General features: G+C 59.7%; 39 protein-coding genes, 1 pseudogene and 1 CRISPR repeat array. Of the genes and pseudogenes, 32 read left to right on the top strand and 8 right to left on the bottom strand.

From position 1 onward, the window contains the following. On the bottom strand, positions 1-2,037 hold a 2,037-nt coding region (locus ACM62Q_RS07620), incomplete at its 3' end, for a Tex family protein (RefSeq protein ID WP_415035200.1). Between the two features lie 119 nt (positions 2,038-2,156). On the opposite strand from ACM62Q_RS07620, the gene fliW reads away from it, so the two are divergent. The 3 genes from fliW (at position 2,157) to ACM62Q_RS07605 (ending at position 4,141) form a co-directional block, all read left to right on the top strand. Beyond that, on the top strand, positions 2,157-2,594 hold the full coding sequence (gene fliW, locus ACM62Q_RS07615) for a flagellar assembly protein FliW (RefSeq protein ID WP_415035198.1): 438 nt from the start codon (positions 2,157-2,159) through the stop codon (positions 2,592-2,594). 89 nt (positions 2,595-2,683) lie between these two features. Beyond that, positions 2,684-3,829 (top strand): DNA polymerase IV, encoded by a 1,146-nt coding sequence (gene dinB, locus ACM62Q_RS07610; RefSeq protein ID WP_415035196.1) that lies wholly within the window; start codon positions 2,684-2,686, stop codon positions 3,827-3,829. A gap of 93 nt (positions 3,830-3,922) precedes the next feature. After that, a complete protein-coding gene (locus tag ACM62Q_RS07605) occupies positions 3,923-4,141 on the top strand; it encodes a DUF3079 domain-containing protein (protein WP_415035194.1) in 219 nt (72 codons plus the stop codon). A 36-nt stretch (positions 4,142-4,177) separates the two neighbouring features. Here ACM62Q_RS07605 and ACM62Q_RS07600 read toward each other — a convergent pair whose 3' ends face one another. Further along, positions 4,178-5,335, bottom strand: coding sequence for an NnrS family protein (locus tag ACM62Q_RS07600; RefSeq protein WP_415035192.1), 1,158 nt, complete (start codon positions 5,333-5,335; stop codon positions 4,178-4,180). 187 nt (positions 5,336-5,522) lie between these two features. Here ACM62Q_RS07600 and ACM62Q_RS07595 point away from each other — a divergent pair, with 187 nt between their 5' ends. The 4 genes from ACM62Q_RS07595 (at position 5,523) to ACM62Q_RS07580 (ending at position 9,005) form a co-directional block, all read left to right on the top strand. Further along, complete coding sequence (locus ACM62Q_RS07595) at positions 5,523-6,773, top strand: nitronate monooxygenase (protein WP_415035190.1); 1,251 nt, start codon at positions 5,523-5,525, stop codon at positions 6,771-6,773. A gap of 11 nt (positions 6,774-6,784) precedes the next feature. Next, positions 6,785-8,002 carry a porin gene (locus ACM62Q_RS07590; protein WP_415035188.1) on the top strand — a complete coding sequence of 406 codons (1,218 nt, stop codon included), beginning with the start codon at positions 6,785-6,787 and terminating at the stop codon, positions 8,000-8,002. A gap of 4 nt (positions 8,003-8,006) precedes the next feature. Then, positions 8,007-8,432, top strand: coding sequence for a hypothetical protein (locus ACM62Q_RS07585; protein WP_415035186.1), 426 nt, complete (start codon positions 8,007-8,009; stop codon positions 8,430-8,432). A 132-nt stretch (positions 8,433-8,564) separates the two neighbouring features. Then, positions 8,565-9,005: a cyclic nucleotide-binding/CBS domain-containing protein gene (locus tag ACM62Q_RS07580; protein ID WP_415035184.1), complete on the top strand. Its 441-nt coding sequence runs from the start codon at positions 8,565-8,567 to the stop codon at positions 9,003-9,005. 105 nt (positions 9,006-9,110) lie between these two features. On the opposite strand, the gene ACM62Q_RS07575 is transcribed toward ACM62Q_RS07580, so the two are convergent. Together ACM62Q_RS07575 and ACM62Q_RS07570 are read right to left on the bottom strand one after the other, a co-directional pair. Then, positions 9,111-9,869: a tRNA pseudouridine(65) synthase TruC gene (locus tag ACM62Q_RS07575; protein ID WP_415035182.1), complete on the bottom strand. Its 759-nt coding sequence runs from the start codon at positions 9,867-9,869 to the stop codon at positions 9,111-9,113. Positions 9,870-9,873: 4 nt separating this feature from the next. Beyond that, complete coding sequence (locus ACM62Q_RS07570) at positions 9,874-10,857, bottom strand: HpcH/HpaI aldolase/citrate lyase family protein (protein ID WP_415035180.1); 984 nt, start codon at positions 10,855-10,857, stop codon at positions 9,874-9,876. A 260-nt stretch (positions 10,858-11,117) separates the two neighbouring features. Here ACM62Q_RS07570 and csm6 point away from each other — a divergent pair, with 260 nt between their 5' ends. The 11 genes and pseudogenes from csm6 to cas6 all read left to right on the top strand — a co-directional run. Continuing rightward, positions 11,118-12,233 carry a CRISPR-associated ring nuclease Csm6 gene (gene csm6 / locus ACM62Q_RS07565; protein WP_415035178.1) on the top strand — a complete coding sequence of 372 codons (1,116 nt, stop codon included), beginning with the start codon at positions 11,118-11,120 and terminating at the stop codon, positions 12,231-12,233. A 58-nt stretch (positions 12,234-12,291) separates the two neighbouring features. After that, positions 12,292-13,419, top strand: a complete 1,128-nt coding sequence (locus ACM62Q_RS07560; RefSeq protein WP_415035176.1) for an RAMP superfamily CRISPR-associated protein — start codon at positions 12,292-12,294, stop codon at positions 13,417-13,419. Then, a complete protein-coding gene (gene cas10, locus ACM62Q_RS07555; RefSeq protein ID WP_415035174.1) occupies positions 13,416-16,361 on the top strand; it encodes a type III-B CRISPR-associated protein Cas10/Cmr2 in 2,946 nt (981 codons plus the stop codon). The genes ACM62Q_RS07560 and cas10 overlap by 4 nt, the downstream gene beginning before the upstream one ends. Continuing rightward, complete coding sequence (locus ACM62Q_RS07550; protein WP_415035172.1) at positions 16,358-17,404, top strand: type III-B CRISPR module-associated Cmr3 family protein; 1,047 nt, start codon at positions 16,358-16,360, stop codon at positions 17,402-17,404. Before cas10 ends, ACM62Q_RS07550 begins: the two co-directional genes overlap by 4 nt. Before the next feature lies 1 nt (position 17,405). After that, a complete protein-coding gene (locus ACM62Q_RS07545; protein ID WP_415035170.1) occupies positions 17,406-17,663 on the top strand; it encodes a hypothetical protein in 258 nt (85 codons plus the stop codon). Then, positions 17,663-18,064, top strand: a complete 402-nt coding sequence (locus tag ACM62Q_RS07540; RefSeq protein WP_415035168.1) for a type II toxin-antitoxin system VapC family toxin — start codon at positions 17,663-17,665, stop codon at positions 18,062-18,064. Before ACM62Q_RS07545 ends, ACM62Q_RS07540 begins: the two co-directional genes overlap by 1 nt. Before the next feature lie 13 nt (positions 18,065-18,077). Next, positions 18,078-18,971 (top strand): type III-B CRISPR module RAMP protein Cmr4, encoded by an 894-nt coding sequence (gene cmr4 / locus ACM62Q_RS07535; protein ID WP_415035166.1) that lies wholly within the window; start codon positions 18,078-18,080, stop codon positions 18,969-18,971. Positions 18,972-18,980: 9 nt separating this feature from the next. After that, positions 18,981-19,370: a type III-B CRISPR module-associated protein Cmr5 gene (cmr5, locus tag ACM62Q_RS07530; RefSeq protein WP_415035164.1), complete on the top strand. Its 390-nt coding sequence runs from the start codon at positions 18,981-18,983 to the stop codon at positions 19,368-19,370. Positions 19,371-19,372: 2 nt separating this feature from the next. Beyond that, positions 19,373-20,548 carry a type III-B CRISPR module RAMP protein Cmr6 gene (gene cmr6, locus ACM62Q_RS07525; RefSeq protein WP_415035162.1) on the top strand — a complete coding sequence of 392 codons (1,176 nt, stop codon included), beginning with the start codon at positions 19,373-19,375 and terminating at the stop codon, positions 20,546-20,548. Positions 20,549-20,564: 16 nt separating this feature from the next. Beyond that, on the top strand, positions 20,565-22,070 hold the full coding sequence (gene csx16 / locus ACM62Q_RS07520; protein ID WP_415035160.1) for a CRISPR-associated protein Csx16: 1,506 nt from the start codon (positions 20,565-20,567) through the stop codon (positions 22,068-22,070). Continuing rightward, positions 22,067-22,855, top strand: a pseudogene (gene cas6, locus ACM62Q_RS07515) (CRISPR system precrRNA processing endoribonuclease RAMP protein Cas6); the annotation flags it as partial. The gene csx16 and the pseudogene cas6, both read left to right, overlap by 4 nt. 149 nt (positions 22,856-23,004) lie before the next feature. Then, positions 23,005-24,155: a CRISPR direct-repeat array (repeat unit 36 nt; unit sequence GTAATAACTCAGCCCTGATTTCAAAGGGATTAAGAC). A gap of 142 nt (positions 24,156-24,297) precedes the next feature. Here cas6 and ACM62Q_RS07510 read toward each other — a convergent pair. From ACM62Q_RS07510 to ACM62Q_RS07500, 3 genes are read right to left on the bottom strand one after another with little or no spacing between them, the layout of a single operon-like run. After that, entirely contained in the window at positions 24,298-25,002 is a 705-nt protein-coding gene (locus tag ACM62Q_RS07510) for a macro domain-containing protein (protein WP_415035158.1), read from the bottom strand. A gap of 10 nt (positions 25,003-25,012) precedes the next feature. Continuing rightward, positions 25,013-25,624, bottom strand: coding sequence for a DUF4433 domain-containing protein (locus ACM62Q_RS07505; RefSeq protein WP_415035156.1), 612 nt, complete (start codon positions 25,622-25,624; stop codon positions 25,013-25,015). 8 nt (positions 25,625-25,632) lie between these two features. After that, on the bottom strand, positions 25,633-26,682 hold the full coding sequence (locus ACM62Q_RS07500) for a hypothetical protein (RefSeq protein ID WP_415035154.1): 1,050 nt from the start codon (positions 26,680-26,682) through the stop codon (positions 25,633-25,635). A gap of 241 nt (positions 26,683-26,923) precedes the next feature. Here ACM62Q_RS07500 and cas2 point away from each other — a divergent pair, with 241 nt between their 5' ends. Genes cas2 through ACM62Q_RS07485 form a run of 3 tightly spaced genes read left to right on the top strand, consistent with a single transcriptional unit; the run spans position 26,924 to position 28,463 of the window. Beyond that, positions 26,924-27,211, top strand: coding sequence for a CRISPR-associated endonuclease Cas2 (gene cas2, locus ACM62Q_RS07495; RefSeq protein WP_415035152.1), 288 nt, complete (start codon positions 26,924-26,926; stop codon positions 27,209-27,211). 11 nt (positions 27,212-27,222) lie between these two features. Beyond that, complete coding sequence (gene cas1 / locus ACM62Q_RS07490; protein ID WP_415035150.1) at positions 27,223-28,185, top strand: CRISPR-associated endonuclease Cas1; 963 nt, start codon at positions 27,223-27,225, stop codon at positions 28,183-28,185. Then, a complete protein-coding gene (locus tag ACM62Q_RS07485) occupies positions 28,170-28,463 on the top strand; it encodes a CRISPR-associated endonuclease Cas2 (protein ID WP_415035148.1) in 294 nt (97 codons plus the stop codon). The genes cas1 and ACM62Q_RS07485 overlap by 16 nt, the downstream gene beginning before the upstream one ends. Positions 28,464-28,595: 132 nt before the next feature. Here ACM62Q_RS07485 and ACM62Q_RS07480 read toward each other — a convergent pair whose 3' ends face one another. Next, positions 28,596-29,591 carry a malate dehydrogenase gene (locus ACM62Q_RS07480; RefSeq protein WP_415035146.1) on the bottom strand — a complete coding sequence of 332 codons (996 nt, stop codon included), beginning with the start codon at positions 29,589-29,591 and terminating at the stop codon, positions 28,596-28,598. A gap of 203 nt (positions 29,592-29,794) precedes the next feature. On the opposite strand from ACM62Q_RS07480, the gene ACM62Q_RS07475 reads away from it, so the two are divergent. The 11 genes from ACM62Q_RS07475 to ispH form a co-directional block, all read left to right on the top strand. Beyond that, entirely contained in the window at positions 29,795-30,574 is a 780-nt protein-coding gene (locus tag ACM62Q_RS07475) for a GntR family transcriptional regulator (protein WP_415035144.1), read from the top strand. 129 nt (positions 30,575-30,703) lie between these two features. Next, positions 30,704-31,084 (top strand): succinate dehydrogenase, cytochrome b556 subunit, encoded by a 381-nt coding sequence (gene sdhC, locus ACM62Q_RS07470; RefSeq protein WP_415035142.1) that lies wholly within the window; start codon positions 30,704-30,706, stop codon positions 31,082-31,084. After that, complete coding sequence (gene sdhD / locus ACM62Q_RS07465; protein ID WP_415035140.1) at positions 31,081-31,431, top strand: succinate dehydrogenase, hydrophobic membrane anchor protein; 351 nt, start codon at positions 31,081-31,083, stop codon at positions 31,429-31,431. The genes sdhC and sdhD overlap by 4 nt, the downstream gene beginning before the upstream one ends. 2 nt (positions 31,432-31,433) lie before the next feature. Next, complete coding sequence (gene sdhA / locus ACM62Q_RS07460; protein ID WP_415035138.1) at positions 31,434-33,218, top strand: succinate dehydrogenase flavoprotein subunit; 1,785 nt, start codon at positions 31,434-31,436, stop codon at positions 33,216-33,218. Positions 33,219-33,230: 12 nt separating this feature from the next. Continuing rightward, positions 33,231-33,941, top strand: a complete 711-nt coding sequence (locus ACM62Q_RS07455; RefSeq protein WP_415035136.1) for a succinate dehydrogenase iron-sulfur subunit — start codon at positions 33,231-33,233, stop codon at positions 33,939-33,941. Next, positions 33,941-34,207 carry a succinate dehydrogenase assembly factor 2 gene (locus ACM62Q_RS07450; protein WP_415035134.1) on the top strand — a complete coding sequence of 89 codons (267 nt, stop codon included), beginning with the start codon at positions 33,941-33,943 and terminating at the stop codon, positions 34,205-34,207. Before ACM62Q_RS07455 ends, ACM62Q_RS07450 begins: the two co-directional genes overlap by 1 nt. Positions 34,208-34,341: 134 nt before the next feature. Next, on the top strand, positions 34,342-35,640 hold the full coding sequence (gene gltA, locus ACM62Q_RS07445; RefSeq protein ID WP_415035132.1) for a citrate synthase: 1,299 nt from the start codon (positions 34,342-34,344) through the stop codon (positions 35,638-35,640). 96 nt (positions 35,641-35,736) lie between these two features. Beyond that, entirely contained in the window at positions 35,737-38,580 is a 2,844-nt protein-coding gene (locus tag ACM62Q_RS07440) for a 2-oxoglutarate dehydrogenase E1 component (protein WP_415035130.1), read from the top strand. Positions 38,581-38,604: 24 nt separating this feature from the next. Then, a complete protein-coding gene (odhB, locus tag ACM62Q_RS07435) occupies positions 38,605-39,843 on the top strand; it encodes a 2-oxoglutarate dehydrogenase complex dihydrolipoyllysine-residue succinyltransferase (RefSeq protein WP_415035128.1) in 1,239 nt (412 codons plus the stop codon). A gap of 190 nt (positions 39,844-40,033) precedes the next feature. Further along, positions 40,034-41,458 (top strand): dihydrolipoyl dehydrogenase, encoded by a 1,425-nt coding sequence (lpdA, locus tag ACM62Q_RS07430; protein ID WP_415035126.1) that lies wholly within the window; start codon positions 40,034-40,036, stop codon positions 41,456-41,458. Positions 41,459-41,526: 68 nt separating this feature from the next. Then, positions 41,527-42,173 (top strand): 4-hydroxy-3-methylbut-2-enyl diphosphate reductase (gene ispH, locus ACM62Q_RS07425; protein WP_415035124.1); only part of this gene is annotated, 647 nt, incomplete at its 3' end.

The raw sequence follows: 42,173 nt of genomic DNA, 5'->3' as shown, positions 1-42,173 counted from the left end.
GTCCTGATGCACGCCGATGTCGACGAAAGCGCCGAAGGCGGCGACGTTGGTGACGACGCCTTCGAGGATCATGCCGGGTTGCAGGTCTTTGACTTCGGTGACGCCGTCGGCAAAGGTGGCGGTCTTGAATTCCGGGCGCGGGTCGCGGCCGGGTTTTTCCAGTTCGCGCAAAATATCCTGCACGGTGGGTAGCCCAAAGCGTTCATCGGTGTAGTTCACCGGGTTCAGGTTTTTCAGGGCGCGCGCATCGCCCAAAAGTTCGGTGAGTGGGCGGCCCAGGTCGACGATGATTTTTTCCACCAGCGGATAGGCTTCCGGGTGCACCGAGGAGCGGTCGAGCGGGTTGTCGCCGTGGTTGATGCGCAAAAAACCGGCGGCTTGTTCAAAGGTTTTTTCGCCCAGGCGCGGCACTTTTTTCAGGTCGTCGCGGCTGCGGAAAGCGCCGTGGCTGTCGCGGTGGCTGACGATGTTGGCGGCCAGGCCGGCGTTGAGGCCGGAAATGCGCGTCAGGAGCGGCACCGAGGCGGTGTTGACGTCGACGCCGACGGCGTTTACGCAATCTTCCACCACGGCGTCCAGCGAGCGGGCGAGTTTGGTTTGCGAAACGTCGTGCTGGTACTGGCCGACGCCGATGGATTTGGGCTCGATCTTGACCAGTTCGGCCAGCGGGTCTTGCAGGCGGCGGGCGATCGACACCGCGCCGCGCAGGCTGACATCGAGCTGCGGAAATTCGCGGGCGGCGAGTTCAGAGGCCGAATACACCGAAGCGCCGGCTTCCGAGACGACGATTTTTTGCAGCCGCGCCTCCGGGTAGCGTTGCATCACCTCCTGCACCAGCTTGTCGGTTTCCCGGCTGGCGGTGCCGTTGCCGATGGCGACCAGGGTCACGCCGTGCTGGCTGGCGTGGCGGGCAATGCTGGCGATGCTGCCCGCCCAGTCATTGCGCGGCTCGTGCGGATAAATGGTGTCGGTGGCGAGCAGCTTGCCGGTGGCATCGACCACGGCGATCTTGCAGCCGGTGCGGATGCCGGGGTCGATGCCCATGGTCACGTGCTGGCCCGCCGGGGCGGCGAGCAGCAGGTCTTTCAGGTTCTTGCCGAAGATGCGGATGGCTTCTTCCTCGGCCCGCTCGCGCAGTGCACCGACCAGTTCCAGTTCGAGGTGGGTGTGAATTTTCACCTTCCAGGTCCAGCGCACGGTGTCGGCCAGCCATTTATCCGCCGGGCGGTTTTTCTGGTGGATGCCAAAACGGGCGGCGATGCGCTGCTCGCAGGGGTGGCTGGCGGGTTTCGCGTCTTCCGGCACCAGTTCGGAATCGAGCACCAGCGAGAGCGTCAGAAAACCTTCGTTGCGCCCGCGCAACAGCGCCAGGGCGCGGTGCGAGGGCATCTCGGTAACGGCCTCGGCGAAATCAAACCAGTCGCGAAATTTCGCCCCCTCGTTTTCCTTGCCTTCGACCACGCTGGATTTCAGATGGCCGTGTTCGAGCAGGTAAGCGCGCAGGGTTTGCAGCAGTTCGGCGTCTTCGGCGAATTTCTCCATGAGGATCTGGCGCGCGCCGTCGAGCACGGCTTTCTCGTCGGCAAAACCGGCTTCGGCGTTGCGGTAGTTCGCGGCTTCTGCTTCCGGCGTCAGTTCGGGGTTGTCGAGCAGCGCCAGGGCCAGCGGCTCGATGCCGGCCTCGCGGGCGATCTGCGCCTTGGTGCGGCGCTTCTGCTTGTAGGGCAGGTAGAGGTCTTCCAGGCGCTGCTTGGTGTCGGCGTTTTCGATTTCACCGCGCAGTTCCGGGCTGAGTTTGCCCTGTTCCTCGATGCTGGCGAGCACGGCCGCGCGGCGCTCCTCCAGTTCGCGCAGATAACCCAGGCGCTCGGCCAGGGTGCGCAACTGGGTGTCATCGAGTTCGCCGGTGGCTTCCTTGCGATAACGGGCGATGAACGGCACGCTGGCCCCTTCGTCGAGCAAGTTGACGGCGGCCTGCACCTGCGCCGGGCGCACGTTGAGTTCAAGGGCGATGCGATGTTCGATGGGAGCGAGCATGGTGGGAAGGGCAAAAGAAAAAGGGCGCAATGATGCGCAAGACGAATGAAAATTACAAGCCGCGGCCGACTGGTGTAGGATGCGACTTGGATGCACACATCTTTAAGAGGAGGAAGTCCATGCAAGTACAAACCTATCTGTTTGGCGCTGTCGATGTCGCCGCCGAGCGTGTCATCAATTTTCCGCAAGGTCTGGTTGGTTTTGCCGACAAAACCCGTTTCATTCTGGCCAGCGAAGAGCAGGCCGGCGAGCCGGTCAGCTATACCCTGCAGTCGCTGGATGATCCGGCGCTGGCTTTCCAGATCATCGCGCCGTCCACGCTCGGCTTCAGCTACGAGCTGGAACTTTGCGATGCGGAAGAAGCTCTACTCAAGTCGCCGGCAGCCGATGACGTTGCTGTGATGATCGTGCTCTACAAGCAGGCCGAAGGCGGCAACATCGCGCCCAGCCTGCGCGCGCCGCTGATCATCAACCTCAAGGAGCGCGTCGGTTTGCAGAAGGTGCTGGCGAAGGTGAACACCAACGTCACCTTGTCGAATCTGGTCGCCAAGGTTTAAGTCTTTCTGTTTGTGCCGGCACTGACCGGCGGCAGCAAAAATGCCCCGTGTTTCTGGCGGGGCGTTTTGTTTTTTGATCGTCACCGCCCATGGACTCGCCCCGCCGCATCGCGCACCTCGATATGGATGCATTTTTTGCTTCCGTCGAGCTCGTGCATTACCCGATGCTGCGCGGGCAGGCGGTGGTGGTCGGCGGGCGCAGCGTGCATCAGCCGCAAAAACAGGCCGATGGTGGCTGGCGCTTTGCCCGTTTGCGCGACTATGTCGGGCGCGGCGTGATTACCACGGCCACTTATGAAGCCCGCGCGCTTGGCGTGCATTCCGGCATGGGTTTGATGAAGGCAGCGCAGAAAGCGCCGGATGCCTTGTTGCTGCCGGCCAATTTTGAGGCGTACCGAACCTACTCGCGGCGTTTCAAGGCGGCGGTGGCGAGCATCGCGCCGGCCATTGAAGACCGTGGTATCGATGAAATCTACATCGATTTGACGGAATTCACTGAGGATAGCGAAACGCTCGCCCGGCGCATCAAGGCGGCGGTGCGCGAGGCGACCGGGTTGTCAGCATCGATCGGCATCACGCCCAATAAACTGTTGGCAAAAATTGCTTCCGATCTCAATAAACCGGACGGTATTTGCGTGCTCAGCATGGAAGATGTGCCGGCGCGCATCTGGCCCTTGCCGGTGCGGCGCATCAACGGCATCGGCCCGAAAGCGGGGGCGCGTCTGGAGGCGATGGGCATTACGACGGTGGGTGAATTGGCGGCGGTGGCGGAGCATGTTCTGGTCGAGCAGTTTGGTGTCAGCACCGGGCGCTGGCTTTATCAGGCGGCGCGTGGCATCGATGCGCGGCCTGTGGAAACGGTGCGCGAAACTAAATCGATCAGCCGCGAAACCACGTTCGAGCGCGACCTCGATGTGCAGCGCGACAAGGCCTTGCTGACCGGTATACTCGACGAATTGTGTGCGCATCTGGCGGCAGATTTACGCAAAAAAGAAGTGCTGGCGCGCACGATCAGTATCAAGCTGCGTTTTTCCGATTTTACTGCCGTGACCCGTGATGTCACCTTGCCGCTGGCGATTGGCAGCGCCCGCGAGATTCGTCAGGCGGCCGGGCAATGCTTGAAGCGCGTCATTTTTGATCAGCGTATGCGCCTGCTCGGCGTGCGGGCGGCGGGTTTGCAGCCGCTGCATCAGAGTGTCAATGAAGCGCTCGGGCAGGGCGAGTTGCTGTTGTGAGAGTGCTGTTGTGAGGGGCGCTGGCACACCTCTGCAACCCGGGGCCGACGATACGGTCTGAGTGGTATCAGGAGAAAGGTCGGGAGAAAAATCATGGCCAAAGCTTTTCCGCTGCACCCCAAGCATCCCGAGCGTATTTGCTGGGGCTGCGATCAGTATTGTTCCGCGGCCGACATGAAATGCGGCAACGGCTCCGGGCGCACCCAGCATCCGGCGGAGTTGCTGGGCGAAGATTGGTACACCTTTGGTGATTGGGGTATCGCGCTCGATGTGACCCCCGCCGAGGAGGCCGAGCCCTTGGATAAAGTCTGAGCCGGGCGTAAGCGCTGTTCTGCTCTGCCCGGGGTCTCAGTGTTCCCGCCCGTCGATGCGTTGGCGTAAGAGATAGGGGGCGTAACGCCAGGCGATCAAGCTAAACCCGATGAGCCAGCAAGTCGCCGCCGCATGAATGGTGGCGAGGTATTTTTCCGGGGCCAGTTGCGGGATGATGGTACGAATCAGCAGCGCCGCCAGCATCAGGTAAAGCACGCTTTTATCCAGCGCAGTAAAGACGACTTTGCGCCCGGTATGGCCATTGGCGATGCGCACGATCATGGCGGGAATGATGCAGCCCATGGCACCGAAGGTAAAAATGTGGGTGGCAACGGTGCCGACCAGTTGCAGGTCGATGAAAGTGGCGGTGCCGACCAGCAAGAGTTGCGCGACGATGGCGAGATAGCCGATATACATGATGCCGATGTCGATGCGTCGCGCGGCAAGCAGTGGTTGCCAGAAAACAAAGCGGATCAGCAGCAAGGCGGCGAGCAAGAATGAGAGCAGCGCGAGCGTAAATTGCGGCAGGAGCGGCGTGGCAAGCAGCGCTAAACCCAGCAGTTTGATCGGCATGTCGAGCGCCCGGGTGCGCAGAATGTTGACCTGGAACACGCCCTTCATGAATTGCGTCAATGTGCGTTCCAGCATGACCAGGAAGGCCAGGCGGAAGAGCGCCAGCGCCATGTCCGTGCCGGCTTTGAAATCTCCGAACAAAATCAAATATTTGGCGATGACAAAGGCCGGCAGAAGGACGAAAAAGAAAGCATTGTCGGCGTAACTGTCTTGCGCGCGGTAACGGATCAAGGTCCAGAGCAGCATGAAGATGATGCTGCCGAGAAAGAGAAAGTTGGAGAGCAGAAACAAGGCCTGTGGCCAGGCACCGCCCCAGGCCATGCCCAGGCGCTCGAACAGCCAGGCTGCGGCGAGAAAAGCCAGGCCGGCCCCGTGGTGGCCGCGCACATTGACCCAGTTTTTCGTCGAGGTCAGCAAAAAACCGCCGAGAATGGCCCAGCCAAAACCAAAAAACATTTCGTGCGCATGCCAGGTCAAGCTGCTGACCGGGGGGGAGGGCAGAAAATCGTGGCCAGAAAAAGCCAGCGCCCAGATCAGCGGCAGAGCGGCCCCGGCGGCGCAGCCGAGGAGGAAAAAAGGACGAAAGCCGACGAGCCAGAGGGGGTGTTGAAGAAAAGCCATGGAATTTGACAGGGATCGGTTGGGGAATGAATGTGATTTTTATGGGCAGAGCGTGGCAACTATAGCAAGTCCGCCTGCCGCGAGCTTTGATTTAGCCCAGAGTACTGCACAGGGCGGGGGGGAATCGCGTAGAATCGGGTTTTTCCGGGCCGGTTGATGCCGGCCTGTTGGCTTTTTGAGGACAGCAATGAAGTGCGTGGATGATTTTCGTTTGCGGCTAGGCAAGCACGAATTGGTGCCCATCATGATCGGCGGCATGGGGGTGGATATTTCCACGGCTGATCTGGCGCTGGAAGCTGCCCGTCTAGGTGGGGTCGGGCATATTTCGGATGCGATGATCAACACCGTGGCCGACCGCCGCTACGATACCAAGCACGTCAAGGAAAAACTGGCGCTGTATAAATACAACGTCAATAACGAAGACAAATCGCCGGTCAAATTCGATCTGGGGCGGGTAGAGGAAGCCACGCGTTTGCACGTTGAGGCCACCATGTCGCGCAAGCGCGGCAATGGTCTGGTGTTTATCAACTGCATGGAAAAACTGACCATGAACGCGCCCAAGGAAACCTTGAAGGTGCGTTTGACGGCAGCGCTCGATGCGGGCATCGAAGGCATTACCCTGGCGGCCGGTTTGCATCTGGGTTCTTTTGCGCTGATCGAGGATCACCCGCGTTTTCGTGATGCCAAGCTGGGCATCATCGTGTCCTCTGTGCGCGCCCTGCAACTCTTTCTGAAAAAGAACCAGCGCACCAATCGTTTGCCCGATTTCATCGTCGTCGAAGGTCCGCTGGCGGGGGGGCATCTTGGTTTTGGCATGGATTGGGCGCAATACGATCTGGCGACCATCGTCGCCGAAGTGCTCGCTTACTTACGCGCTGAAGGCCTGGATATACCGGTCATCCCGGCGGGCGGCATCTTCACCGGCACCGACGCCGCGCAATTTCTCGAGGCCGGCGCGGGGGCCGTGCAGGTGGCGACGCGCTTCACCGTGGCGGCGGAATGCGGCCTGCCGGACAAGGCCAAGCAGGAATATTTCAAGGCCACCGAGGACGACATCGAGGTGAACCAGATTTCGCCCACCGGCTATCCGATGCGCATGCTCAAGGGCAGCCCCGGTATTGGCGACGGCATCCGCCCGAATTGCGAGGCCTATGGCTACCTGCTCGACGCCAACGGCAAGTGTTCCTACATCACCGCCTACAACCGCGAGGTGGCGGCGCATCCTGGCGCGCGCAAGGTCAAGGTGATGGATAAAACCTGCCTGTGTACCCACATGCGCAATTTCGAGATCTGGACTTGCGGCCAGCTGACCTGGCGCTTGAAGGACACCACGCTGCGCCAGGCCGACGGCAGCTACCTGATTCCGTCGGCGGAACACATTTTTCAGGATTACCAATTCAGCACCGAACAGAGGATCGCGCTGCCCAAGGTCGTGTAAGTCAGGAGCGCATGAAGATGAACGGGCAATGGCGACTTCTGGCCTGTGCGCTGGCTTCCTGTCTGGCGCTATCTGCGCACAGCGCTGAAAAGAGTGACGCCGCAGGCGGCGCTGTCGGCACCGACAAAACCTTCCGCATCAGCGGTTTTGCTACGCTCGGGGCAGTGCGCACGACGTCCGATGAGGTCGAATTCGTGCGCGATTTGTCGCAGGCGCGCGGCGCACAAAAAACCTGGACGGCGAAAACCGACAGCCTGCTGGGCGTGCAGGCCGATTGGCAGATCGATCCACAATGGCAGGTGACGGTGCAAGGTTTGAGCCGTTATCGTTACGACCGCAGTTTTCGCCCGGAAATTTCCTGGGCCTTTGTCAAATACCAGCCCAGCCCCAACGCCAGCCTGCGCGCCGGTCGCCTGGGGACGGATTTCTTCATGCAAGCCGATTCGCGCTGGGTGGGTTACTCCTATCTCACTGTGCGTCCGCCCGGCGATTATTTCTGGTATCTCCCGTTTCATACCATCGACGGTGGCGATGTCAGCATCAATCAGCCGCTGGGCGAGGCGGTTTTGCGCAGCAAGTTGTTTTATGGCCTGGCGCGCGGCAAGGTGCCGCTCGCCGCTGAGCAATGGAGCGTCAGCGCTTCTCCCATGCTGGGCGGCTATCTGGAGTATCAGCGCGGGCCGTGGACCGCGCGGATGAGTTACGCCAACATCCGTTTTGCCCATGATCTGCCGCTGGCCCAGGTGTTGGCGGCCGAAGCCGTCCCGTTTCCGCCAGCAGCGGCGCGGATGCTGCGTCTGGAGGGGGAGCGCAGCCACTATTACGCGCTCGGGATGGTGTATGACCAGGGGCCGCTGCAGTTGCAGGTCATGCTCAACCGTATCGACCAAGGCACCCGGGCCTTGGAGGATTCGAGCGCCGCCTATGTTTTGGCGGGCTATCGTCTGGGCGAATGGACGCCGTATGTGGGCGTGTCGCGCGTTTATTCGCGGCGCGGGGCAGGGGGCAAAGGGCCGCTGGTGGCGGCCGTGCGTGCGGATTCGCACAGTGACCAGACAACGCAATTCGTCGGTGCGCGCTGGGATTTTGCCCGCAATCTGGCCCTCAAGGCGCAATGGGATCGGGTGCGCGGGCAGCCGAGTTCCCTGTTTCCCTACCGCGAGGAAGATCGTCGGCGCTGGGATGGCAAGTTGGATGTGTTTTCCCTGAGTCTGGACCTCGTTTTTTAAGCCAATGCGCCGCCTTTTTCTTCTTTTCGTGCTCTGCCTTGGCGCAGGCTGGCAGGCGGCGTGGGCGGATCTGGTGGTGATCGTCAATGCCCGCAGCGGCGTTGCAGCAATGACGCGAAACGAGGTCGTTCATATATTTTTTGGACGTAACCGTTTGTTTTTTAACGGACAGGAAGCGCATCCCGTCGATTTGCAAGGTAAGCATCCGGTGCGTTTGGATTTTTATCGCCGTCTGGTGGGCAAAGAGTTGGCCGAGATCGATGCCTATTGGTCGCGCCAGCAATTTACCGGCGGTGCCCGTCCGCCCGTGCAGCTGGAGAACAGTGCAGACGTTCTGGAGTGGGTGGCAACCCAGCCAGGGGCGATTGGTTTTGTCGAACTGCCGCACGCCGACGCCCGCGTGCGTGTGGTGTACGATTTTGCCCGCTGAATCGCACGAAATCGTATTTCCACGCGCGCTGCTTGCACAAAATCTGCAGGATGACCACAATGTGCCTTTGCTGTTAAAACCTTCCGATTTTGTGCGATTTTCGTGCAAATCGACAATAAAAGGAGACAAAACATGGTCATTCGGATCATCCGCGAGGTTATCGCCGAACATCCCCTGGTCAGTGCGCATAAGTCGATGTCTGTGCGCGAAGCGTGCCGGCTGATGGTGGAAAAGCACATCGGGGCGCTCTTGGTGCTGGAAGGTGAGCGCATTCTTGGTATTTTTACCGAGCGTAATGCCTTGACGCGCATTCTTGCCCCCGGCCGTGATCCCGACACGACGACAGTGGGCGAAGTCATGGTGGCAGATCCGGTGTGCATTGCAGCCGACAAACCGCTGACCCAGGCCTTGCTGCTCATGGCGGACGGCGGTTTTCGCCATGTTCCGGTGGTCGATGATGCGGGGCGGGCGATCGGCATGGTTTCGGCGCGCGATGCCCTGGGGCATGAGCTGGTCGAAGTCGGTCGTGGCATGACCTCATTTTCCAAGCTGGAAAGCTCGCTCGCCTATTGAGCTTGAAGTCGGCCGTCGAGGGTGGCTCAGTGTCACCCAGGCCACGTGCCCGCGTGCTTTTGTGACAGGGTCAGGCGCGTTCCGGGCGGGCTTCGCTTTGGACGTTTATGGCGCGGTCCAGCCGAATTTTTTCAGCAAATCGGCAAATTCGCCGCTGGGCGCTGCCTTGAGCTGCAGATTTTCCTGCGTGATAGGGTGTTGCAGGCGCAGCGCGGTGCATGCCAGCAGCAGGCGGCTGCAGTTGAGTACCTCGGCGAAATAGCGGTTGTGCTGGCCCTTGCCGTAGGTCGAATCGCCGATGATGGGGTGGGCGAGGTGTTTCAGGTGGCGGCGGATCTGGTGCTTACGCCCGGTGACGGGCGTGAGTTCGAGCAAGGCGTAGCGGCTTTGCGGGTAAGGCGGGATGGCGACCGGTAATTCCACCGTCGCCAGCCGCCGGAAATGGGTTAGCGCGGGCTGCGCTTCACGGCTGCTGCGCGCTCCCTGGAATTCGTAGTCGTCGCGCTGGCGCGAGAGCGGATGGTCGATGCTGCCGCTTTCCGGCGGGTGGCCGCGCACCACGGCGAGATAGCGCTTGGCGACGGCCCCGGCGGCGAATTGCCGGCCCAGGGCGGCGGCGAGTTCAGGCTTGAGGGCGAACAGCAGGACGCCCGAGGTGCCGCGGTCGAGGCGGTGCGCCGGCCAGACCTTCTGCCCGATCTGGTCGCGCAGCATCTGCACGGCGAAACGGGTTTCGTGGCGGTCGATTTCGGAGCGATGCACCAGCAACTTGGCGGGTTTGTCGATGGCGACCAGGTGGGCATCGCGGTAGAGCAGGGTGAGCGGCGCGTCATCAGGTGCGCTGTCTAATACAGATTCCGCCACGACATCAGGCAAAGAAAGCTTCCCTGGCGGCGGCAGGTAAATCCATGCCGGTCACCTGGGCGCGCTCCAGAAGCTCCCAGTAATAGCGGTAAGAGGCGCGATCGTGCAGCCTGCCGGCGTGCTGGATCGGCCCCCAATCCTTTTCTTGCGCGGCGAGCAGAATCTCGGCGGCGGTTTCGACCTCGGAGAAATCCGGACGCATGGCTTCGACAATGGGGAGGATCTGGTTCGGATGAATGCTCCACATGCGCAGATAGCCAAATTCGCGGCGGGCGCGCCGGGCGTCGTCGCGGATGGTGTCGAGCTCTTTCAGTTCGGTGGTGACGTTGTGCGCCGGGACGATGCCGCAGGCCAGGGCGGCAGCACTGATTTCGCACTTGGCGCGGGCGATCAGCGGATGCTCGAATTGCCCGGGGCTTTTCATGGCGCTGCCGGGAATCGCGCCGTGGTGGCCGGAAACGAAATCCATCAGGCCGAAATCGAGCGATTCAACACCGGGCAGCTGGGCAATTTCCCACACCTCGCGCAGCGCGCCGTGGGTTTCGATCAACACATGCACGGGAATGCGCTGCTCGATGCCGTATTCGCTTTCCGCTTCACGCAGGGCTTCGATCTGCGTTTGTACGTCGCCGGCGCTGCACGGCTTGGGTAGGGTGATGAAGGGCAGGCGGTTGCCGGCCTGGCCGACCAGAATGTCGAGATCCTCGCGCCAGTGTGCGTGGGTGACATCGTGAATGCGGACCGCGACGCGGTTGAATTGGTTGTCGGCACTGTTGATGAGCGCCGCCACCATCTCGGCATGCGCGCGCTCCGCCCCGGCATGCGCGCCGTCCTCGCAGTCGCAGGTAATGTCGAAGATGGGGCCGAGTTCCTGTTGGAGTTGCAGCGCTTTTCGCATCAGCTTTTCTGAACCGGCGTAGTGGTCGACCACAGGCAGCACGGGAAAGGGTTTTTCGCCGGCAAAGAGAACGTGTTTCGGGTGGCGCATGCGGCAGGCTTTCAGGGGAGAAGGGGGCGATTCTACGAAATTTTCTCGTGCAACGCAGTGGCGCACTGGCCGATGAAAAGGGGTGAGCATCGATAACAAGGCGTTTTACGCCCGCTGAAGGGCTGTCCGGTCAGCGTAACTGCCGCGCTCTATCCGGCACCGCCAAGTCAGATCGACAGGTGTCTGGCAAGCTTGCCAGTGTTCCGCCTACAGATGGCGCTGGCTAAGATACGCCCTTATTGCCTAATACATTTTTGAATATGCCGACACATCGCATCCTGCTCGCCGTTACCGGCCTCTCACCGCAGATCGTCACCGAAACGCTGTACGCCTTGTGCGTTACGCAAACTCCGGCGTGGATTCCGGACAGTATTCACCTGATCACCAGCCAGGAAGGCAGCGAACGGGCACGCCTCGCCTTGCTCGATCCGGTACATGGCCAGTTCCCGGCCTTTTGCCGTGACTACCCACAGGCCGCCGGTATTCATTTTCCGCCGGAAAACATTTATTGCATCACCGGTGCCGACGGCTTGCCGCTCAGTGACATCCGCACGCCGGAAGACAATGCGCTCGCGGCCGACGCCATCCACGCCCTGCTGCGCCAACTCACTGCTGACCCCAGTAATGAATTGCACGTCTCCATTGCCGGCGGCCGCAAGACCATGGGTTTTTACTTGGGCTACTGCCTGTCGCTCACCGCCCGGCCGCAAGATCAACTCTCGCACGTGCTGGTTTCCGAACCCTTCGAGGCGCTGCCCGATTTCTATTTTCCGCCGGCCACGCCGCGCCTCCTGCACACCCGCGACGGCCGCCCCATTCATACCAGTGACGCTCGCGTCATGCTCGCTGAAATTCCTTTTGTGCGCCTGCGCCCGTTACTGCCGCCCGATGCCCTGACCGGCAATCTGAGTTTTTCCGCCGCCGTTGCCGCCACGCAAAGCCACCTCGCCCCGCCCCATCTGGAGATTCATCTGAGCGAGCGCCGCCTGCGCTGCGGCAATCACGACATCCGCCTACAGCCGCAACTCTTCGCTTTCTACGCCTGGCTGGCACAGCGCCAGCACAGCGGCCTGCCGCCGGTACGCCATACCGACGCCGATCCAGGTGAATTCCTCGCCATTTATGTCGACACCGTCGGGATGGATGCGGTCGATTACGAAAAAACGGTGGAATCGCTGGCCGACGGCGGCTTCACCAAGGAATTCTTCGAGCAAAAGCGCGCCAGGATCAACAGCCGGCTGAAAACCGCCCTCGGCCTGGCCGCCACGCCCTATCTCATCGCGCCACACGGCCAGCGCCCGCTGACCCGCTATGGTCTGAGGCTGCAACCGGGACAGATCCATTGGCATGCCCCCGGCAAGCTTGCCGGATCATGACAGGCGCGATTTCTTTAGTATGCTTGCCACTTTGCCGCCGCCCGGAATCATGCACCCTATGCCCACGATGATCAAAAACGAATTGCGGATCGAACTGCTCACCCCCGCCTTTCTCGGCGATGCCGAACAAAAAGGCGTTTGGCGCACCCCGCCGCTCAAGGCTTTGCTGCGCGAATGGTGGCGTATTGTTGCAGCGCCGGAGGCCGGCTATCGCCATCAAGCGCTGCGCGAGCAAGAAGGCGTGTTGTTTGGCAATGCCTGGCTGGATTCAGGCGCGACTCAGAGCAAGCTGCGGCTGGCGCTGGCGCATTGGCATGAAGGCAAGAGTGGCTGGGAAGGTCGTGACCCCAGCCTTACCCATCCAGAAGTCAAAAATAGGAATACCGGCCAAGCCCAGCCAGTGGGTAGCCAGCTTTATCTTGGCTATGGCCCGCTGGTGTACGAAAGAGGGGCAGGCACCGCACTGAAAAATAACGCCGCCCTGCAAGCCGGTGACAGCAACGTGCTCAAACTCGCCTGGTCAGAGCAAGAAACCGCCATTCCCCATGTCCTGCAACTCATTCACTGGTTCGGTACCATCGGCGGGCGCAGTCGCAATGGCTGGGGCTCGCTGGAATTCGTTGGGCAGAAAACTTTGGTCAAAAATGACGAAGCCTTGCACACCGTGCTCCGTCCTCTCGCAGACTGCCTGCAACGAGATTGGCCGCATGCCATCGGGCAGGACAAGCAAGGCGCGCTGATCTGGGAAAGCAAAAAAACCTTCAACACCTGGCAAGAGGCCATGCGCTTTCTGGCGCAGACCAAAATTGGATTTCGCACTCAGGAAAATATCCGGTTCAAAAAAGGCGTGCCTCATCCCAACGAGAGGAAGCGCAATCAGGACTGGCAACTGCATCACCAACCCGAGGAACGGCATTTGCTCGCGTATCCAGTCACGCATCACGAAGTACAAAAGCAAAGGGCACGTGGCGATGAACAAACTGATTGGGGCGACGGCCGACTCGCCAACCAACTCCGCTTCAAGCTCTTCCGCGACAGCCAGCAACAGCTGCGCGCCCGCATTTACCACACGCCTCATGCTTGCCCGTTACCGGGCGTGACACTGGATCAGCAGGCCGTCTGGCAAAAAATTCACGCCTGGCTCGACCACAACACCGAGCTGCAACGCCTGGGAGGCGCGCAATGAGCGAACACCACAGCCGCTGGCTGACCAAACTCGCCGCCTGGACGCACGATCCGGCAGAAAAAGCCCTGGTGCTGTTGCGCGACAGCGCCGGCCATGAAGGCGGCACGGTGCGCGAATTGCGCCAGAGCTTCTTCCCGCAAGGCGTACCCAAGGCTGTGCAAGAAGCCATCAAACAGGCCGATCACTGGGCCTCGGCTGCTGACCGGCCGCAATTTGGCGGTGGCGGGCGCGAGAGCTGGGCACAGGTGCGCTTTGATCAAGATCCCGTCCTGATTCACCCGCTTTCTGGCGAGGAATACCGCCTTGATAAACTCGATGACATCAGCCCGGCCCACATCAAGGCACTCTCCGGCGAGCATTTCCGCAGTCTGATCGTCAAGACGGCAGGCGACGACATCGACGCCCGCCGCACGGCCCTGGCCTTCTGGCGCTTTGGCCCGGAACTCAAGGGCAGCGAACTGGCCCACCTGTGGCAGTTGCTGCCCGCTGACACGCGCATTCCCGATCACAGCATCTGGTCGCACCTCGATCTCTCCAGGGCCTTCGCCACCGCTTTTGCCGCTGATGCAGAGGGTGAAGGCAAAGGTGAAGCCGCCTTACTTTCCATGAGCTTCGGTCCGGTGCAGGACTTCATCGCCGCCGCCCGCACCACCTCCGACCTGTGGGCCGGCTCGCATCTCTTGTCACGCATCGCCTGGGAAGGTTTACGCGTCATCTGCGAGCAACTCGGTCCGGATGCGCTCGTCTTCCCGCAACTGCGCGGCGTGCCGCAGGTCGACCTGTGGCTGCGTGACGACATCGGCCTGGCCGCCGGGTATTTTGCCGATCTGGAGTGGGTGAACCGTAAAACCGACGCCAATCCATTGTTTCTGCCGGCGCTTCCCAACAAATTTGTTGCCATAGTTCCCGCTGGACAAGCCGCTGCGCTGGCCGAACAGGTCACTCAGGTCGTGCGCGACTGGGTGCGTAACACCGCACAAACCCTACTGGCCGAATTGCTGGACAAGGCAAAACTCGCCAACACGCCGGATCTGCCCTGTCATGTGCAGTTGAGCGCGCAACTTGCCGGTTTCCCGGAAGTGCATTGGGCCGCCATACCCTTCTCGCGGATTGCTCAGGACAATGACGGTAAGGCGCTGGCGCAGCAAGACAGCCTCGCTGCCGCCAGCCGGCCTTTCCTCGGTAATGTCGCCTTGCCCGGTTTTCTCGGTAGCCCGGCCTGGAAAATCCTGTCCCGAGAAATCAGCATCGACGGTGCCCGCTTCTTCACCCCCAACCCCGGCGTGCTCTATCCGGCGATTTATGACCTGCTTGATCGTGTTGCCGCGGCTGCCAAATCGGTACGCCCGTTTGCTCAGACGCGACACCAAGGCTACCGTTGCGACCTAAGTGGCGAGACCGAATGGCTGACCACCGACCGGGCGCAACTCGCCTGGGGCAAACAAGGCCGCAAGGATGCCCCAACCCTGTGGAACGAAGCGGCCAAAGCCTTGCCCGGCCTGCTGCGCAAGGGCGAACATCTCGGTGCGCTGGCCATGCTGAAGCGTTTGTGGCCGCGCCAGTTCGTGCGCGAAATTCGCAGCATGATCGGTGACGATCTCAATCGCTACGTCGTTTCCACCCACACCATGGCGCTCGCCACCTCACTGGAATGCTGGCTGGATGCAGGCGGCGGCAACATGCCGGAGGCTGCCAAACTACTTGCCGAAATCCGCCACACCCAGCCGGTGGCGCTGCCCCGGCAACTGGCCGAAAGCCTTTACCAGCAATCTGAAACTACCCGTGAACTGGTGCGCCGCCTGCCCGCCTGGCTCGATGCCGACGATCTCGACGGTAATGACAGCAAGGTCGACGACAACCGTGAGCAACGTCGTCAGCAGGTCAAAAACCTGCTCGGCCAGAAACCCGAAGCCTATTACGCCTTCATCCTGATGGATGGCGACAAGATGGGGGCCTGGCTCTCGGGCACGGATGCCGACTACACCTTGCCGTTTGAAAAAACCTGGCACCCGCAGATTCGCGCCCAGGCCAAGGGTAAATTCCCGGCGCTTGATGATTATCTCAAGGCCCAGCGCCCGGTTTCCCCCGCAAGGCATATGGCTATTTCCGGCGCGCTCAACTGTTTTTCGCTGCATATCGCCCGCCATATCGTGGAAGACCGCTGCAAAGGTAAGCTGATCTATGCCGGTGGGGATGATGTGCTGGCCATGGTCTCGGTCGATGACCTGCTGCGCTGCCTCTTTCTGCTGCGTCTGGGTTATGCCGGCATCTGGCCGGAACAAGCCGGGCTGGAAGAACTGCTGGCGGCGGTCAACAACCGAAAAGACGCCCAATTCAAACGCGGCCACGCGCTCTATAACGCTCAACTGCTGCGCCTGATGGGCGAAAAAGCCACCGCCTCGGCCGGTGCCGTCGTCGCCCATCACCAGACGCCGCTTGGCCGTGTGTTGCGCGAACTGCGGTCCACCGAGAAAAAAGCCAAAAATGAAGGCGGGCGCGATGCCATTTCCATCAACCTGCTCAAACGCTCAGGTGGTGCCGTGCACCTCACCTTGCCCTGGCTGCAACCCGGCAGCGCCTGGCCGCAAGCTCTGCAAGGCAGCCTGACCGATACCCCGGTGGCGCTGCTGATCAAGCTGCAAGCCCTCTTTGCCGGCAACACTTCGCGCCGTGCCGCCTACATCACCCAGGGCTGGCTCACCGATTTACCCAGCGCCGCACAGATCGGCATGGCGGCCCTGCAGGAGTTGCTGGCGCGCAATCTCGCCTATCAGCTCAAGCGCCAAGGCGGTGAAAATGCCGGGCCGCTCGGTCCCATCCTCGCTGAAACCGCCTGCCGCATTGCCCGTCAGCGTCAGCAAGAGCCTGCGCCGCTGGTGCGTGACCTGCTCGGCGTCGCCGAATTCCTCGCCCGCGAAGGCCGCACCGGAGAATCATCATGAACGCCCTGTTTCTCGAACCGCTGGATGTGCTCTACCTGCGCGGCAACAAGCTCTTTGGCGATGCCGGCAGTCATGGTGAAGCACTGATGCCGCCCTGGCCCAGCCTCGCCGCCGGTGCCCTGCGTTCGCGCCTGATGGCAGCAGGCGCAACACTGGAAAATCTCAGTGATTTCCGCCTGACACTTTTTGGCCTGGCCCGGCAGTCGACCGCTCATGCCTCTCTCGAACCCCTGTGGCCGTTACCGGCCGATGTCGTGGTCAACAGTGACGACCTCAACGGCGCTACCTACCTGCGCCCGCAGCCTCTGCCCGCCGGGCTATCGAGCAGCTATCCACTGGCACAGTTGCCCACACTCTGCGCCGATACGCCGGCCAAGCCCGTTGGCGGGCTGTGGCTGAACGGCGCTGGCATCGCCGCCTGGCTGGCCGGGCAAGCCATTGTTCCAGCCCATCTGGTACGCAGCAGCCAGCTCTGGCAACTCGACAGCCGCCTCGGCATTGCGCTGGATACCGAAAAGCGCAGCGCCGCCGACGGCATGATCTACACCAGCGAAGCCGTTGCCTTGCAAGCAAACGTGGGCTTTATCGCAGCTTACGCGGGACATGAGCAGGCGCTGCAGGAGGGTGATCTCGTCCGTCTTGGCGGTGATGGTCGCGCCGCCCGCCTGCAATCAGGCCAGCTGATATTGCCCGCCACCGACTGGGCGCGCATCGAACGGGAAGGCCGCTTCCGCCTCATCCTCACCACCCCCGGCATTTTTGCCGCTGGCTGGCAACCCGAGGGTGTCCCTGGCCAGCTCGTAGCCGCCAGCGTCAGCCGCGCCGACACCATTTCCGGCTGGGATCTCGTTACCCAACAGCCCAAACCGGCGCAACGCATCGCCCCCAGCGGCAGCGTTTACTGGTATCAACTGAGCGACAAGCTTGCCGAGCTCGAAAAACTCCAGCAACTGGCCGACAATGGCCTGGCTATCAACGACCCCATGCGCCGCGCCGAAGGCTTCAACCATTGCCGCATCGCCCCCTGGGCACAGGAGAACTGAGATGTACGCCTACAAACTCGAAACCGAAGTCACCCAAGACCACCGCATCAGCATCGATCTGCCCAGCGATTTTCCCTTGGGGGGAGCCGAAATTATTGTGCTGGCCAAAACCTCAGAACCGACAAAGCCGCTTCAAGCACAAGACGAAACCCTGGCCGACTTCATCGACTGGCTCAAGACGCAGCCCCCCTCCGGGCGCAGCAAGGAAGAAATTGATGCCGAAATCGCCGCGGAACGCGCCGCCTGGGGTGATGACTGATGCGCATCTATCCTGACGCTTCGACACTGATTCATTTCATTGAAGAAACTCCTGTGGTCTTTGAGCGGATCGAAGCCGCCATCCTGGGGCGCAAAGACATGCACTTTGCCCTCAGCCATTTGCTTCGTCTTGAGTGCCGTACAGGCCCCCTGAAACAGGGCGACAAGGTTCGTCTGGCTTGTTTTGACCGCTTCTTCAACAACACCCGCCATCAGTGGGTCCCCGCCAGCCGCGCCGTCTTCGATCGTGCCACGCAGTTGCGCGCCGAGCATGGCCTGAAAACCCCGGATGCCCTGCACCTGGCCGCCGCCCTCGAAGCCGGCTGCGATGAATTCTGGACCAACGACCACCGCCTGGAGAGCGCCGCTGCCGGCCGTCTCCGCGTCACCGCCTTCAACTGATTTCGGAGCCGCCATGTACCAAGCCCAAGCCACCCTTTTCCTCTACGCCATCAGCCCCGTTCATATGGGGGCTGGTACGGCCTTCGGCCTGATCGACAGCCCGATCCAGCGCGAGCGCCACACCGAGCACCCGCTTTTTGCCGGTTCCGGTCTCAAAGGGGCCGTTCGCCACCGTTTTGGCCAGCTCACCGAATGGAAAAACGCCCAGCTGCTCAACCGGCTGTTTGGGCCGGAAGGGGGCGAATTGTTCGCCGGTGCCGTCAGCTTTGGCGATGCGCAACTCGTCGCCTTCCCGGTGCGCTGCGCCAAACAGGGCTATGTCTACATCACCAGCCCGCTGGCCCTGGCGCGCGCCGCCCGGCTGCTCGCCCTGCTGGGGAAAAAGGATTTTCCAAAACTCCCCACTACCTCGGCCGCAGGTGAAGCGAGTGTGACTGCAGGCGACCTGCTGTCCGGCGATAAATTACATCTGGAAGCCTTTGAATATCGTGCCCAGCAAAACGCGCCGTTGCAGGATGTCGCCGAATGGCTGGCCGCCAACGCTCTGCCGCAGGGCATGGCTCATGAGTTTTTCCGCAACAAACTCAAACAGCATCTGGTGCTGCTGCCGGACGATGATTTCGGCTACTTCGTCAGGAACGCCACCGTCGTCGAGCCGCACGTCAAGATCGACGACGCCACCGGCACCGCCAAAGACGGCGGCCTGTTCTATGTCGAAAACCTGCCACCGGAAAGTCTGCTCATCGCCCCGCTGATGGCCAGCCAGGAACGCAGCGGTAAGGAAGAACGGCTGGAAGCCGAAGCCGTGCTCAGTCAGGTCAGCGCCGGGTTGGACGGCCAGCTGATCCAGATCGGTGGTGATGCCAGCACCGGGCGCGGGCAAGTGCTCGTCACTGTGCTGAAATAAGGAGACGTTATGAGCACACTGAGTCTGTCAAAAAACCCGGCGATGACGCTGGAACAACAACGCTCCGCCACCGCCTGGCGCTTCGCCCAGGAAGGCGTGGCCCTGAGCGACCAATACAAGGATCTGGCCAAAGCCACCCCGGCCTTGATCATGAACAACGGTTTGTTGCAGACCCTGGCCTTTTTTGAGGACAAGGGCAAGCCGCACCATAAGGTACTCGCCAGCCATCTGCGCCGCTGGGTGATGAGCCGCGCCGGCGGCAGCGACCAGGACATCGGCTTTTTGCCCTTCATGGAAATCCTGCTCCAGGCCGACAGTCAGCAATACCGCCAAGCCAGCGAAGAAGCCCTGCTGCTCCTGCGCTGGTTACGTCAATTCGCCGCCGCCGTGGAAGTCTGAGCATGCAAGCCGCCGTCCCTCACTACCTGCAAGCCCACCTGGGCGAAGCCGCGCCCGGCCATCGCTTTGGTCTGTATTACGCCGGCTGGAATGACGATTTCAGCAAGCCCAAAGCGGGCGTTACCGCCGCGCTGAAAGCCACCGTCTGCCCGCTCCATGATCACAGCCGCAAACTCCTAGAAAACCTGGTGGGCCGTCAGCAACACCTGGCTGCCCGCCAGCCCCATCTGTTCACCTGGCCCGCTCTCGCCACAGCCCCCTTCGCCACTGGTCTCGGCAACGAGCACCCGCTGGAAAATGGTTTTGCCTTTCTTTCCCCCTACGGCCTGCCTTATTTGCCTGGTTCTGGCATCAAGGGCGTACTGCGCCGTGCCGCCGAAGAACTGGCTAGCGGCGAATGGGGCGATGAACAGGGATGGAGTGAGGCGGTCATTGCCAATCTGTTTGGCCCCGGCGAGGATGACCCGACCCGCGATAGCGCTCCGCGCCAAGGTGCCCTGCGTTTCTGGGACGTTTACCCCCAACCCGCCGCCAGCCTGAAAGACGACCGCCTCCTGCTCGGCGTCGAAATCATGACCCCGCACCTGGGCGACTACTATCAAGGCAAGACCACCCCCAACACCAGCCTGACCCCCAACCCCATACCCTTTCTCGCCGTGCTGCCCGGCTCACGCTTCTGCTTTCACGTTGAATGCCACCCTGGCCACGTCGCGCCGGAATTCAGCGCCACCTGGCAAACCCTGCTTGCCGCCGCCTTTGAACACGCCGGCACATGGCTGGGCTTTGGTGCCAAAACTGCGGTAGGTTATGGGCGCATGGCAATGGATGAAAAGCGCGCAGTAGAACAACGTGAGCAGCAGGCCGCCGAGGAAAAACGTCAGCAGGAAGATCGCGCCAAAGAAGGGGAAGCGCAGCGAATGGCGGCTATGTCTCCCTTCGAGCGTAGCCTCGCTGAAGTCATCCAGGCCAAACCCGCCGATCAATCGGAACTGAAAGCCCTGTTTAACGCCTTGAAAAACAATCGCTGGCAAGGTGAAGATGCGGCCAAGGTGGCGGAAAGACTCAAAGTCACGATGCAGGCTAGCGGCCAATGGCGGGAGAAATCAGAAAAGAAAAAGCCGGAAAAAGACGAGCCTTATCAAATGACCCTGTTCATCAAGGCGCAACTTGCCACTTGAATCAATAAGCCCCCCCATGACTACCTGGTTCATCACCCGCCACCCCGGTGCCCGCGCCTGGGCAGAGCAGCAAGGCCTCAGCATCGATCGCCATGCTACCCACCTCGACCCGGCCGAGGTGGCCCCCGGCGACACCGTCATCGGCACACTGCCGGTACACCTGGCCGCCGAAATCTGCCAGCGCGGCGCGCGTTATCTCAACCTCTCGCTCGATCTACCGGCCAGCGCCCGTGGGCGGGAGCTGGGAGCCGATGAATTGCTGGCTTACAACGCCCGGCTGGAGGCCTACGCCATTCAATCGGAAGCCTCAGCAGAAAACCCTGCGGAAGGCGGCAACTGCCTGCACATCGTGCTCGCCACCGGTGAAAACCTGCCCAACCTGATCCCGGTGCTAGCGCCCAATCTAAAAGCCAGCGAAGTCATCATCATCGCCAGCCGCGCCATGCAGGATAACGCCGAAAAACTGCGTTACGGCCTGCAACAAAGCGGCCTGCCGGAAGCACGCTGCCGCCTCATCGCTGACTGCCCGGATCACAACCTGCCCAACATCCTGGCATGGGCCAATCAACAAGCCCGACAAATCGCTACCGAAGCCGCCGGAAAACGCTGCATCCTCAACCTCACCGGCGGCAACAAGCTGATGACCATCGGCTTTCTGCAAGCCTTTCGCCCGCACGCCGAAATCATCTACTGCGACACCGAGGCCGGGCGTATCGACTACTTTCACCCCATCGGCCGAGAGCAACAGAAATTGCCGGTCAACCTGCTTACCTTGAAGCCCTATCTTGCCGTGCAAGGCTACAAACTGCGCGACAATAGCCCCGACGTCAGTGGCATGAACACCCGCGCCGACCTCACCCGCCAACTGGTTCAGAGCGCCCCGCGCATCGAGCGCCTGATCGGCCAGATGAACGGTGCCGCCTACCATTTTCGCGATGGCCGGTTAGATCGCGCTGGGCTGGACGCCGGCGGCAACTCCCACGAACAAAATCTGCTCGATATGCTGGTCGAGCGCAAAATTCTGAAAAAAACCGGCCGCCAGTTCACCATTTTCGACGACAGCGCCGCCACCTATCTCGGGGGCGGCTGGCTCGAAGAATGGTGCTGGCTGATCGGCAAAGAACTCGAACAGGGCGAACCCGGCAAACGCCTGAGCCACAGCCGCTGGGGCATCAACCTGATGATCGACCCGTGGAACCACCTGCCCATTCCCGGTCGCAACCAGCATCCGCTCAACGAGCTCGATGCTGTTTTCATTCACCGTAACCGTATGTTGCTCATCGAATGCAAAAGCGGCCAGCAGATTTCCGAACGTGGCGAAAGCCAAAGCATCCTCAACAAACTTGAAACCCTGGGTAAACACGTCGGTGGCCGGCTCGACACCAAATGGTTGCTCACTGCGCGCAGCATTGACCGCAACACCCAGGCCCGCCAACGCGCCGAAAAATACAACATCAAGCTCATCCGTCCCGACGAACTCGCCGACCTCAAAACCGCCATTCTGCGCTGGATGACTCAATGACCTTGCTCCCCCTCGCTCGTCACCGCCTCCATTTCACCGCCACCACCCCGGTGTACTTCCCTGAATGGGCCGGCTCCGTACTGCGCGGCGGCTTTGGTCATGCGCTACGCCAACTGGCCTGCATGACGCGGCAGAAGGATTGCGCCGGCTGCCCGCTACACCACACCTGCCCCTATCCGGCCATCTTCGCCCCGCCGCCCGTCCAACACAGCCTGCAACGCCTCAGCCAAGCGCCCGCCCCCTACCTCATCGAACCCGCCGGCTGGGGCGCTCGCCAGATCGCCCCCGGTGAGAACTGGTATGTCGACCTGGTATTGATGGGCCGCGCCCTGCACGAATTACCCCTCATCCGGCTGGCTTGGCAACGCGCCGCCCAGCGTGGCCTTGGCCCTGGCGACGGGCAATCGACACTGACCGAGCTTGAAGTTTTTGCGCCAGACCACGAAAACCCGCCCCAACCCAGCACCGAAATCACCCTTAACTTTCACACCCCGCTGCGCCTGCAAGACAATGGCCGCGCCGTGCCGCCAGCAAAACTCGACGCCGAACGCCTGTTGATGAACCTCGTGCGCCGAATCAGCCTGCTCGCCGAATTCCACGGCAACGGCAGCCCAGGCTGGAACTTCAAAGCTCTGAAGCACGCCGCGGCGGAAGTCGACAGCGAAAAACACCTGAAATGGCAAGACTGGACCCGCCGCTCTTCCCGCCAGCAACAGACCATGCAACTTGGCGGCGTCATCGGCCGCTGGACCTTGCGCGGCAACCTCACCCCCTTCCTGCCCGCGCTACACCTTGGCCAATGGCTGCACATCGGCAAGGAAACCGTTTTCGGCCTGGGCCGCTACACGCTGGAAGAAACCTCAGCAAAAAACTCAAATCTTCCAGAGCGCTCTGTGCAATACATTGATTCTATGGAACAATTCGCAGTGCCGCAGTAATAACTCAGCCCTGATTTCAAAGGGATTAAGACGGCGTTTGTCTTTGCTTTCGGCATCGGCGGTTCGTAATAACTCAGCCCTGATTTCAAAGGGATTAAGACCTGCCCAACCTCCCCTATGGCGTCGCCTTCAGTCCGTAATAACTCAGCCCTGATTTCAAAGGGATTAAGACGTATTCCCTAATGAACTCTTCACGTGACGGGGCGTAATAACTCAGCCCTGATTTCAAAGGGATTAAGACACGATGCGATCCAGTAGGGACGCTTTCGGCGGACGTAATAACTCAGCCCTGATTTCAAAGGGATTAAGACATAGTGGTTCTCAACAAAACAGCCAAGATCGGTACGTAATAACTCAGCCCTGATTTCAAAGGGATTAAGACAAGTTTGTCGAATTGACACAACGAGAAAAACAATCCGTAATAACTCAGCCCTGATTTCAAAGGGATTAAGACCAGGATGCTGAGTGGATCGAGTGATGTGGTTGGTAATAACTCAGCCCTGATTTCAAAGGGATTAAGACGCGCTGAGTTGCGCCATGTACTCGCGAACGAACGTAATAACTCAGCCCTGATTTCAAAGGGATTAAGACGGCGATCAACAACTGAGGCTTTCACCGGGCGATGTAATAACTCAGCCCTGATTTCAAAGGGATTAAGACCAATGCGTGCAATCGCAGAACTTTTTGCGGAAAAGTAATAACTCAGCCCTGATTTCAAAGGGATTAAGACATTCCTCACGCGAGGGAATGCGGGTGGAAGTAGCGTAATAACTCAGCCCTGATTTCAAAGGGATTAAGACAATTTCGAAATCCTCATCCTCATCCTCAGCTTCCGTAATAACTCAGCCCTGATTTCAAAGGGATTAAGACGAACAACGCTTTCGGCAAGGCGCGTGGTCAGGCTGTAATAACTCAGCCCTGATTTCAAAGGGATTAAGACAAGGTGAACTGTTGCATGATGATACTCCTGTGGGTAATAACTCAGCCCTGATTTCAAAGGGATTAAGACGCCGCGCAAGTCTGCGCCGCGCAAGTCTGCCTGTAATAACTCAGCCCTGATTTCAAAGGGATTAAGACAAAGGCAGAGTTCCGGGATAGCGATGGGGCTAGGGTAATAACTCAGCCCTGATTTCAAAGGGATTAAAATCTGGTGCCCATGAGATGCTGACGGGCAACAATTCGCTATTTAAGCCGCGAATAGGCGCGGTCTGGCTGTTTTTGTCTGGGGATTCTGTCAGGAAAACTTCTGTGATTATTTGACAGAACACCGCTTTTGACAAAAACAGGAATCAGAAACCCAGCCCTAATTGACATGAGGGACTGACGAGATCGCCTTCGTCGCGTACAAGTGCAAAAACTTTTTCCAGTGTTTTGTCGCCAATGCCTTGCACCTGGGCTAATTGATTGAGTTGTCGCAGGCTTGGGTTCTTCAGTGCTTCACGTATCCGTTCAATGTAATCAATCCGCAATCCGGTACGACGCTTAAGCACCTCTAAATCCAGTGCGCTGATGCGTTCCTTGAATTTGTCGAATATATCGTCCCCGGCCAGCGGGTCATATTTGTAGATTTCGATCGGTATGGAACAGTGACGCAAGTAGGATTCCATTATTTCGATCGATTGCTCCACCCCCAGGCCGCCATGTTGACCACCGAGTACCGGGAAGGCCGCAGAGCGCACTCCTTTCGCTTCATGGGTGTCCATGAATTTTTTGAGCCCGGCATGTAGATAGGCTTCCTTGCTGGGGTATTTCCAGTGTTTTTTGGTCGGAAAATTGAGTATCCAGCGATCATCCGTTTTGTATATCCAGAGAATGCCGATATCGATTTTCCTCGCTTCACAATGCTTGAGGTATTGCTGGAACATGTCCGGGTAGCGGAACCGGCATTCGAGCGCAATACCTGCACCCATCACGCCCACGCAATTCACGGTGTTGACGATGGTTTGGTGCTGCGTGGTAAAAATATTACCAGTAATTATTTTCAATTCAGACACTGCCTGCCTTTCAGAAAAACACGCTTGGCTTGACTTCGGTTTTGATTTTTGTCACTTCCGCCATTTCATTGGCCAGCGCCACGTTGTTGCAGATTGCAGCAACAATATGCACCGGGCTGACGTGCGGATAAATCAGCACTTCAGCACAGCGACGCCGTTTGCCGTCAGGTACGTTATTCCAATAGCCGGCATTAAGGGCGTCAAGTGCGCTGTAGATGATTTCCGGGGTGACTGAAAATTTTGTATCACGAGAGGCGGCATTCCCATCACAAAAGACATGCTGGTTATCGCTCAAAATGCCCGACGAAATTTTCAGTATCACAATGTGCCGCTGCAACTCACGTTGCCGGTAGAGCATCGGATTGCGTGGGTTGATATAGAGTGGAGCGTAGTCGTGGATCGGCCGATAATATTCGGTTTCCAGGAGGGAGCGGTGCCGTTGCACCTCTGGATCAGAGATGTCGATCGCGTCGATGTCACATCTGTCACGAACTGTTGAATGCGACAAAATACCGTGGTGCATGATGCCCTCCACATTGTTTTTGTGGGTAATGTGATAGAAAAACGGGAAGTGCAGTGGTCGCTGCCGGATGGCCGTGCTTTGTCGGGTGTCGGTCAACATCGTGGCTCTCACCAGAGCTCCACCGGCACATCTACACAGACCAGATTGGAAAGCGTCATTAGTGCGTCAAACTGATGCTTTGCTGCCTCTTGCTGATTGCGGCGTTCCAGTATTTTGCGTTCCGCAGCCGCGTTCTGCCGGACCATTTGCCGCAATGCTGGGTCCGACCGGCAGGCGTCATCATGCGCCCGCAACACCGCGTCGACCGCTTCTACCACGCGCGCATCAAGCTCGCTGTTGTACTGACCTTGCAGCTGCTCGATATACCAGTCGCCGTTGTAGTCCGTATCGACGGCCAAAGTCCCAACGTGTTGTTGCTGCTTGATCTCTATGATTCGATAGGCGCGGCACATCGAGGTGCGGCAGCGCGATGCATAGGAGGCGATGCAGTGCTGCATCCGCGTACTTTCTACCTCCAGATCAGTCGTATTGCCAAGGGCAATGAAGCGATAACCGGCGTAATCCACCTGGCGGACGATAATCTGCCATTCGGTATATTCCGGATGATCGCGGCCAATGCTTTGCTGTGGATCAACGACCAGGCTGTCCAGATAGGCGCGACGAATGGCGGGCCAACCGGCACGCAGACGTTGTTCGTTGAGTTTCTGCCTCCCTTGCCCCAAGGCCCAGCCCATGACCGGGTTGATTTCTGTCGCAATGAAAGCGGATAGATCAATAGCAGTGGGCTGAGTGTATTGATACAGCACGCAGGCTTTCCAGGCTGCACGGAAAAGTAAGGGCGGCACATCGCCAGGCGCAACCGGCCACTGTGCCAGGGCACCCATCAGTTCGCGCGGTGGTGGCACGTCCATTTCACAGGCGGCCAGCAGGCTCAGCACTTGCTCGACGTGGCGGCAGCTTTGTTGCTGCCTCTGCGGGTTGAGCAGATGGCTGCCCAGCGATTCAAGCAAGGCATCACCATAGTCCAGATAAAGCCTCCAGCCACGGCGGTTGACGCCGTTTTCCTGCAGGAGAGCTTTTAACTGCTGCGCAGCATCCGCCTCGTCGAGCGAGGCAATGGCATACAGGTCAGGCAGAAGGAAGTGGCTGGTATCCATGCCTCGAAGTATAGGAGGTCACTTTGCGTGCTATCCGGCAGGCAAGCTTGTCAACCGGATGGCTGGCAAGCTTGCCAGCTGAGCAATTCAAGGCACATCGCCTAAGCTTTCATCACGCCACAACTTCATTGAAAAATAAGGGGAAGCGATGAGGCAAACAAAACGATTGCTCATGATGACGCCGGTCGAGTTAAAGCAGGCCCCGGACGGTGTGCTGCGCTGATTTGACGAGTGATGCGCCATGCTCGACCCCGCCCGCACCCTCTACCTCGTCTGCTACGACATTTCCTGCCCGAAGCGGCTTTATCGGGTGCATCGTTTTTTGCTCGGTTACAAGGTGGGCGGGCAGAAATCGTTTTTTGAATGCTGGCTGACGCCGGCGGAGTTGCGCGAAGTGCGCGCCGGTTTGCTCGAGCGTATGCAGATCGATGCGGACCGGGCGCATATTTTTCAGCTTGATCCACGCCAGCAGACACGTCAGCTGGGCATCGCCAAAGCGCCGCATGGCGGGGCGTTCATGATTCTTTGAGGGGGCAAGAAATGAGCAGCTTGTACGTTGACCGCAAGAATGTGGAATTGAAGGCCGATGGTGAGGCGCTGGTGTTTGTCGAGAATGGCGAACGTATCGGCACGGTGCCTTTGCATCCCTTGTCGCGGGTTTTTTTGCGTGGCGACATCAAGTTGAACGCCAGTCTGCTCGGCAAGTTCGGCGAGCACGGCATCGGCGTGGTGGTGCTGTCGGGGCGCCAGGGTATACCTTCATTGTTACTCGGCCGGCCGCATAACGATGCGGCGCGCCGGGTGGCGCAGTATCGGCTGTCGCTCGACGCCGATTTCTGCTTGCGCTTTTCGCGCGCGATTGTCAGCGCCAAGCTGGCCGGGCAACTGGCCCTGATTCGTGAGCGGCGCGGGGCCAGCCCGCTGCATCGTTATCCGCTGACGGTGTGCGAACGGCGCATCGAGGGCATGCTGGCGCAGATCGATGCACAGCCGGGAATCGCTGCCCTGCGCGGTCTGGAAGGTGCGGCAGCGGCAAGTTATTTCGAGGCGCTGACGGAAATTCTGCCGGCCAGTCTGAAATTCCACGGGCGCAATCGCCGGCCACCGCGTGATCCGGTTAATGCGCTGCTCTCACTGACTTACACGCTCTTGCACGCCGAGGCGACGCTGGCGCTGTATGGTGCCGGGCTGGACCCTTTCATCGGCTTTTATCACAGCCTGAATTTTGGCCGCGAGTCGCTCGCCTGCGATGTGATGGAAGCTTTGCGGGGGCAAGCGGATCGTTTTGTGCTCGACTTGTTCCGGGTAGAAACGGTGAAAGCCGAGGATTTTTCACTCAGCGAGGCCGGTTGTCTGCTGGGCAAAGCCGGGCGCGGGCGGTTTTATGCCGCCTACGAAACCCGCGCCGAGTTTTTTCGCCGCGAGCTGGAACAAGCGGTGCGCGACATTACACAAGCGGTCGGCCAGGCCCAGCCTGCCGGGGCAGCATGCACAGCTGGTTGATAGGTTACGACATCACCTGTCCGCGCCGCCTGCAGCGCGTGCACCGGGTGATGGTCAACTACGCGACACCCATCGAATATAGCGTTTTTCTGCTGGTCGGTTCAGAAAAGGATCTGGCGCACTGCCTTGCTGCAATCAACACGCGGATCGATGCCAGAACCGACGATGTGCGCTGCTATCCCCTGCCCACACGCGGTCTGCAAGAAAGAGTTGGCTGCAGCACCCTGCCCACCGGCATCCAGTGGTCTGCCCTGCCGGCGGGGTTGTGGCTGGGTTGAAGGCAAATTGCTTGCGAAGTGCTGTTGTTCGTGCGGCGCTCTTCTGTCCTTTGCCGGTACATGGTGTAAAAAAACCGCGGGCGAAAAAAAGCCGTGGCTGGTCACCACGGCTTTTTGCAGGTAGAAAAACGCTTACTTCAGCATGTCGGCAACCGCTGCGCGCTCGTCTTCCAGTTCTTTCAGGGTGATGGCGATTTTGCTCTTGGCGTATTCGTCGATTTCCAGACCCTTGATCAGCGTGAAGCTGCCGTTTTTGCACTCGCAGGGCAGGCCAAAAACGAGGCCTTCCGGGATGCCGTAGCCGTTGTCAGCCGGGGCCGGGATGCCCATCGTCACCCATTCTTCAGAACCCAGGTGCCAGTCGCGGACGTGGTCGATGGCGGCATTGGCGGCGGAGGCGGCGGACGACAGACCGCGCGCGTCGATGATGGCGGCACCGCGTTTGCCGACGGTGGGCAGGAAAACATCGTTATTCCAGGCGGCGTCATTGATGAGGTTCTTGACGCTGTCACCGTTGGAGGTGCAGAAGCGGTAATCGGCATACATGGAGGGCGAGTGGTTGCCCCAGACGACCAGTTTCTTCAGCGAGGAGACGGTGCGGCCGGCCTTCTGCGCCAGTTGCGTCAGGGCGCGGTTGTGGTCCAGGCGCAGCATGCCGTGGTAGTTGTTCGGGTTGGTGCGGCCCACCTTGAGGGCGGCGGCGCGGGCGATGTAGGCATTGGTGTTGCAGGGGTTGCCGACCACCAGCACCTTGACGTCTTCCTTGGCGTTTTCGGCAATGGCCTTGCCTTGCACGGTGAAGATGGCACCGTTGGCTTGCAGCAGGTCGGCGCGCTCCATGCCGGGGCCGCGCGGACGGGCACCGACCAGCAGGCAGACGTCGGCATCTTTGAAAGCGACGTTCGGATCATCGGTGGCAACCATGCCGGACAAGAGCGGGAAAGCGCAGTCGTCCAGTTCCATCATCACGCCCTGCAGTGCTTTTTGCGCTTGCGGCAGGTCGAGCAGTTGCAGGATGACCGGCTGATCTTTGCCGAGCATTTCGCCGGAGGCAATGCGGAACAGCAGGCTATAACCGATCTGGCCGGCGGCACCGGTAATGGCAACGCGCATGGGGGCTTTGGACATGTAAGGCTCCTGGAATCTTGGGTTGAACAGCAAATAATGTAAGTGTCTGGCGGTGTCGTGTCGCATGGCAGTCGGCCGCGCCGAGTGCAACATTTCGACACAAGCGTGATGGTAGAAGCTCGTTTTACGCCTGTCAATTCTGTGTCTTATATAAGACAGCTTTTAATGGACGTTGGCGTAAATTTGTGCTGAAATTGCCAGCCATGACTCAGGAACTTTCTTCGTCCGTTTTATTGCCCGCTTCTGCGCCGGCTGCGCGCGCGACGGCACCGACATTCAGCCCGCTCTATCGGCAGATCAAGGATTTTCTGGTCGATTGCCTGGCGCGCGGCGAATGGGGGCCGGGCGCGGCGATCCCGAGCGAGGCGGAGTTGGCGCAGCGCTTTAACGTCAGCCAAGGCACGGTGCGCAAGGCCATCGACGAAATGGCGGCAGAAAATTTGCTGGTGCGCCGCCAGGGCAAGGGGACTTTCGTTGCCACTCACGACGATCCGCGCTCACACTATCGCTTTTTGCGCCTGTTGCCGGATGACGGCAAGGCGGTGGAGTCGCATAGCGAACCTTTTTCCTGCACTGTATTGCCGGCGACGGCAGAGATCGCAGCCGCTTTGCAGCTGCCGGCAGAAGCCCCCGTAATTCTCATCAAACGCCTGCTCAGTTTTGCTGGCAAAAAAGTGATTTTTGATCAGATTCATTTGCCGGCCGAGCAATTTTCCGGCTTGTCGCTGGAATCCTTACGGGCCAGTGAGCGCTCGCTTTATAGTCAGCTCGAAGCCGATTTCGGCGTGCGCATGATCCATGCCGAAGAGCGTTTGCGTGCCGTCGCAGCGGATGCGGAAAGCGCGCACTGGCTGGGGGTGGCAGAAGCTTCGCCGCTTCTCTTGGTGGAGCGTACGGCCTATAGCTATGGCAATCAGCCGGTGGAATGGCGGCGCGGTTTGTATCTGACGGCGCAGCATTACTATCAGAATAATCTGGGGTGATTTTCAGGGGGTGAGGGCGCGTGCTGCGCGTCCTGCCTCGTTTTGTAACGATTTTTGTCTGTATAATTACGGCTCTTTTCAAACCACGTACAAGCGGAAAACCGCACTTACACGCGAGGGATGACGTTCATGGCAGAAATGTCCATCAAAAAGAAGCGTCCAAAGAACTTGGACCTCACCACGATCAAGTTGCCGTGGAGCGGCAAGGTATCGATTCTTCACCGAATCAGCGGCGCGGGCTTGTTCCTGATGCTGCCCCTGATCGTTTGGCTGTTCGGCGCGAGCTTGTCGTCGCCCGAGGCCTTTACCGCCGTCACCGGCAATTTGCTGGTGAAGGTGATCATCGCGGGCTTGATCTGGGCGTTTACGCATCATTTCTGTGCCGGCATCCGCTTCTTGCTGATCGATCGCCACATCTGTGTTGAAAAAGAAGCGGCGCAACAGTCGGCTCTCGTGGTGCTGGCCGTGAGCATTCCGCTGACGCTCGTTCTGTGGGGGATTCTGCTGTGATCAATCGTATCGTTGTCGGCGCGCATTACGGTCTGAAAGACTGGATTATTCAGCGCGTCACCGCCATTGTCATGGCGCTGTATTCGGTCTTGCTGCCGGTCTTGTTGCTGGTGCACCGCCCTTCCACCTTCGAGGCCTGGCGCGAGATGTTTGCCACCTGCGGCCTGTTGAAGATGGCGACTTTTCTTTTCTTCATCAGTCTTTTCTATCACGCCTGGATCGGCATGCGTGACTTGTGGATGGACTATGTGAAGCCGGTCGGACTGCGCCTGACCCTGCATATTGTGACCGTTGTGGTGCTGGTGGCATACACCGCGTGGGTTGCCACGATTCTCTGGAGGCTGTAAGCGTGAGTATTCCTGTTCTCAAATTTGATGCCGTGATCGTGGGGGCCGGTGGTGCCGGTCTGCGCTCTGCCATTCAGTTGTCCGAAGCCGGCCTGAAAACTGCGGTGCTGTCCAAGGTTTTTCCGACCCGTTCGCACACCGTGGCGGCGCAAGGCGGCGTCGCCGCTTCGCTGGGTAACTCCGAGGAAGATCACTGGCACTGGCACATGTACGACACCGTCAAGGGTTCCGACTGGCTCGGCGACCAGGACGCGATCGAATTCATGGTGCGTCAAGCCAATCAGTGCGTGGTCGAGCTTGAACACTACGGCATGCCCTTTGACCGTACCGACAACGGCAAGATCTACCAGCGCCCGTTCGGCGGCCACATGTCGAACTTCGGCGAAAAGCCGGTGCGTCGTTCCTGCGCGGCGGCGGACCGTACTGGTCACGCCATGCTGCACGCCATGTATCAGCGCAACGTCAAGGCCAATACCCAATTCTTCGTCGAATGGATGGCGCTCGACCTGATCCGCGATAGCGAAGGTCATGTGCTGGGCGTTACCGCCATGGAAATGGAAACCGGTCAGGTCGTCATCTTCCATTCGCGCGCCACGATTTTCGCTACCGGCGGTGCCGGGCGTATTTTCCATTCTTCGACCAATGCCTTCATCAACACCGGCGACGGCCTGGGCATGGCGGCGCGTGCCGGCATTCCGCTCGAAGACATGGAGTTCTGGCAGTTCCACCCGACCGGCGTGGCCGGCGCTGGCGTGCTGATTACTGAAGGGGTGCGCGGCGAAGGCGGCATCCTGCGTAATGCCAACAAGGAACGTTTCATGGAGCGCTACGCGCCGAATGCCAAGGATCTGGCCTCGCGCGACGTGGTGTCGCGCGCCATGACCACCGAAATCAACGAAGGGCGCGGCTGCGGTCTGAACAAGGATTACGTCCTGCTCGACATCACCCACCTCGATCCGAACGTGATCATGAAGCGTCTGCCGGGCATCCGTGAAATTGGCCTGCAATTTGCCGGCGTCGATTGCATCAAGGAGCCGCTGCCGGTGGTGCCGACCTGCCACTACCAGATGGGCGGCATTCCGACACATTACTCGGGCCGCGTCGTGGTGCCGCAAAATGGCAACCCGAACACCGTCGTGCCGGGCTTCTACGCCGCCGGCGAATGCGCTTGTGCCTCGGTGCACGGGGCCAACCGCCTGGGCACGAATTCCTTGCTCGACCTTCTGGTGTTCGGTAAATCGGCGGGCGATTCCGCCGTGGAAGACCTCAAGCAAGGCAAGGAACACCGCGACCTGCCGCAAAATGCTGCCGAGCAATCGCTTTCGCGCATTGCTGCGCTGGATAATCGCAAGGGCGGTGCCAATGTGCACGAAACCCGTCTGGCCATGCAGCGCACCATGCAAACGCACGCCGGCGTGTTCCGTTTCGGCGATTTGCTGAAAACCGGTGTGGAAAAGATTCTGGAAGTCGAAAAAGCGGCGCGTGAGCTGGAAATCAAGGATAAATCCATGGCCTGGAACACGGCCCGCACCGAAGCGCTCGAAATGGAGAATCTGATCGAAGTCGCCAAGGCCACCATGATTTCCGCTGAAGCCCGCAAGGAATCGCGCGGCGCGCACGTGCGTGACGACGCTCCCGATAGCGCCGAATTCCCGAATGGCCGCAACGATGCCGAATGGCTCAAGCACAGCCTGTTCAATCCAGCGGATAACAGCCTGAGCTACAAGCCGGTGAACATGCAGCCGCTGACTGTCGAAACCATCGCGCTCAAGACGCGTTCGTACTAATCGGAGAAAAACATGAGCAAACGCATGGTTCAATTCAGCATCTACCGCTACGATCCGGACAAGGATGATGCGCCGTACATGCAGGACGTTTCCGTTGAACTGGAACCCACCGATCGCAAATTGCTGGATGCTCTGGTCAAGCTGAAGGCGCAGGACGACACGCTGTCTTTCCGCCGTTCCTGCCGCGAAGGGGTGTGTGGTTCAGACGCCATGAATATCAATGGCAAGAACGGACTGGCCTGCCTGATCAACGTCGAAGACCTGAAGCAGCCCATCGTGCTGCGCCCGCTGCCGGCGCTGCCGGTCATTCGCGATCTGATCGTCGATATGACCCAGTTCTTCAAGCAGTATCACTCGATCAAGCCCTACCTCATCAACAATGACCCGCCGCCCGAGCGCGAGCGCCTGCAGTCGCCGGAAGACCGCGAAGAACTCGATGGTCTCTACGAGTGCATCCTGTGTGCCTGCTGTTCGACGGCTTGCCCGTCATTCTGGTGGAATCCGGATAAATTCGTTGGTCCGGCGGGCCTGCTCGCAGCGTACCGCTTCCTCGCCGATACCCGCGACCAGGCGACCAACGAGCGTCTGGACAATCTCGAAGATCCGTACCGCCTGTTCCGCTGCCACACCATCATGCACTGTGTCGATGTCTGTCCGAAGGGTTTGAACCCGACCAAGGCTATCGGCAAAATCAAGGACATGATGGTCAATCGCGCCGTCTAATGGAACGCGCCGATTATGAACGCCTGCGCTGGCGTTGCATACGCCGGGCTCTGCTCGAACTCGATATTACGCTGACGCGTTTTCTCGACAAGGGTTTCGCTCAACTGAGCGAAACCGAGCAGGCGGCGTTTGTCGAGCTGGTGGCCCTGGAGGACCACGAACTGTGGTACCTCCTGAGCGGCAAGGCAGAATGCGCGGCAGATGAGGCACATTTCGTGCCGGTGGTGGAGAAGATTCGTAAGTGTTCAGTAAGCTTGACCAGCTAAGGTTCGGCTATTGACCAGCAAAACATCTGAAGTAGTGAGTAGTTGATGTATCGATGGCGCGTGTGTTGATGTAATACACGCGATTTTTTTGGCAAGGCAGTGATAAATAAACACCCGTAAAGGCAAAGAAAACCATGACAATCGAACGCAAGGCAACTCTGAATATCGACGGACAAGCACCCGTTGACTTCCCGATCATGTCCCCGACGCACGGTAACGACTGTATCGACATTCGTACCTTGGGCGGCAAAACCGGTTTGTTTACCTACGATTCGGGCTTTTTGTCGACGGCGAGCTGCAAATCCACCATTACCTACATCGATGGCGACAAGGGCGAATTGCTCTATCGTGGCTACCCCATCGAACAACTGGCCGATAAATGCTCTTTCCTGGAAGTGGCCTACCTGCTGAAGAACGGCGAATTGCCGAACAAGCAGGAAAAACTTGATTTCGAGTCGGTCATCAAGAAGCACACCATGGTGAACGACCAACTCACCCGCTTCTTCAATGGCTTTCGCCGCGACGCGCACCCGATGGCCGTGATGGTCGGCGTGGTGGGCGCGCTGTCTGCTTTCTATCACGAAGCCATGGACTTCTCCGATGCCGAGCACCGCAGCATCAGCTTCAACCGCATCGTTTCCAAGATGCCGACTATCGTTGCCATGGCCTACAAGTACAACAAGGGCATGCCCTTCATGTACCCGGACAACGATCTGGATTACACCGCCAACTTCATGCGCATGATGTTCGGCAATCCTTGCGAAAAATATGTGCCGAATCCGGTGTTGGTCAATGCGCTGGACGTGATTTTCACCTTGCACGCCGACCACGAACAAAATGCCTCCACCTCTACGGTGCGTCTGGCTGGCTCTTCTGGGGCCAATCCGTTTGCCTGCGTTTCTGCCGGTATTGCCTGCCTGTGGGGGCCGGCGCACGGTGGTGCCAACGAAGCTTGCCTCAATATGCTGGAAGAAATCGGCGACGTGTCGCGCGTTGGTGAATACATCAAGCGCGCCAAGGACAAGAACGACTCCTTCAAGCTGATGGGCTTTGGTCACCGCGTCTATAAGAACTTCGATCCGCGCGCCAAGCTGATGCGCAAGGTCTGTAACGACGTATTGGGCGAACTGGGTCTGCAAAACGACCGTTTGTTCAAGCTCGCCATGGAGTTGGAACGCATTGCGCTGGAAGACGAATACTTCGTCGAGAAGAAACTCTACCCGAACGTCGATTTCTACTCCGGCATCGTGCAAAAGGCCATTGGCGTGCCGACCGAAATGTTCACCTGCATCTTCGCGCTCGCCCGCTCGGTGGGTTGGATGGCGCAGTGGGAAGAGATGATTTCCGATCCGGAATACAAGATCGGCCGCCCGCGTCAGCTCTACGTCGGCGCTGCCAAGCGCGACGTGGTGCCCTTGGCCGGCCGCGGATAATTTGCATGCACAATAGGGCGGCCGTAAGGCCGCCTTTTTCACATGTAGGGCCTTGTTGCTCTGCACAAATAGGAAAGCGTACGGTGGGAGGAGCCTATGAACACGATGAACGATAAATTCGACAGCTCGCTTTATTTCGGAGGCAATGCGCCCTTCGTTGAAGAGGTTTACGAGAATTACCTGCACGATCCGAGCTCGGTGACCGCCGAGTGGCGTGATTATTTCGACCGTCTGGCGCAGATGCCGGGCTTCGCGGCGCGCGACGTGGCGCATACGCCGGTCATCTCGGCTTTTGCCGAATTGGCCCGCGACGGCGGTTTTCGCCCGGCCGCAGCCCCCGCGACCTGCGTTGAAAACAAAAAACAATCGGCGGTCGGTCAGCTGGTCACGGCCTACCGTTCCCTGGGAACGCGCTGGGCCGATCTCGACCCTTTGAAACGCCTGCCGCGTCCGAAGCTCGATGAGCTGGAGCCGTCTTTCTACGGGTTCACCGATGCCGATCTGAAACAGACCTTCAACGTCGGTTCGCTCAAGGGGCTGCCGGAAAACGCCCAGTTCTCCGACATCATGGAAACCCTGCGTCAGACGTACTGCGGCACCATTGGTGTCGAGTACATGTATATGACGAACTACGACGAAAAGCGCTGGCTGCAAGACAAGCTGGAAAGCATCCGCTCGCGTCCCACCTACAATAGCGAGCAGAAGAAGCGCATCCTGGAGCGTCTGACCGCTGCTGAAACCCTGGAACGCTATCTGCACACCAAGTACGTCGGCCAAAAGCGTTTTTCGCTCGAAGGCGGTGAATCGCTCATCGTTGCCATGGATGAAGCCATTCGCAGCGCTGGCGCGCAAGGTGTCGATGAGGTTGTGGTCGGCATGGCCCACCGTGGCCGTCTGAACGTTCTGGTCAATACCCTGGGCAAAGCGCCGTCGATGCTCTTTGAAGAATTTGAAGGCAAGAAAAAGAGCGATTTGTCCGCCGGTGATGTGAAATATCACATGGGTTTTTCGTCGGATGTTTCCACCCCCGGCGGCCCTTGTCACCTGACCCTGGCCTTTAACCCTTCGCACCTGGAAATCGTCAATCCGGTGGTGGAAGGTTCGGTGTATGCACGGCAAGTGCGGCGCGGCGAAGGCAGCAAGCAAAAAGTCATGCCTGTCCTCATTCACGGCGATGCCGCCGTGGCCGGGCAGGGCGTGAATCAGGAAATGCTCAATTTCTCGCAAACGCGCGGCTATGGTGTCGGCGGCACCTTGCACATCGTGGTCAACAACCAGGTGGGCTTCACCACCTCCGATCCGCGCGATTATCGCTCCGGCCACTATTGCACCGACATCTTCAAGATGGTCGATGCGCCGATATTCCACGTCAATGGGGACGATCCGGAGGCCGTGGCGCTGGTCACCCAGCTGGCCGTCGAATACCGCCAGACCTATCAGAAGAACGTCGTCGTCGACATCATTTGCTACCGCAAACTCGGCCATAACGAGCAGGATGAGCCGATGGTGACGCAGCCTTTGATGTACAAGATCATCAGCAAGCATCCCGGCACGCGCAAACTTTACGGCGACAAGCTGATTGCTGAAGGCGTGCTGGCCGCGGATGGTCCGGATCAGATGATTGCCGAGTATCGCGCCCATCTGGACAAGGGCGAGCTGCTCTATAACCCGGTGCTGGCGGGCTACAAACACCCGATGACCATCGATTGGGCTCCTTATCTGACCAAAAAATATATCGAGACCTGCGACACCACGGTGCCGATGGCGGAACTGCAGCGTCTGGCACAGCGTTTGTCGAGCGTGCCGGAAGGCTTCACCCTGCATTCTCGCGTCAAGAAAATTGCCGAAGACCGCGCCGCCATGGGCGAAGGCAAGCTGCCGGTGGATTGGGGCATGGCCGAAAATCTCGCCTATGCCTCGCTCCTGGTTTCCGGTTATGGCGTGCGCATTTCCGGTGAAGACGTCGGACGCGGCACCTTCTTCCACCGCCATGCCGCCTTCCATGACCAGAACCGCACCAGCTGGGATGCCGGCACCTATCATCCGCTGAAAAACCTGCAGGAAAAACAGGCCGGTTTCCAGTGCTATGACTCGGTGCTCTCCGAAGAAGCCGTGCTCGCCTTCGATTATGGCTATTCCTCGGCCAATCCTTACGAACTCGTCATCTGGGAAGGCCAGTTTGGCGACTTCGCCAATGGTGCCCAGGTGGTGATCGATCAGTTCATCGCTTCCGGTGAAGCCAAGTGGGGGCGCGCTTCCGGCCTGGTCATGCTGCTGCCGCATGGTTACGAAGGTCAGGGGCCGGAGCACTCTTCCGCCCGCCTGGAACGCTTCATGCAAGCCTGCGCCGAAAACAATATGGAAGTTTGCGTGCCGACCACCGCCGCCCAGGTTTTCCACATGCTGCGCCGCCAAGGCGTGCGCATGCAGCGTAAACCGCTGGTGGTCATGTCGCCGAAATCGTTGCTGCGCCACAAGGATGCAGGCTCTTCCCTGGAGGAGCTGGCGAGCGGCGAATTCCAGCGTGTGATCGGCGAAACCGATGATCTCGATGCGAAGAAGGTCAAGCGCGTCATTCTGTGTTCCGGCAAGGTGTATTACGACCTGGTCAATGCGCGCCGCGAAAAGAAGATCACCGACATCGCCATCGTGCGCCTGGAGCAGCTCTATCCTTTCCCGAAAGAATCGCTGGAAAAGGAAATGGCCAAATACCCCAAGGCGACCGAAGTGGTCTGGGCGCAAGAGGAGCCGCGCAATCAAGGGGCTTGGTATTGGATCGCCTCGCGCAACCACCTGGTCAGCCAGATGGGCGCGAAGCAGAAACTGCTGCTGGTCGCCCGTCCGGCCTCTTCTTCGCCGGCCGTGGGTTACCTCGCCAAGCACAACGAGCAACAAAAGGCATTGATCGAGTCCGCTCTGGGCAAGATCGACTACCAATAATCACTACCGCAGAGTGGAGTCATCATGAGCATTATTGAAGTTCAAGTCCCGCAACTGTCTGAATCCGTTGCTGAAGGTACGCTGGCAACCTGGAAAAAGAAAATTGGCGAAGCTATTGCCCGCGACGAAATCCTGGTCGACATCGAAACCGACAAGGTCGTGCTCGAAGTCCCCTCGCCGGGTGCCGGCGTGCTGGTCGAGATCATCAAGGGCGATGGCGAAACCGTCGTGTCCGGTGAGTTGATCGCCAAGATCGACACCACCGCCGTGGCGGGTGCGCTCGCTCCGGCCGCGGAACCGGCCAAGGCCGCTGCGCCGGCGGCTGCTCCGGCACCTGCGGCGGCGGCCCCGGCCGGCACTGCCAGCCCGGCGGCACGCAAGATTCTGGAAGAAAAAGGCATTGCCGCTGCCGAGGTCGCCGGTTCCGGCCGTGGCGGTCGCGTCACCAAGGAAGATGCCGTCGCCGCCCAGGCCAAGGCTGCCGCGCCGTCCGGCCCGGTCGCCGCCGCCAAGAGCGCACTGGCCTCGCTGCCGGTGCCGGTTTCCGGCGTCAATCTGGGTGAACGTGCCGAAGAGCGCGTGCCGATGACCCGCCTGCGCGCCCGCATCGCCGAGCGCCTGCTCCAGTCGCAGCAGACCAACGCCATTCTGACCACTTTCAACGAGGTCAACATGGCCCCGGTCATGGCGCTGCGCAAGCAGTATGGCGACAAGTTCGAGAAAACGCACGGCGTGCGCCTCGGCTTCATGGGCTTCTTCGTCAAGGCAGCCTGTGCCGCCCTGCAACGCTTCCCCATCCTGAACGCCTCGGTGGATGGTAACGACATCGTTTATCACGGCTACATCGACATCGGCATTGCCGTCGGCTCGCCGCGCGGCCTGGTCGTGCCGATCATCCGCAACGCCGACCAGCTGAGCATTGCCGACATCGAGAAGAAGATCGCCGAATTCGGCCAGAAGGCCAAGGACGGCAAGATCTCCATCGAAGATCTGACCGGCGGCACCTTCTCCATCTCCAACGGCGGCATCTTCGGCTCGATGATGTCGACGCCGATCATCAACCCGCCGCAATCGGCCATCCTCGGCATCCACGCCACCAAGGATCGCGCCGTGGTCGAAAATGGTCAGGTCGTGGTGCGTCCGATGAACTACCTCGCCATGTCCTACGACCACCGCATCATCGACGGCCGCGAAGCCGTGCTTGGTCTGGTGACCATGAAGGAAGCTCTGGAAGATCCGTCGCGCCTGCTGTTGGGCGTGTGAGAGCGCCCGAGGGGCGTGAAAAGTGAAAGACGAAATGTGAAACGTGGGGGCGGCGCGGAAATTTTCCGTGCTATCCCCACGTTTTTTTGCCAAACAACGCAAGGTGAATGATGCATGTGAGCCAGGGTGAAATAGGGCGCTTTTCCCTATTTCACCTTGTCCGACTTACCTTGCACTCCAAGGAAAACCCATGTCCAACAAACAATTTGACGTTCTCGTCATCGGTGGCGGCCCCGGCGGTTACGTGGCGGCCATTCGCGCTGCCCAGCTCGGTTTCAATACGGCCTGCGCCGAATCCAACGCCTACGCCGATCCCAAGGGCGAGCCGCGCCTGGGTGGCACCTGCCTGAACGTCGGCTGCATTCCATCCAAGGCGCTGCTGCGTTCTTCGGAACTGTTTGAGGAAGCCAACCACAGCTTTGCCATGCACGGCATCTCCGCCAAGGGCGTCAGCATCGACGTGCCGACCATGGTCGGGCGTAAAAACACCATCGTCACCCAGTTGACCGGCGGCATTCGCGGCCTGTTCAAGAAAAATAAGGTGACGGGGCTCAACGGCCACGCCAGCTTTGCCGGCAAGGAAGGCGAGCTGTACAAGCTCAAGGTCGGCGCCGAAGAGGTGCTGGCCAAGCACGTCATCATCGCCACCGGCTCGAAGCCGCGTCATCTGGACGGCATTCCGGTCGACAACAAGGTGATCTGCGACAACGTCGGCGCGCTCGATTTCGAGGCCGCGCCGAAACGTCTGGGCGTCATCGGCGCGGGCGTCATCGGCCTGGAAATGGGCTCGGTGTGGCGCCGTCTCGGTACCGAGGTGACGGTGCTCGAAGCCATGCCGGATTTCCTGCCGTTTGCCGACCAGGACATCGCCAAGGAAGCGCTCAAGCTGTTCATCAAGCAGGGCCTGAAAATCAGCACCGGCGTCAAAATCGGCAAGGTTTCGGTGGCCAAGAAGGGTGTCACCGTCGAATACGAGGACAAGGACGGCGCGAAGAAGCTGGAAGTCGATAAGCTGATCGTTTCGGTGGGCCGCATCCCGAATACCGACGGCCTGAACGGCGACGCGGTCGGCCTCAAGCTCAATGAGCGCGGCCAGGTCGAAGTGAATGGTCACTGTCAAACCAATCTGCCCAACGTCTGGGCGGTCGGCGACGTGGTGCGCGGCCCAATGCTGGCGCACAAGGCATCCGAAGAAGGCGTCATGGTCGCCGAGATGATCGCCGGTCAGGCCGGTCACTGCAATTTCGACACCATTCCGGGCGTGGTCTACACCCATCCGGAAATCGCCTGGGTCGGCAAGACCGAGCAGCAGTTGAAGGTCGAAGGCATCGCCTACAAGCCGGGCAAGGTGCCGTTCATGGCCAGCGGCCGGGCCCTCGGCCACGGTGACGCCAGCGGTTTCGTCAAGGTGCTGGCCGATGCCCAAACCGACCGTATCCTCGGCGTGCACATCATCGGCAACAACGCTTCTGAACTGATTGCCGAAGCCGTGGTCACTATGGAGTTTGCTGGTGCGTCCGAAGACCTCGGCCGCATCTGCCATGCCCACCCGACGCTGTCGGAAATCGTGCACGAAGCTGCATTGGCCTGCGACAAGCGCGCCCTGCATTTCTGATTGCGCGTTCTTCCCCAAGAAGCGGTTGCGGCGACGTGACCGCTTTTTGTTTTTGAGAATTCATCACCATGCAAATCCTTCTTGCCAATCCCCGCGGTTTCTGTGCGGGTGTCGAACGCGCCATTGCCATCGTCGAGCGCGCCCTGGAAAAATTCGGTGCGCCGATCTACGTGCGCCATGAAGTGGTGCACAACAAATTCGTCTGCGACGATCTGCGCGCCAAGGGGGCGGTGTTCATCGAGGAATTAACTGAGGTGCCGCCGGGCAATACGGTGATTTTCAGCGCCCACGGCGTGTCGCAAGCCGTGCGCCTTGAAGCCGAGGCGCGGGGCTTGAAAGTGTTCGATGCCACCTGTCCGCTGGTCACCAAGGTGCATCTGGAAGTGGGCCGCATGCGCAAGGGCGCGCGCGAAATCGTCATGATCGGCCACAAGGGGCATCCGGAAGTCGAAGGCACGATGGGCCAGGTTCAAGGGGGCATGTACCTGGTCGAAACGCCGGAAGATGTGGCGGCGCTGGTGGTGAACGACCCCGAGCATCTGGCCTACGTCACCCAGACCACGCTTTCCATCGACGACGCGGGCCGCGTGATTGCTGCGCTGCGGGCGCGTTTCCCGAACATTCAGGGGCCGAAGAAAGATGACATCTGCTACGCCACGCAAAACCGCCAGGATGCCGTCAAGGCGCTGGCCGATGCCTGCGATCTGGTGATCGT

The organism is Azonexus sp., assembly GCF_047638095.1.
Taxonomy (GTDB): domain Bacteria; phylum Pseudomonadota; class Gammaproteobacteria; order Burkholderiales; family Rhodocyclaceae; genus Azonexus.
This window is presented reverse-complemented; position numbering and strand designations above follow the sequence as displayed.

Bases quoted from the DNA above. Each gene is read 5' to 3' on its own strand.
- cas1 (WP_415035150.1), top strand. From the start codon at position 27,223: ATGAGCAGCTTGTACGTTGACCGCAAGAATGTGGAATTGAAGGCCGAT.
- csm6 (WP_415035178.1), top strand. From the start codon at position 11,118: ATGCCGACACATCGCATCCTGCTCGCCGTTACCGGCCTCTCACCGCAG.
- ACM62Q_RS07450 (WP_415035134.1), top strand. From the start codon at position 33,941: ATGGAACGCGCCGATTATGAACGCCTGCGCTGGCGTTGCATACGCCGG.
- cmr5 (WP_415035164.1), top strand. From the start codon at position 18,981: ATGAGCACACTGAGTCTGTCAAAAAACCCGGCGATGACGCTGGAACAA.
- ACM62Q_RS07560 (WP_415035176.1), top strand. From the start codon at position 12,292: ATGCCCACGATGATCAAAAACGAATTGCGGATCGAACTGCTCACCCCC.
- ACM62Q_RS07580 (WP_415035184.1), top strand. From the start codon at position 8,565: ATGGTCATTCGGATCATCCGCGAGGTTATCGCCGAACATCCCCTGGTC.
- ACM62Q_RS07480 (WP_415035146.1), bottom strand. From the start codon at position 29,591: ATGTCCAAAGCCCCCATGCGCGTTGCCATTACCGGTGCCGCCGGCCAG.
- ACM62Q_RS07545 (WP_415035170.1), top strand. From the start codon at position 17,406: ATGTACGCCTACAAACTCGAAACCGAAGTCACCCAAGACCACCGCATC.
- ACM62Q_RS07455 (WP_415035136.1), top strand. From the start codon at position 33,231: ATGAGCAAACGCATGGTTCAATTCAGCATCTACCGCTACGATCCGGAC.
- fliW (WP_415035198.1), top strand. From the start codon at position 2,157: ATGCAAGTACAAACCTATCTGTTTGGCGCTGTCGATGTCGCCGCCGAG.
- ACM62Q_RS07440 (WP_415035130.1), top strand. From the start codon at position 35,737: ATGAACACGATGAACGATAAATTCGACAGCTCGCTTTATTTCGGAGGC.
- ACM62Q_RS07595 (WP_415035190.1), top strand. From the start codon at position 5,523: ATGAAGTGCGTGGATGATTTTCGTTTGCGGCTAGGCAAGCACGAATTG.
- cmr4 (WP_415035166.1), top strand. From the start codon at position 18,078: ATGTACCAAGCCCAAGCCACCCTTTTCCTCTACGCCATCAGCCCCGTT.
- cas2 (WP_415035152.1), top strand. From the start codon at position 26,924: ATGCTCGACCCCGCCCGCACCCTCTACCTCGTCTGCTACGACATTTCC.
- sdhC (WP_415035142.1), top strand. From the start codon at position 30,704: ATGGCAGAAATGTCCATCAAAAAGAAGCGTCCAAAGAACTTGGACCTC.
- gltA (WP_415035132.1), top strand. From the start codon at position 34,342: ATGACAATCGAACGCAAGGCAACTCTGAATATCGACGGACAAGCACCC.
- ACM62Q_RS07550 (WP_415035172.1), top strand. From the start codon at position 16,358: ATGAACGCCCTGTTTCTCGAACCGCTGGATGTGCTCTACCTGCGCGGC.
- ACM62Q_RS07590 (WP_415035188.1), top strand. From the start codon at position 6,785: ATGAAGATGAACGGGCAATGGCGACTTCTGGCCTGTGCGCTGGCTTCC.
- ACM62Q_RS07485 (WP_415035148.1), top strand. From the start codon at position 28,170: ATGCACAGCTGGTTGATAGGTTACGACATCACCTGTCCGCGCCGCCTG.
- ACM62Q_RS07500 (WP_415035154.1), bottom strand. From the start codon at position 26,682: ATGGATACCAGCCACTTCCTTCTGCCTGACCTGTATGCCATTGCCTCG.
- odhB (WP_415035128.1), top strand. From the start codon at position 38,605: ATGAGCATTATTGAAGTTCAAGTCCCGCAACTGTCTGAATCCGTTGCT.
- csx16 (WP_415035160.1), top strand. From the start codon at position 20,565: ATGACTACCTGGTTCATCACCCGCCACCCCGGTGCCCGCGCCTGGGCA.
- ACM62Q_RS07475 (WP_415035144.1), top strand. From the start codon at position 29,795: ATGACTCAGGAACTTTCTTCGTCCGTTTTATTGCCCGCTTCTGCGCCG.
- dinB (WP_415035196.1), top strand. From the start codon at position 2,684: ATGGACTCGCCCCGCCGCATCGCGCACCTCGATATGGATGCATTTTTT.
- cas10 (WP_415035174.1), top strand. From the start codon at position 13,416: ATGAGCGAACACCACAGCCGCTGGCTGACCAAACTCGCCGCCTGGACG.
- ACM62Q_RS07505 (WP_415035156.1), bottom strand. From the start codon at position 25,624: ATGTTGACCGACACCCGACAAAGCACGGCCATCCGGCAGCGACCACTG.
- ACM62Q_RS07605 (WP_415035194.1), top strand. From the start codon at position 3,923: ATGGCCAAAGCTTTTCCGCTGCACCCCAAGCATCCCGAGCGTATTTGC.
- lpdA (WP_415035126.1), top strand. From the start codon at position 40,034: ATGTCCAACAAACAATTTGACGTTCTCGTCATCGGTGGCGGCCCCGGC.
- ACM62Q_RS07600 (WP_415035192.1), bottom strand. From the start codon at position 5,335: ATGGCTTTTCTTCAACACCCCCTCTGGCTCGTCGGCTTTCGTCCTTTT.
- ACM62Q_RS07540 (WP_415035168.1), top strand. From the start codon at position 17,663: ATGCGCATCTATCCTGACGCTTCGACACTGATTCATTTCATTGAAGAA.
- ACM62Q_RS07585 (WP_415035186.1), top strand. From the start codon at position 8,007: ATGCGCCGCCTTTTTCTTCTTTTCGTGCTCTGCCTTGGCGCAGGCTGG.
- ACM62Q_RS07570 (WP_415035180.1), bottom strand. From the start codon at position 10,857: ATGCGCCACCCGAAACACGTTCTCTTTGCCGGCGAAAAACCCTTTCCC.
- cmr6 (WP_415035162.1), top strand. From the start codon at position 19,373: ATGCAAGCCGCCGTCCCTCACTACCTGCAAGCCCACCTGGGCGAAGCC.